The organism is Archangium sp. (assembly GCF_045802675.1).
Classification (GTDB): Bacteria; Myxococcota; Myxococcia; order Myxococcales; family Myxococcaceae; genus Archangium.
Genome location: NZ_JBJMQO010000081.1, coordinates 1 through 56,104, shown reverse-complemented (window position 1 = coordinate 56,104; position 56,104 = coordinate 1). Strand labels below are relative to the sequence as shown.

The following is a 56,104-nucleotide window of genomic DNA, read 5'->3' as shown; positions in this document are numbered from 1 at the left end:
TTCGAGGTGCTCGTGGAGGCCATCCGCATCCCCGAGACGCAGTGGCTGGCGACCGCCTGCCCGCTCGAGGGGTTGCAGTGCGACCGGCGCTTCCTCGAGTTCCTCGACACGGACAAGAACGGGCGCATCCGGGTGGCCGAGCTGCGCGCCGCCGTCGAGCACACGGCCAGGCTGCTCAAGTCCTCCCAGGGCGCGGACGCGGCGAGCGAGGTGCTGGCGCTGGACGCGCTCTCGGACGAGGGGGCGAAGCTCCGGGACGCGGCCGGCATCCTGCTGGCGACGCTGAAGGCCCCGGAGCGCACGCACCTGTCGCTGGAGCAGGTGCGCGCCAGCGAGAAGGCCCTGCGCGAGGCGGGGCAGAACGGGGATGGCATCGTGGCGCCGGCCTTCGTGCCCGAGCCGCTGCGTCCCCTGGCGCTCGGAATCATGTCCTGCTTCCCCGAGGTGAAGAACCGCGCGGGGCAGGCGGGGGTGGACCTGCCCATGCTCCAGCGCTTCCGGGAGGAGCGGAGCGCGGTGTTGATGCACCTCACCGCGAGGACGTCGGTGCTCGTGTGGGGCGCGCAGAGCGTGGAGCACGCGCGGCGCATCCAGGAAGTGCGGCCGCTGTTGGACACGTACTTCCTTCAGTGCCGGCTGGTGGCGGCGCAGCCCGAGGCGGCCGCGAGCCTGAAGCTGGACGCGGGGCGGGTGCAGGGATCGCTCGGGGACACGCAGGCGCTGGCGCGGGTGGTGTCGGAGCTGCCCGTGGCGCCGCCGGAGCCCGGGGGCTCGCTGCGCTGGTCACGGCTGTACCGGGGGGCGGCGTACGAGAAGCTCGAGGCCTTCCGGCGGGACGTGGCGGTGCCGCTCACGGGGGACATGGCGACGCTGCTGGATGCCACCTGGCGCGAGCTGTGCGCGAAGGCGGAGGCCATCCTGGCGTGGCAGGCGCGGCTGGAGGCGAGCCCCCTGCGCGCGCGGGTGGACACGCTGGCGGACATCCCCGAATCGGCGCTCGACACGCTCGAGGCGGTCTGCCGGGCGGACCTGGCGCTTGAGGACAAGCTGGACGTGGTGGACGAGCTGGAGCGGTTGATTCTCTACCAGCGCTGGCTGCTGACGTTCGCCAACAACTTCATCAGCATGCCGGACCTGTACCAGACGAAGCGGCGCACGCTGATGGAGAAGGGGACGCTGATACTCGGGGGGCGGCGCTACCGGCTGGCGGTGCTGGTGACGAACCGGGCGGCGCACTCGACGCTGACGAGCCAGGGCACCACCTGCACGCTCTACGTCCAGGTGGTGGCGAAGGAGGGAGGGGCGAGCTACGAGGTGGCGGTGCCGGTGACGCGGGGGCGCAGTGGCGGCCTCATGGTGGGCAAGCGCGGCGTGTTCTACGACGTGGAGGGCCGCGAGTTCGACGCCGTGGTGACGCAGGTCGTCCGCCAGCCCGTGTCGCTCTGGGAGGCGATGACGATGCCGTTCGAGCGCATCGGCCAGTTCATCTCCAAGAAGATCGAAGGCATGGCGTCCGCCGGGGAGAAGACGCTCGATGCGGCCCTGGATAAGGGCTACACGCACGGCTCCACGGTCGCCACCACCGCGGTGACGGCCCCCGCGCCCGGGGCTGCCGCTGCGCCCGCTGCGCCTCCCGTGGCGGCGGGTCCGGGAGGCGCCATCGCGGCGGTGGGACTGACCTTCGCGGCTGTCGGCTCGTCGCTCGCGTTCATCGTGACGCAGGTGAAGTCGCTCACGCTCTTCGATGTCATCACGGCGCTGATCATCCTGAGCGCTGGCGTCATGGTGCCCTCGGGCCTGCTGGGGTGGTTCAAGCTGCGCAAGCGCAACCTGGCCCTGCTGTTGGAGGGCTCGGGCTGGGCGCTCAATGACCGGCTGTTTCTCACGCGAGACCTGGCGGCGATCGTCACCCGCAAGCCGAGGCTGCCGAAGAACGCCACCGTGGACCGGACGGACGTGTTGCGCTCGGTGCTCGTGAAGGTGCGCGAGGACGATCAGGACGAGCGGGGCTCGCCGGGCAAGTGGGTGGCCATCGTGCTCGTCGTCCTCTTCGTGGTGCTCTGGCAGTTCCGCGAGCCGCTCGTTCGCGTGGGTTGTTCGCGCCATTGGCTGAACGGCGGCGTGTGCGATTCGTTGATGTCACCCGGCTCGTCTCCGGCGGTGCCGCCCGCTCCTCCCGCGCAGCCGTGAGCCCGGGGGCTACTGCCAGCCGAGCCACTCGCGCAGCAGGGGAATCATCTGCTCGGCGGTGCGCTGGTGCGTCTTGCGGCTGGGGTGCCAGGTGCAGCCGAGGCCCTCGTCCTGGCGGATGGGAGGGACCTCGGCGAGGTGCACGCGGGCATCGCCGGACTGGTGGAGGGACTCGACGACGCTGGAGATGAGGGTACGGGCCTGGGTGCGTGCCTTGACGTCCTTGGGATGGCTGTCGGAGAGGCCGGAGCCGACGACACAGACGATGTGGGCGGTGGGGTAGTGGCCGCGGACGTTGTCCACGAGGGCGCGGTAGGCGTCGCGGAAGCGCTCCTCGCCGGGGTGCTGCTTCCAGAAGTCATTGGAGCCGAGCTGGATGACCACGGCATCTGGAATCCAGGACGCGAAGTCCCAGCGGCTGTCCTCGCGATAGGGGAGGGTGCGCTCGTAGAGCAGGGGCAGGGGAGGAGTGGGGTCGTTCGCGTAATTGACGGTGACGCCCTTGCCGGAGAAGGCGATGAAGGAGGCCTCGGCGCCGAGCGTCTGGGCGGTGAGGGCGGCCCAGGTGAGGGAGTTGCGCTGGGTCTCGGCGTTGAAGCTGCATTGCTCGTTCCTGCCCTCGATGCCGAAGCCGGTGAGGCCCGAGTCGCCGATGAATTCGAGACGGCGCGCGGGCGCGGGAGGCGCGGGCAGCAGCCGGGCACCGGGGTCCAGCTCGAGCCCGAGGAATTGCGTCTCTCCGACGACGGACTCGGTCTCCTTCTCCAGACGCAGGACGTGCTCGCCCTCGGGGAGGCTCTCGACGATGCGGTGGAGCATGTGCCCTTCGCCGACGTAGAGGTCGCGGAAGGGCCCGCCGTCCACGCTGAAGCGGAAGCGGTTGGGGGCGCGCACATCGACCTTGGGCAGGTCGAGCAGGCGCAGACCGAGGGACGTACCGGTGAAGCGCACGGTGAGGGCCGTGCCGCCCCAGGAGAGGCGAGGGCCCGCCGGGTCTGCACGGTCCACGCGGCCACTGAAGCGCAGCTCGGGAGCCTGGGGAGACACCTGCACGGGGACGGTGCGGCAGCCACTGAGCACGGACAGTGTCACCAGCATACCAAGCAGTCTCCGGGATGTTCGTTCCAGCCACAAATCGGGGAGATGGCTCATGCCGCTCATTCTAAATTCCCTTTGGCTGGGTCACCGAGGGTACAAACCTCAGCCGTAACCTATCGCTTTGCGAACCCTCACGTCGGGTTTGTGGCGACCTTCAGTCGCATGACGCTGTTGTCGATAATGCGTATCCAAAGATTATTCGACACGCATCTTGTCTACATGAAGAGGCGGATTTATATGTTTCCCCGCAATTCGTTAGGAGATTGTAATGAGAAATAATAAAATGAGGGTTTGTAGTTTTGCCGCGCTGTCTGCATTCCTCATGCTGCCGGGTTTGGCCCATGCAGGGGAGTGGTTCCTCTGTGGGAACCTGGCACAGCTCTCTAACTGCCAGCTCCCGGCATATCCTACCACCCGATATGAGTATGGCATTGCGTATAATCCCCAGCAGCCGATGCCCGTCATTTGTTCGTCCTGGAATGTGGGGTGGAGGATTTATAACAAAGACCCCTATTTTATCCACAGCGACAACCCCACGAGCGGCATGCGGTGGGGTGGTTTCATGTTCTATACGGGCACATTGGCGACAGATGATGACCAGTGCCAGTCTGGAACTTGGCGGCATCGTTATTGGTATTTGGATACCAATAACACTGTCTTCCCTGAATGGGGGAATGGCTGCATCAATCAGCCAATCTATTGCCGCGCGTGGTAGCGCCCGCTCCTCTTGAATTCTTGTTGGGCGCTTCAAATCCAGCACGGAGTCCTCGTCCGTTTGCCCCGGTGCCGCATTGAACGGTTCAGCTGGCGGCGCTCGTGGGTCCCGTGGTGGGCGGACGCGAAATCCACGCGGCGATGAAGACGTCCAGCTCGCCGCGCAGTACGTCCTTCACGCGTGGCGTGCCCGCTCCCGTGCGCGGGTCCTCCACCCGAGCGCCACGGCCCAGGTGGTAGCGCCGCGCCTCGTCCGCCGTGTGGCTGCCGCCCTGGCCCTTCACCACCCGCGAGGCGATGTCCTTCATCTCGCCCAGCTCGCCCGCGCACGCCAGCGTCATCATCCGGCCCGTCGTCTCGTCCCGCACCGTCACCTCCGTCTTCACCCGCGCCAGGTACGTGCCCTCGTGCCGCTTCACCTCGCGGCCCTCCACGTCCAGGCTCTCCTCTTCCTCCACCGGCCCGCCCCGGTGCACCCGCACGTACGCGCGCTGGCGCTTCTCGTCCTCGATGCGCCGGTGCAGCCCCGCCTCTCCCGCCAGGTAGCCGTACGCCCCGGGCCCCGCAATCCGCACCACCACCCGGAAGGGCTCCTCCGCCTCCGCCACCGCCGTGGCCTCGTACCCGCGCCGCTCCGCCCACCCCAGGTACATCGTCGCCAGCTCCTGCACCCAGGCGTCCTGTCCCTCGCCCGTCTCGCTCGCGCAGATGTCCACCAGCGCCTCGTCGCCGTGGTCCGTCGCCCCCGCCGCTCCCAGCACCTCGGCCATCTGCACCTCGCGCGCCACTTCCTCCACCTGCTTCGCCGCCGACGCGAGCTGCGCCTCTCCCTTCGCCTCGCGCACCAGCCGCCGCGCGAACGTGGTCCGCTCCTCCATCCGGTCCAGCTCGTTGAGCTGTGCCTCCACCTGGCGGAACGCCCTTAGCGTCGACGCCGCGCGCTGCGGGTCGTCCCACAGGTTGGGCGCCTGTGTCGCCGCCAGCAGCTCCGCGCGCCGCTCCTTCAACCGCGGCTGGTTCGCCGACACCGACAGCGCTCGCGCCCGGCCCACCAGCCGGTCCATCTCGTTGAGCAGCGATTTCTTGTCCAGCCGCCGCTTCACCGCCGACACCGACTTCTCCGTCGGCAGCGACAGCTGGGCCGTCTCCTCGCGCACGCGCGGCGCGAGCTCGGCCACCGCCACCACCTTGTTCCCCGGCCGCGTCTCCACCCGCACCGGCGCACCCGGCGGCAGCGGCCTGCGGGCAATCTCCACCGCCAGCGCCGCGGTGAGCGTCTTCTCAATCTCACGCTGCAGGTAGCGCGCGCCGAACTGCGGCGAGTACCCCCGCTCCACCAGCAGGTCCACCACCGCCGGCGTCACCTCCACGTCCAGCCCGCGCGCGCGGATGCCCTCGCGCTCCAGCACCCGGCCCACCTCGCGCTGGGCGATCTTGCGGATCTCCACCTTCGTCAGCGGCTGGAAGTGGCAGATGGCGTCGAAGCGGTTGAGGAACTCGGGGCGGAAGGCCTCGGCGATGCGCCGGTCCACCTCGGTGATGAGCTCCTCGGGGCGCCGCGAGCCCATGAAGCCGATGGACGGCTCGCGGTACACCTCGGCGCCCACGTTGGACGTGGCCACGATGACGGTGTTGTTGCAGGAGATGGTTTCCCCCGCCCCGTTCACGAACGTGCCCTCGTCGAAGAGCTGCAGGAAGCGGTCGTGCACACTGCGCGCCGCCTTCTCGAACTCGTCGAGCAGCAGCACGGTGAACACCTTGCCCTCCAGCAGCGCCGTCAGCTCTCCGCGCTTCGTCTCGATCGCGGGAGCCCACGAGGCGCCAAAGGGCACGCTCTCGTCCCCGTCGTTGGGGAAGTCCGCCATGTTGAGGCGGACGAGCCTGTCCGGCGAGCCGAAGAGGTACTCGGCGAGCAGCTTGGCCAGCTGCGTCTTGCCCACGCCCGTGGGGCCCGCGAAGAGGAACACGCCCAGCGGCCGGCGGGGGTCGTTCAGCCCCGCCTTGAGCAGCGCCACCGAGCGCAGCACGGCCTGCACCGCGTCCGTCTGGCCGAGCAGCCGCTCGCCGAAGAAGCGCTCGGTCTCCTCCAAATCCAGCGCCATGGCGTCGTCCACGACGAAGCGCGGCAGCCGGGTGGTGGAGCAGAAGCGGGTGAGGACGTCCTCGGGGCCCACGCGATCCTTGGCCCCGCCGGCGGCCTCCGCGGCCGTCTCCTTGAGCAGCTCAATCGCCTTGCGCGGCAGCCTCTGGGCCAGCAGGAACTTCGAGGCCAGCCGCAGCGTCAGGTCGCACGCCGCCGGGTCGATGGGCAGGTGCAGCTCGCGCTCGAGCTCCTCGGCCACGCGGCCCAATATCCACCGGGCCCGCTCGGCGGGCGGCTCGTTGAGGGGCACCAGGTGGAGCCGCTCGGAGAAGGCCTCGTCCGCGCGCAGCAGCTCCTGCACGCGCTTGGGCTCGGTCTCGAAGATGAAGCGGATGCCCCCGGTGCGCAGGGCGCGGAAGGCCACGGGCGCGAGCGGCCCGCCGATGACGGCCGGCAGGTCGCGGATGTAGACAATGGGGCAGGGGTGGCGGCTGAGCCAGGCCAGCAGCTCCTCGAAGCTCTCCGCCGCCTGGCGCTGGGTGCTGCGCGCCAGGATGTTGGCGACGGACACCTCCACCATGCGCGCGTTGGCCAGCTCCGCGTCCACGCGGCCCTCGATGATGCGGCGCGCCACCTCCTGCACCAGGGCGGATTTACCCACGCCCGGGTCGCCGGAGAGCAACGGGTGCTTGCCCCCTCGCGTCAGGAGACCGAGCACCTCCGTCACCGCGCCGTCCACTCCATGCGCGGCCGTGAGCCGGCCTTCCCGCGCCAGCGCGGTCAGGTCTCGGTCGATGAGCCGCTCATTGTCCTCGCTCTTTCGGGTGGCCATGGTCGGGAGCGCCTCGCCGGGCGCGGGGGCACTCTAACGTGCTGAAACGCAGTGGTGGACTCCGGTCCTTCCGGGCCGGAGCCTTCGTGCCCTGTTTCCGGGCGGGTCCGCGCCCGCCATGGCCCCCGAATCAGCACTCGGCGACCGGGTGCCCCCAGGGGTTGGAGGCCGGGGTCTGCCGCAGCAGGGCCTCCAGCCGGGCGCGGGTGTTCTCCCGGCTCGGGGTGGAGACCGCGGTGGGCCGGGCCGTCGCGCTCAGGCGGGCCGCCTGGTACGCGAGGAGCTGCTGCACCTCTGGAGACAAACGACCGAATTCGAGCCACTCCATGTGTTCCTCCGCATAGGGGTCGGGTGTGAGCGCGCATCCATGCGCCCGCCGCGCGGTGGCTTCACTACGCCCCGCGTCAGCGCTCGGGGGCTCTGGTAGATTTCGAACCTTTCCGGGTTCGCGGGGCCCATCACCCGACGGAGGCACTGCCCTCAGGGCCCGGGCTCGGCGTGGGGGATGGCGCGCAGGTACTCGTAGACGGCGCGCAGCTCCCGGTCGCTCATGTTCTTGTAGATGGGCCAGGGCATGACCTGGAGGAGCTCGCCGTCCTCCTCCTGGCCGGTGCGCAGGAGGTGCAGGAACTCCTCGTAGTCCAGTCCGGCCGGTTTGCCGGAGGCATCCGGGGTGATGTTGGGCGAGACGAGCGTGGGGCCGAAGGGCATGCCTCCCGCGAGGAAGTGCTCCGCGTTGATCTGCTCGGGCTCGCCCTTGAAGGGGTCTCCCCCCGGCTTGAAGGGCGGGTTGGTGTGGCAGTCATTGCAGGCGGCCTGCGCGTTGACGATGTAGCTGCCCAGGCCCACGAGGTCGCGGTCCTTGCCCTCGAGGTTGAGGGGCACGGGGGAGAGCATCAGCCCCTTGTCGATGCGCGCTTGCTCCTCCGTGTCCTTGTCGTCATCGCCGCAGCCCCCCAGGGGCGCGGTGAGCGCGAGGACGAGCACTGCCCAGTGTCCGAGCTTCCAGTCACGCATATGGCGGTCCTTCCCTCTCCCGGCAGGTGAGGACCGGGGGGCGCGGACACTACGCGCGGAGGGCAGGAGGCTCACCCGTCCGGGAGTCAGACGGCTCCGTCGGGAAGCGGGCAAAGACAGACGGAAGGCGGAGGACTCGAACCCCAGACCGGGAGCCGGTCCGCACCCGCTAGCAACGGGGCCTGGCGCCATCGCCAGTTCACACTTCCAGGAGAACGGAAGGTAAGGGACTCGAACCCCGAGCGCGTGACAGCGCCCGCACCGCTTTCGAGGCGGGCCACCGGGCCTCCGGTGTCGACCTTCCAGATGTGCCGGCAGCTGCTCCCGCCTGCCGGCGCGCGGGGCGTACGGGCCGGGGGAAGCCTCGGGCCTCTCCCGTTCATGCACCGCTCCCCCTCGGGAGCGAGGCCGGGAGGACTCCTCTGGAGGCCTCCCTGTACCCGCCGCTCACTCGTCCGACTCCAGCTCCGTGTGCCAGTACGCGACGTCACGGAGGAACTTCCTCCACGACACGGGCATGCCCTTGTCGTAGGCGAAGGTGAGCTGCACCGTGCCCGGGAGCTTGCGAGGCTTCTCGGGAGCGGAGAGCAGCTTCATCTGCGCCTGCACCGGCGTGCGCCCACCCTTCTTCTGGTTGCAGGGCACGCAGGCGATAACAATGTTCTCCCAGGTGGTGCGGCCGCCCTGGGCCCGGGGCACCACGTGATCGTACGTGGCCTCGGGGCGCGACACCTTCCGGCCGCAGTACTGGCACTTGCAGCCATCGCGCATGTACACGTTGTCGCGGCTGAACTTGATGCCGCGCCCCTTGCGCCGCTCGCCGCGCAGGAAGCGGATGACGGAAGGCATCCGGATCTCGAGGGTGACGGAGCGGACGAGGCGGTCGTCGTACTCCTCGACGACCTCGACCTTCCCCTGCCACAGCAGCATCATCGCGCGCTGCCAGGAGATCCGTGCCACGGGCTCGTACGACTGGTTGAGGACCAGCGTCTCCATGACTCGGGTTTCCTTACTGGGGGATATGTCCGCGGCGAGAGTCGAACTCGCACGTGAGCTGGGTTTGAGCCAGCCGCCTCTCCCGTTTGGGCCACGCGGACGGGTTGGGGAGCCTGTTGCAGTACACGCCCTGGGGATCGAACCCAGCAGACCTGGTGTGTGGGACCAGTGCCGTCTCCAGCTGGCTCGGCGTGCAGGTGAAAGTGAAACGAAAAAGCGAGGAGTGCCCCCGGTCGGGCTCGAACCGACGACCCCCGGTTTACGAAACCGGTGCTGCTACCAACTGAGCTACAGGGGCAAAAAAAAGCAGGCCGCCAGGGAGTTGAACCCCGCCCGCCCGGATTTGGAGTTCGGGCTGCTCCCGGAGCGCGGCCTATGAGAGCTGAAAACGAGCTGCGAAGACTGCGAGTGCTGCGAGTGCCGGCCCCAGGAATCGAACCTGGTCCTCCTGCTCTTCAGGCAGGCGCGCGGACCACCTACGCCAGGACGGCATGAGACGAGTTGCGGAGCAGGGAGTCGAACCCTGCGGCCCAGGCTTATGAGACCCGGTGGGACGTCCGGTCCCACTCCGCAAGAAGACGGTTGCCCCCGGCAGGACTCGAACCTGCGGCCTCTCGGTTCGTAGCCGAGCGCTCTCAATCCAACTGAGCTACGGAGTCATTGGAGGTCGGCTGGAGGGACTCGAACCCTCTGGAACCGGATTCACGGACCGGTGGCGCACCCTTTGCCTTCAGCCAACATGAGACGGGTGACTGCGATTGCGGCTGCCTTTGAAGCGGTACAGACGAGTCGGGATGGCCGGATTCGAACCGACGGCCTCGTGCACCCCAAGCACGCGCTCTCGTCCAGGCTGAGCTACATCCCGATGATGCTCCCCAGGAGGGATTCGAACCCCCAACCTGACGCTTAACAGGCGCCCGCTCTTCCCTTGAGCTACTGAGGAATGTGTTGCTTTGCTGTGTTGCTTTGCGACGACAGCTCCGGGAGCAGGGGTCGAACCTGCATTGACGGGGTCAGAGCCCGCTGTCCTGCCAATTGAACGATCCCGGAATGTGGGTGAAGCGGGCGACGGGATTCGAACCCGTGTTTCCGGCTTGGGAGACCGGTGTCCTGCCGCTGGACGACGCCCGCGTGGGAGTACCTCCGGAGGGATTCGAACCCTCGCCACCCGCTTAAGAGGCGGGTGCTCTACCGATGAGCTACGGAGGCGTGTGCCGCCCCTCGTGAGGGCAGGCGGCGCTTCACCACTGCGATTCAGTTGTCAGAGAGCCTGCGTACGGCGCACTGCGAGTGGGGACGCTGGGAGTTGAACCCAGCGGGCCAAGGGCTCCGGCTCTACAGGCCGGCGCGTCTCCGTAACGCTCTACGTCCCCAGAAGGATGAGGCTGGAAATGCGAGAGGCCGGGACCCTTTCGGGAACCCGGCCTCCGGCGCGCCGCCTCACGTCTGGAGGCGGAGCATCAGAAGAGGCCCGGGGAGGGGCACCAGCCCAAGGAACCGCGGAAGCCGCGCTTCACGACGGGGGACTGGCGATACAGCGGCTGCGAGAAGGGAGCCGGCGAGTGACTTCCGCGTACGGAGGTGGAACCGGCATGGTTGTCGTACTGCTTCGGATTCATCGTGCTGCCCGGCATCGTCGTGGTCCGCATCGTCACCGCTCCTTTCATGGAAAAGAGACGCTGCGCCCCCGGAATCCTGACGCGGCATTTTCCGGGCATTTTTCTCGGGAGCCTGGGACACCCCGGGACGGCCGCTTCCGGCCCTCCTGGAGCGGATGTATGGCGCGAGGCTCCGTACGGTTTGGCTTGCTTCCGGGGTAGCGGGAAATCCATAGTAGGCGGGTTGCTCGGGCCCTGGTCTCGCAGACGAGGCCGAGTGCCCTTCCCCCCAGGAGGCTGCACATGAAGAAGGACACGAAGAAGCCGTTCTTCGCGCGGTTGCTCGAGGAGCAGGAGCTGGAGCAGGTGTCGGGTGGTGCGAACGTCACCCAGAAGTTCCCGTCCGATGGTGACGAGAGCCTGTCCATCACCAAGCCGCCCGTGGATTCGACCCAGAAGTACCCGTCCGACACCGACGAGTCCGGCGGGCTGTAGTCCTTCCCGGCGTTCCATTCGCGCCTCATCGCCCATGCCCCCCGCCCGCGACCTCGTTCTTCTCGTCACCCACAGCGCCGACCACTACACGGTCGACCGGGTGGCGGAGGAACTGTCGGAGCGGGGGGTTCGTGCTTTACGCATCAACTCGGACGGCTTTCCGGCGGAGCTGTCCCTGACGTCGAGCCTGGATGGCGAAGGGGGCGAGGTGCTCCTGCGCACCCCGGCCGGCGAGGGGGTGCGCGCGGCGGAGGTCCGGTCGGTGTGGCTGCGCCGCATGGTGCCGCCCCGGCTCGATGCGTCGCTGGACCCCGCCTACATCGACAGCTGCGTACGCGAGTCGAAGGCGGCCCTCGAGGGCGCCATGGACGGGCTGGAGGCGGCCGGCTGCCGCTTCGTCAACCGGCTCGAGGCGGACCGGGTGGCCAGCAACAAGTTGCGCCAGCTGCGCGTGGCCCGGGAGGTGGGGTTGGAGGTGCCTCGCACGTTGGTGACCAACGACGCGGCACGGGTCCGCTCCTTCTTCGAGCAGGTGCGCGGCCACCTGGTGGCCAAGATGCTGACGCCCCTCACCTGGTCCATGTCGGGCGGGCAGCCCTTCGTGTACACGAGCGCGATCGGCCCCGAGCACCTCGAGGAGCTCGAGGAGGGGTTGCGCTTCAGCCCCATGGTGTTCCAGGAGCGCATCGCCAAGGCGCGCGAGCTGCTGGTGGCCGTGGTGGGCGGGCGCTGCCTGGTGGGCGCCATCGACGCGTCGGGCTCGTCGGCGGGGCAGGTGGACTGGCGGCGCGCGCGGCCGGACGAGTGCCGCTGGACGAAAGGCGAGCTGCCGCGGGACGTGGCGGCGCGGCTGGTCCGCCTGATGTCGGCGCTGGGCCTGGTGTACGGCGCCGTGGATTTCATCGTCACGCCCGAGGGACGGCACGTCTTCCTCGAGGTCAATCCCGGGGGCGAGTGGGGCATGCTCGAGCGGGAGCTCGGCCTTCCCATCGCCGCCGCCCTGGCCGACGCGCTCGTGTCCGGCGGCGGCTCCCCCTGAGTGCATCCGCGGGAACATCATGGCCATCCTCCTCATCACCCACTCCAACGACAACGAGTCCGTGAGCGCGGTGACGCGCGCCCTCCACGCGCGCGGCGAGCGCGTCTACCGCTTCGACACCGACCTGTTTCCCACCGGGCTCCAGCTCTCGCTCGACGAGCGGGGCGGTGGACGGCTCTCCGGCCCCGGAGGTGTGCTCGAGCTGTCGGACGTCTCCGCGGTCTGGTACCGACGCAACTCGGTGGGCGCGCGCATCCCCGAGGATCTGGATCCCCAGCTGCGCAAGCCCTCGGTGGAGGAGAGCCGGCGCCTGATGTTCGGCATGCTGGCGGCGCTCGGGGTGTTTCAACTGGACGCGCTCGAGACGGTGCGGCGCTCGGAGAACAAGCCGCTGCAGCTCAAGCTGGCGCACGCGCTGGGGCTGGAGGTGCCGCGCACGCTGATGACCAATGATCCGGAGGCGGTGCGCACCTTCGCCGCGAGCTGCCCCGGGGGCGTGGTGACGAAGATGATGTCCTCGTTCGCCGTCTACGAGCAGGGCCGCGAGCAGGTGGTCTTCACCACGCCGCTGAGCGCCAAGCAGCTGGAGGACCTGGAGGGGTTGGACCTGTGCCCGATGACCTTCCAGGAGCGTCTGGCCAAGAAGTTGGAGCTGCGGGTGACGGTGGTGGGCGAGCGGGTGATGTCCGCGGCCATCGACTCGCAGGCGATGCCCCGGGCGCGCGAGGACTGGCGGCGCGAGGGCGCGGCGCTCGTCGAGGCGTGGAAGCCCTACACGCTGCCCGAGCCGGTGCACGCGCGGGTGCTGAAGCTGATGGATGCGCTGGGGCTCAACTACGGCGCGTTCGACTTCATCGTCACCCCCGAGGGGCGGCACGTCTTCCTCGAGGTGAACCCGGCCGGCGAGTTCATGTGGCTGATGCGCCACCCGGGCCTGCCCATCGACGAGGCGCTGGCGGACGTGCTCACCGGACGCGCGGCGCGCCGGCTCGGCCCCAAGTCGACGCCCCAACAGGGCTGACGTTTCCGGCAGCCCGTCCGGGACGCAGGTGGTAGGGTGCCCGCCCCATGGCAAAGTCCCCGTGCCCCGTTACGCAGCCGCAGTTCATGGAGAAGGCCGAGCCGTTGAAGGTGGTCATCAACGGCCAGGAGATGCTCGCCGAGGTCAAGTCGTTCTCGACCGGTTCCTTCGGCTGGTACATCAACGGCAAGACGACCGTCACCGTCGATGGCAAGCCGCTGTCGGTGCAGATTGGAATGAATCTGACCGTCGTCGGCTCGAAGGAGGCCGCGCGCTAGTCACGCGGACGTGGGCGTCACCGCGACGAGGCTCACCATCGCGTCGCGGCGGGCGCCGTGCTTCACGAAGTCCTGCACCACCCGCGCGAGCGTGGCGCCGAGCTGGCCGATGAGCGGCAGGTGGGCGCCGCCCTCGCAGGTGGCCTGCCCCTCGGTGTCCTCGGCGTCCGGGACGAAGCGCTCGTCCCAGCGCACCAGCCCGAAGGTGCCATCCGCCGCCAGCGCGCCGTGCACCAGGGGCTTGCCCGCCTGGCGCGCGAACCCGCTCAGCAGCACGCGGCTGGCCTGGTTGTCGAAGCAGTCCACCAGCAGGTCCGCCCCGCCGCACAGCGCCGCCACGTTGTCGCGCGTCACCCGCACGCCGAAGGCCTCGGCCTTCACCCCGTGCAGGTTGAGCAGCTGAAGCTTCAGCGCCTCCGCCTTGTTCTTGCCCACCGAGGGCTTCACGAAGGCCTGCGCCAGCAGGTTCTTGGACTCGACGCGGTCGAAGTCGATGAAGACGAGCGTGCCCTCCAGGTTGCGGCACAGCACCGCCGCCGTGGAGCCGATGGCCCCCACCCCACAGAAGACGATGCGCATGGCCCGCCCTCCTCACGCCCCGAAGGGCACCTTGGGACGCAGGTAGATGCGGTCCTCGCCCCGGGGGCCGCGGAACCGGTCCACCACGTAGTGGCTGAAGGTGTCCTCGCGCAGGTGGGCGAGGTGCAACCCCGGCACCCCACCCGAGCGCACCACCTCCACCGCGATGCGCCGCACATCCACGTCCGACACGTGGCCATCCAACTCGAGGGGCACGTCCGAGGACATGCCGTTGTAGGTGATGTTCAGCGTCGCCATCTCACACTCCTCCCTGGGCGTGGGGACGCGGGGGAGCGTGGATTCCTGACTCGCCGGGTGGCTTGCCCGTTTCCGCAGGCCCACGGGTCCAACTGTTCGTACGGCGCCTCCCCGCGCCGCATGAAAGGGAAGTTCCATGGGCCACGAGCGTTTCAATCGGGTGTGTCGGGTGGCGATCGCCGCCGCCATGTTGAGTGCGTGTGAGGGGCCCGCGGGCTCCGCGGCGGACGAGGCGCCGCAGTCGGATCGCAACGGCATCGGAATGGTTCCCCCGCCTCCGTCCTCCCAGCCCTCCCCGGCTCCCGCTCCCGTGGACTCCTTCCGTTCGCTGGTCGTGACGGAGAAGAGCATCCTGTCCCGGTTCAACGGGCGGCGGGTGTTCAGCAAGCTCGTCGCCGACAACGGCGGGGCGGGCTTCACCGCCGACCAGCTCTTCCGCCAGCTCTGGGACACGCAGAACCCGGCGCCCGGGCAGGCGGACCTGCCGGGCATGCCGCACTGCACCGATAACGGCAACACGCTCAACGGCTTCCCCTACGTGTGCCGCCCGAGCGAGGGCGGTCAGGCTCGGCCCGGGTCCGTCATCAACCTGGACAGCTACGGGGCGGTGGGCCTCTACAACCGCTTCGATCTGGCGCCCGTGGACGGCTCCGACTGCGGCCAGTACCGCATCGTCCTGGCGAAGCTGCCCTTCACGCCGGGCCTGCGCAACTTCATCAACCTCGAGGCGGTCCTGCCCAACCCGCACCCCGATCTGGGGCTCGAGGGCTGCCGGCCCGTGGCCGAATTCTGGAGCGGGTTGTCCTCCGTGGCGGACCCCACGGTGCGCGCCGACAAGCTGGAGTCCTTCTACTTCTCGGGGCTGCCGGGCTTCGAGCCGGTGGTGAACATGAACCTGTACGGCAACAATCCGAAGGGCCTGGGGCAGGTGCGCACCAACCAGTTCCTCCGGGGCGGGCCGGACGCGCCTCCGGTGCCGTGGGTGCTGCGCGAGTTCAAGCTGGTGACGGATTGCACCGCGCAGGCCGCGTGCACGCTGAAGTTCGTCCCGGCGACGGTGAAGACGAACCCCTTCGGCGGGCTGTTCAACCCCTCGTCCACCGACCCGCGCGCCTCCGCCTTCCAGAGCCACTTCGTCACCCAGGTGGCGGGCCTGGCGCTCAACGACATCAACCGCTTCAACCACTCGGTGCCGGATACCTTCAACGCCGCCCAGAGCGACTCCCAGACTCCGGGCGTGCCGGATGACTACCTCGCCTGGTTCGGCCCCGGCCCCAGTGCCTTCCACCAGGCCATCGGCCAGGAGCTCGCCCGGGTGGGCAGCTCGCTGACGCCTCGGGATGTCGTGGCCCGCGCCCAGGCGCTCTCCTGCGGCGGCTGCCACCAGCGCAACAGCGGCAGGCCCGTGGGCGGTGGCCTGACGTGGCCCGCCTCGGCGAACTTCGTCCACAGCACGGAGATGGATGACCCGGCGGACTCCGGCCGCTTCGCCCTCTCCCCGGCGCTCCGCGACCAGTTCCTGCCCTTCCGCAAGACGGTGCTGGAGCGCTTCCTGGCGGGCTCCGGGTCCGCTCAGGCCACCGCGCCCGCGCAGGTCACCGTCACCCAGTAGTCGTAGCGGCACGGGCCCGGACGGCTAAGGTCCTTTGCGTCACCCTGACGGGGGGTGTTCACATTCGGAGCGCGCTTGGAAGTTGCAGTCCGCAGCGAACCTGACGCGGGCAAGGCAGATAATCTTCTCGCTCTGCCAAAGCTGTAGTTGGAAAGTGCCCGCCAAGCCTCGGAGTCTGTCCCTGGGCGGGTCCCCTGCTCAGGGCCCTCAACGACGCTCTACGAGGCTCCTGCGATTTGTGTCCCGCGCCCTGCCTCCGGTCTTGAGCACCTACGAGGCGGGGGGTGAGCTGCCGAGGCCCTTTAGCTGCTCCTCGGCCATCCGGCGGTATTGCGGCACGATCTCCACGGCTAGCACGTCGCGCATTTGCTGGCGCGCACCTTCGAGATCCCCAGCGTCCCGGAGGCTCGTCATCCGGTACATGGAGCGTAGGAAGCGACGCTCACCGTCCCGGAAGCGAGAGAGGACCATCCGCATGAGGGCTTCGGCGCCTTCGGGGCTCTTGAGGGCCTCTTCCGTCTCGGTCTCGCTGACGGCTGCCGTGGGGGCGGTCCGGCGTAGAAGGGCGCACACGTCGTCGGTGAGATGCAGGGCCTGTCCCTGCTGAACGCGCTGGGAGAGAGCGGCGAGCTGCGGCCGGTCGGGCAGGTTCGGATTGAGCCGCCCGGATGCGCGCACCTCAGCAAGCCCGGTCAACGTCTTCAAGGTGATCTCGGCCTGCTCCCGGTAGAAGGGGACAACTTCCACGGCGAGCACGTCACGCATGACTTGCTGTGCCCCGTCGAAGTCACCCGCGTCTCGCAGTTTGTTCGCCCGGTTTCGAGCGTCGGTCAGGCGCCACGACCCGTCATGGATGCGCCGGTTAATCTCTTGTAGCAAGGTCGTAGCGGCGGGCACGCTGCGCAAAGCATCTTCCACATCCCGCTGACTGATAGCCACCTGCTGCGCGGTCCGCGAAAGAAGGGCGCGCGTCTCGTCGGTGAGTGCTAACGGGGCACCATTTTCGAGAACGTCACGGGCCAGCGTCTCCACATCGTCCCAGTCGGTCTCTTTGTCCATGTGGACACCTCATCCTACGGTCAGTGGCATTTCTTGGTAGGCCATTTGTGCTGCCCTTCACACAACCGTAGGCAATCGTGGCAATCACCCGTCCAAGAATCGTTTACGCAATCGTTATAAGCCTCAATGCACTTCTGCTTCCACTTGGGTAGGGAAGCGTTGTTGGCGAAATCGTCTCCCTCCTCGTCCACATCGGAGCGCACGGCTTTTAGCGCCTGCTCCACCTCCGACGGAGAGGCTCCACAGGCTCCGGCCGGATCGTAGGGGTGTTTCTTGATGCAGCACGTCAGGGTGGAGTCTCCCGGTCGGCAGTCCGCCGGGCCCATGGCAGCCGACCCAGCCGAGCAACCGGACGCGAACACCCCCCACAGTAGCGCCACACTCAGGCAAATACAGGAGGTCAAGTGCTTCATAGAGTCCAGGCTAGAGCGGCGAGCTTCAGGCTGCTATGACGGGCCAAGGCTCGGGGGGCTGGACGTTCGTTCGCATTATCGGATAGGTTGGTCTGTGCTATATTGAAATTCTTACCTCACCGGTCTGCCTTGCTTGTCGTTCTCCTGGCGTCCGTGGTCATGGCCAAGGAACGCGAGGCCGAGTCTCGGAGCTTCTACCTTTCGGGAAGCCCGAGGGACGTAGCCCGCCCGGTGTACGTCGCCGGTGAGATGGTCAGGCGCTGTAAATGAATAAAGTCGCCAAGTTCTGTCATTGGCTGTTGAGGGGAAGTGCCGAATAAAGGTGGTCAACTTATTCTTTTACAGCGCCTGACCGAGAGGGTCAGGGTGAGGGTTCCGGGTCCGTTCTTCAACCCGTGGCCCGGAGTGTTGGCCTGGGGTTCAACCCGGGTTCACGCGATACCCTCACCCGACCCTCTCCCGGAGGGCGAGGGGAGAGGGGAGAGGGCCACGGAGTAGCGCATGTGCCCACGGGCACTCCTCACCCGTGCTCCTGTCCCCCACGGACGGGAGCGCAGGGCCGGGCCGCCGACCGCACCGCATAGGGTGAATGGGGACGCCGGGCCGGCAGCAGGGGACGGGGCGGAAGGATGAACTCGGAGAGCGAGCGCACGCCTCCGGCGAAGACCGCGAGCACCAGGTGGAAGAAGCCCACCGGCTCCAGGCCTCGCGCTCGCACCGCCGCGGACAGCCCCAGCGAGAAGCTCACCGCCAGGTTGATGACGCCCACCAGCACCAGTCCCACCACCGCCCAGAGGAAGTCCGGCTGCATCAGCCGCTCGGGCCCCAGCGCCGTCCCCGCGAAGGTGCGCGTACCCGCGCTCAGGGTGACGTGCCGCACGTCCAGGTGCAGCCCGAAGAAGCGGCCCAGCGCGGGTGTCATGCCGAGCAGCAACCCGAGGCTGACGTTGGCCCCCAGGCCACAGGCGTCGTGCGCGAGCGCCTCGCCCAGCTTGCGTGCCCGGGCCTCGCCCAGCAGGCCGATGAGTCCCCGGTGGTGCGAGAGCGCCTTCGGCAGCCGCCGGTAGTGCACCCAGTTCTCCAGCCAGCCGCCGAAGACGCTCGAGCACCACAGCAGCACGCCCGTCAGCGCGGCGAAGAAGAGCGTCCCACGGCGCTCCCAGCAGGGCGCGCAGGGCGGCCACGGGACTCCACCGGCGCCAGCCGTCCCGGCCCTCGAGGGGGGGGGCCCCGGGCGCGCGCAGCCAGCGGGCCACCTCCTCCAGCCACTCCATGCGCTCGGCGAGCGGTGCCCGGGGTGAGGCCGCGCTCAGCAAGACCTGCAGCTCGCCCAGTCGCTCTCCCAGACCGGGAGGGCTCGGGTAGCGGGCGAGCAGGTGTTCGAGCGAGGGGGCAGGGGGGACAGGCTCGGAGCGCGGCGAGGGAGCGGGACAGACGAGCATGGAGGAGGAGATTTGTCCTCAAACGAACAGTACGTGAAATCACTGCCTCAGGCCTGCCTGCTTCGCATTCGAGCGGGGGACGCCGCGCATGCCGCGGTGCGGCTCCACTCCCGAACACTGGACTGCACGGGGTTTTCGCGTTCTGCTCCTGACTTCACGGCAATTCGAGGTAGACAGTCCTCGCTTCTGGGAGGAACTGCAGGGATGACCAGTCCGGTAACGTCGGTGGGAGAGGGAGAATCCGCGCGTCTGCTCTTCGTGGCGGGCGAGAGCGAGACGCGGCAGGTGCTGGAGCGCCTGCGTGCGTCGGGACTGGACGTCACCGCGGAGCGGGTGTCCACGGCGGAGGCCCTGACGGAGGCGCTGGCGCGTCCGTGGGACCTGGCCGTGTGTGGGGCGGAGCTGCCGGGGCTGGGCTTCCGGGAGGCGGCACCGCTCCTACGGGAGAAGTCACCCGCGCTGGCCTTCCTCGTGCTCACGCCGCGGTGGGACGAGGAGGAGCTGGCGGCGGCCCAGGCGGTGGGGAGCCACGGTTACCTGGACATGGGGCGGCTGGCGCAGGTGGCGTTGGAGGTCCGGCGCGAGCTGCGGCGGGCCGTCGAGTGCCGCGACTGCCGGAAGGCCGCGGAGCGGCGCCAGCGCAGGAACGAGTTCCTCTCGGACCTCAACCACGACATCCGCTCGCCCCTCAACAGCATCATCGGCTACTGCGATCTGCTGCTGCTCGAGGAGGGGAAGAACCTGACGCAGCCGGGGCAGCGCGATTTGGGGATGGTGAAGAAGAACGCGCAGTCGCTGCTGGCGCTCATCAACGACGTGCTGACGCTCATCCGGCTGGAGGCGGGCCGGATGGAGAAGGTGGAGCCGGAGCTGGTGAACTTCCGGGAGCTCGCCGAGGACTGCACCGCCACGGTGCGCGACATGGTGCGCGAGAAGCTCGAGGGCAAGGCGCTGGAGCTCAACCTCCACCTCGCCGAGCAGGTGTGCGTGCTGCGCACGGACGAGCTGAAGCTGCGCCAGGTGCTGCTCAACCTGCTGTCGCACTCGGCCAGCTGCACCGATGCCGGGAAGATTTCGCTCACCGCGCGCGCCGAGGGCGGCCAGGCGCTCTTCACCGTCGAGGACACGGGCGGGGGCATGCCCGAGGAGCAGGTCCGCTTCCTCTTCGAGGACTTCCGCCGGGTGGATGCCAAGGCGCGCAAGGCGGGCGGCACCGCGCTGGGACTGGTGCTCGCCAACGAGCTGACGCGGGTGCTGGGGGGCTCGCTGTCCGTGCAGAGCACCCTGGGACAGGGCACCACCTTCCTCGTGCGGCTGCCTTGCCTCGTCGAGGACGCGGCGCTGGCCTGAGCACCGGCCCCCGTTCGCACTACACCGCGGCCGCTCCTCCCGCCTCGTGGACCGGGGAAGGGGCCAGCGTGAGCTGCCCGGCCGCGGCCTCGCGCCGCAGATCCTCGGTGGTCTCGCTGTTGCCATCCGGCCTCCAGCCGGGCGGAGCGGCGAAGTAGCCCCACACCTCGCGCAGGCTGCGCGCGCTCCTCACGTCCCGGAGGAACGGGCCGAACTGGTGGAAGGCGATCTTCACCGGGTTGTTCGTCGTCAGCGGGTGCACCAGGCCGTAGCGGCAGGGCTCGTCGTCGCGCTCGGGGACGTACGTGCCGAAGAGGCGGTCGAAGACGACGAGCACGCCCCCGTAATTCGCATCCAGGTAGCCGAGGTTGGCCGCGTGGTGGACGCGATGCGAGGACGGCGTGTTGAGGATGCCCTCGAGCGGGCCCAGCTTCGGCATCCAGTCCGCGTGAATCCAGAACTGGTAGCTCAGGTTGAGCGCGTACGCGGCGAGGATGGATTGGGGAGTGAAGCCGAGCAGGGCCAGCGGCACGAAGAGGGCGTAGACGCCCGCTATCTGCGACGTCCAGGCGAGCCGGCCCGAGGCGAGCAGGTTGAGCTCGTTGGACGAGTGGTGCACCGCGTGCGACAGCCAGAACCACCGCGAGCGGTGACCGAGCCGGTGGTACCAGTAGTAGAGGAACTCGACGCCGAGGAAGAGCACCCCCCAGGACACGGGGCCATGGCCGGAGGCATCGAGGAGCCGGTGCTCGTAGAGCCAGGCCGCGCCGGGGAGCGCGACCGCGATGGGGACGGCCCGGGTGACGACGTTGCGTCCCACGCTCACGAGGAGCGAGGCCAGGGCGGAGCGCCAGCCGTACGGGCGTTTGAGGACGAACCGGTAGGCCAGCACCTCCAGGAGGATCGCTCCCAGGGAGATGCCGAGGATGAGCCGGGTCAGGGGGCCGTAGGGTGGCATCGGGGGCCTCGCGGGGCAGGGGGCGTCAGTGGTCGCCGTAGCGCTTCTCGCCGGCCTCGACGCGCAGCTTCAGCCGGTTCTGCGGCGGGGGCAGCGGGCACGTGGCGAAGGACGAGAAGGCGCACGGCGGGTTGTAGGCCCGGTTGAAGTCCAGCACGACCTTTCCGTCCTTCGGCAGGTCCGCGTACAGGAAGCGTCCGGCGCCGTACGAGTCCGTGCGGTTGGTCAGGTCCCCGAAGATGATGAAGAACTGCTCCGAGCCCGGCTCCTGCACGGGATCCAACCGGTACTCCTCGCCATTCACCTTGAAGACGAGGGTGCCCGGCGAGTCCATCTCGTCCACCGTGCCGAGCACCGTGGGCACCGGCAGCTTGCGCGGGGTGGTGGCGGGCTCGAAGCGGCCCTCGACGCGCCAGGCGGCGCTCACCGGCCAGGTGGGAATGCCGTGGAACTGCTTGCGCGCCGGAGCCTCCGAGTCCTTCACGCGCAGGCCGATCCGCTCGCCCCGGCGGATGACGTAGAAGTGCAGCGTGCCCAGCGCGAGCACGTCCTTGTCGCTCTCGCTCTCGCCCAGCTCGCCGCCGGAGAAGGGCTGGCCGCCGCGGGTGAGGGGGACGCCCGGCTCGGGGGTGAGCGTCACCTTGCCGCCCTTGCTCGTGAGGGTGCCGATGCGCGCCGGCGTGCCCGCGGGGAAGACGAAGTCGTTCTCCGGCGCCGAGCCGAAGCGGTTGTCCCCTTCCTTCAGCCAGTGCAGGCCCACGAGCGAGAGCCAGCCTTCCTCGCTGGTGAGGTTGGCGATGCGCTTCTGGTGCCAGGCGCGCGTCTCCGCCTCGAGGTCGAACGGCTTCGCTTCGGAGGGCTTGGTGTCGGAGGGCTTGTTCATGGGGTGCCTGGCGGGGGGGCGGCCCGCGGATGCGGGAGCCGCGAACGCCAGCGCCGAGAGGGTGAGCAGACGAGCAATTCGCATGGGAGGACCATGGCAAGACGGCTCGCGCTCGTCCACCACCTGGGAGTAGGGTCCGCCCGGGCTTGGAGCGGATGCGCGATACAGGGGAAGCCGTGAAGAACGTGTGGGCTCGCGTGCGGGAGTACGGGGCGGCGGTGCTGGCCGGGGCCTTCGGGGTGCTCTGGTTCCTCCTGGGCCATGGAGACCGGACGCTCAACCCGCGGCAGGTGGACTGGTTGATGGTGGGGGACTGGTCCACGCACCTGGTGGGCTGGCTCTTCTTCCGCAACGAGCCGCTGCGCTTCCCCCTGGGCGCCATTCCCAGCCTGGCGTACCCGCTCGGCACGACGGTGGGCTTCACGGACTCCACGCCGCTGGTGTCCCTGCTGCTGCGTCCCCTCGCGGGCCTGCTGCCCTTTCCCTTCCAGTACGTCGGGCTCTGGTTCGTCCTCTGCTTCTTCCTCCAGGGCTTCGTGGGCTCCCGGCTGACGGCGCTGTTCACCTCCCAGCGGCCCGCGCAACTGCTGGGCGGCATGCTCTTCGCGCTCGCGCCCGTGCTGCTGTGGCGCCTGGGCCACGAGAGCCTCTGCGCGCACTGGCTCCTGCTCGGGATGCTCTGGGTGAACCTGCGCGACTGGCCGGAGGCCTCGGCGGCCCGGCGCGCCGTGGCGGTGACGTTCCTCCTCGTGGGGCTGAGCGCCACCATCCACCCCTACCTGTCCGTCATGACGCTGGGGCTCGGGGTCGCGGCGCTCGCCCGGCTACGGTGGGTGGACCGGACGCTCTCCTGGAGGGGGCTGGGGCTCGCCCTGGCCGGGCTCGTGGCGCTGCTGCTCGCCCTCTTCTGGCTGTTCGGCTACCTGGGCACGCGCACCCCCTCCGGCATCGAGGGCTTCGGCGACGTCTCGTCGGACCTGCTCACGCTCGTCAACCCCATGGAGTGGTCCCGGCTGCTGCCCACCTGGCCCACGGCGCGCGGTCAGTACGAGGGCTTCGGCTACCTGGGCGCGGGCGTCCTGTTGCTGCTCGCGCTGGGCGTGGGCTCGGCGGTGGTGCTCCGGGTCATGCGGCGCTCGGAAGGGACGCCCGGGTGGAAGCGCGCGGTGCCCCTGGCGGTGTGCTGCCTGGTGCTGGGCGTGTACGCGCTCTCCGCCCGCGTCACCTTCCACGGCCAGCCGGTGATGGATTTGCAGCCGCTCTACCAGCCGGTGATGCGGTACGTGGAGCCGTTCCGCTCCTCGGGGCGCTTCATCTGGCCCCTGCACTACGCGCTGCTGACGGGGGCGCTCGCGCTCGTGCTGGGCGCGTGGCGCCGCCGGCCCTGGGTGGGGACGGGGTTGCTCGCCCTCGTGGTGGGCGTGCAGGTGTTCGACCTGGGCCAGGCGCTGGTGAAGGACCGCTTCCCGAGCCAGCCCTGGAACCGGCTGCACTCCGCCGAGTGGCAGCGGATGAAGGACGACTACCGCCACCTCGCGCTCTTCCCGCCGCAGCTGCACGACGGCAACGGCCGGGGCTGCCCCTGGCCCGGAGCGGGCGCGCCCTTCAGCCCCATGTTCGCGTACCAGGCGGCCGCGCTGGGAATGACCTTCAACAGCGCGTACCTCGCGCGCGTGGACCCGGAAGGGGCGAAGGCGTACTGCACCGCGCTCCAGCAGGAAGCCGAGCGCGGCGAGTTCCAGCCCGACACCGTCTACGTGGTGCACCCCGCGTACCTAGCGCCCTTCCTGCGCCACCCGGAGGCGGTGGTGTGCGGCGCGCTCGATGGCCACGCGGTGTGTGTCTCCTCCACGAAGGAGAGCGCGTTCCGCCGGGGGCTCGAGCTGCGGCGCATCCTCGCCAGGCCGTGAGGGGAGGGGCGGGCGGCTAGCGGCGGCCGGTGGCGCGCTTCGCGGTGGTGCGCTTGGCGGCGGCACCCCCACGCCGGGCGGCGGGAGCGGCGCGCTTGGCGGCGGGAGCGGCGCGCTTGGCGGCCGGAGCCGTCTTGCCGGCGGCGCGCTTGGCCAGCGTCTTCTGGGCGGGGCCGGCCTTCTTGATGGGGCCCTTCTTCTGCGAGGCCGAGGGCTTACGGCCGCCCACCTTGGGCTTGGTGTCCCAGCCCTCCTTCTCGCGGAAGGTCTTGGTGGTGGCGCGCGTGTTCTTCGCGGCCGACTTCTTCGAAGGCGCCGGGCGCTTCTTCTCCGGGCTGCGCTTGGCGACGGAGCGGCCCTTCATGGCGGGCCCCGGCGGCCCCGACTTGCCCATCTTGCGGCGGCCACCGCGCTCGCCGGTGGGCGTCACGGAGGCGGGGGCTTCTCCAGGGGGATTGGCGGTGGGGGCGATCATCTCGGCCGTGTTCTGCTGTTCGGCCTCTTGCGGCGGGCGCTGCGACTCGCTGGACATTCAGTGCTCCTCCTTGAGAGCGGCTCCAAGCCTGGGCACTTCAGTGTCTCCATCCAAGCGTTGGATGAGTGGAGTGAACTCCACTCGACGAATGCGTAAGCATCGCGAGGCCGTGATGCTCGGATTCGGAGACGTGTGGCGTGAGCGCGCGGGGTGCGAAGTGGCTCCCGGGGCCGGAAATCCGGCCCCCGCGACGACGGGGAGGCGCGTGCTACAGGAGCCGCCGCAGCACGAAGGCGAGCAGACTGAGCAGCACCGAGAGCAGCAACATCGACGCGAGCGGGACGTAGACGCGGGTGTGCTCGCCTTCCCAGCGCAGGTCTCCGGGCAGGCGGCCGAACCAGGACAGCGCGCCCGAGTACACCAGCAGCCCGAGGACGATGAGCCCGGCTCCGGCCAGCACCAGCAGCAATCCCGTCGACTTCACCGTGTCCTCCCGGGTGGGGCCCTCGTGGCCGGTGGTCTGCGCATGCCGGGCCCCTTCGACAAGGGGGCTGGTGCCTCGCCTGCCCCTCCCTTGGGAGTCCCCCTGCCTGGGGACGGGGCTTCCAGGAGTCCGGTGAGACGGGTTGTCCGCCGGAGGGCGCGCCCCAAGGTTCCCAGGACGAGGAGGCTTTCCATGCAGATGCGCGTACACGAGCTGCACCCGACGTTGATCCACGCCCCACTGGCGCTGCTGCCGTCCACGGTGGTTGTCGACCTGACGGCGGCGCTCACCGGAGACCGGAAGCTGGACAAGGCGGCCCGGTCGCTGTGGTGGACCACCGCGGCGAGCGGGCTGGTGGCGGGCCTGGCCGGCATGGCCGCCTCGCAAGAGGTGAAGAAGGACAAGCACACCAGCGACATGATGTTCCTGCACGGCCTGGGTAACGTCGTCGTCGTGCTGGGGGCGTTCGGCATCGCCGCGTGGCGCACCACCCACCGCGCGTCGCTCCTCACCGGCCTGCTGGGACTGAAGGCCTTCGCCTTCGCCGCCTATACCGGCTGGCTGGGCGGCGAGATGGTGTACGAGCACGGCGTGGGCGTGAAGGAGCTGACGATGAAGGACGCGGAGCTCGACCAGCTCAGCCCGCCGCTGGCCTCGCGCGAGGCGCCCGCGCGGCTTCTGCGCGACGCGGTGAAGGGCCTGGGGTGGCTGCTGGGCCGCGCCCGGAGCGCCTTCTCGGGAAGCGAGCAGCTCGACCCCAGCGCCTTCGGGGTGAAGGCCGTCGAGGACAAGCTCGGGCAGCAGCCCCAGACGGGGACGGAGGGCGTCCGTTCCGACCTCCGTCCGGTGTGAGGCCCCGCGCTTCGCAACCGTCAGCGGCCGCTCTGTGATTCCAGGGCGTGCCGCAGGGCGAGGGCCATGCGCCGCACGGCATAGCCCTCGAAGTCCTCCAGGGGATCCACGCTCGAGGGAAATACCTCGAGCAGGCTCTCCAGGTAGCGGAGGGCGGGGGGAGTCGCGCCGGCCCCCTGTATTGGCGCTTCCTTCGAGGAGAGGGTCTCCTCCAGCAGGAAGGCCCCCGCGACCAGACTCTGCCAACGATCCGTCCGCCCATCGTTCTCGGGAAGGTCCGCGCTCATGGGCCCATCCTAGCCAGCCATGCGCCTCGAAGACGTCTCCATCGAATCGGCCCGTGTCATCTTCTGGGGCCCCCGCGCCGCGCTCGAGGTGCGTTGCCCGTTGCCCGGCGTGCTGCGCCTGCGCCACCTGCCCGCCCTTCGACACACCGCGCCCGGGCCTCGCGAGCTCCCGCCCAAGCAGTCCTGGGCCGTGCTGGAGCAGCGCGAGCTGCCGCTCTCGGTCCGCTACGAGGAGCAGGGCCGGGTCGTCGTGGTGGGGACGGAGGAGCTCTCGCTGGAGGTGACGCTGGCCCGGGGCACGTGGCTGCTGCGCGATGCCGATGGCCGGGAGCTCGCCCGGTGCGAGGACTTCTCCGGCGAGGTGTTTCCGGACTACCCCGTCGACCGCTTCCGCTCGCGGCTCGCGCTGTACGCGCCGGCCGACGAGGCCTGGCTGGGCTTCGGCGAGAAGGTGGGCCCGCTCGACAAGCGCGGCCTGCACTTCGTCTTCTGGAACACGGACGTGATGCCGCACCACCCGGACACGGATCCGCTCTACCAGTCCATTCCCTTCTGCCTCGGCCTGCGCGAGGGGCGTGCCTGGGGCTTCTTCCTCGACGAGTCGTGGCGGATGGAGGTGGACGTGGGGGCCGAGGACGCCTCGCTCGTGCAGTGGGAGTCCGCCGGGCCCGAGCTCGACACGTACCTCTTCGCCGGGCCACTGCCCGCGGACGTGGTGCGGCGCTACACGGCCCTCACCGGGCGCCCGCCGCTGCCGCCGCTGTGGAGCCTGGGCGCGCAGCAGTCCCGCTGGGGCTACGAGAACGCGAAGGACCTGCGCACCGTCATCCACGGCTACCGCGCGCATGAGCTACCGCTGGACTGCGTGTACCTCGATATCGACTACATGGAGGCCTACAAGGTCTGGACGTGGGACCGCACCCGCTACCCGGACCCGGCGGGGCTCGCGCACGAGGCGGCCGCGCAGGGCGTGCGGCTGGTGACCATCATCGACCCGGGGGTGAAGGCCGAGCCGGGCTACCCCGTGTATGACGAGGCGCTCGCGGGGGACTTCCTCGTGCGCAACGACCGGGGCAGCGTGCTGCTGGGCGAGGTGTGGCCCAAACCCGCGACCTTCCCGGACTTCACCCGCGAGGCGGTGCGCGTGTGGTGGGGCCGGCAGCACCGGGGCTTCGTCGAGGCGGGCATCGCCGGCTTCTGGAACGACATGAACGAGCCGGCGTGCTTCACGCTGCTCAACGGCCGGGAGACGTTCGACATCAACACGGCCCCGGCGGTGCACCTGGGCAAGGTGGAGGGGCCCACGCTGCCGCACGACGCGCGGCACGGAGACAAGCGCCACCTGGAGGTGCACAACGTGTACGCGCTCGGCATGGTGCGGGCGTCGTACGAGGGACAGCGCGAGCTGGCACCGGACAAGCGGCCCTTCGTCCTCACGCGCGCGGGCTCGGCGGGCATCCAGCGCTATGCGGCGATGTGGACGGGGGACAACTCCAGCTACTGGGCGCACCTGGAGCTCTCCCTCTCCATGTTGCTGGGCCTGGGCCTGTCCGGCGTGTCCTTCACGGGCGTGGACGTGCCCGGCTTCCTCGGCCGCGCGAGCGGGGAGTTGCTCGTGCGCTGGATGGAGGCGGGGACCTTCTACCCGCTGCTGCGCAACCACTCGGGCAAGGGGACACCGCCGCAGGAGCCGTGGCGCTTCGGCGAGCCGTACCTCTCCCTCACGCGCGAGTGCCTGCGGCGGCGCTACCGGTTGCTGCCCACGCTCTACTCGCTGTCGCACGAGGCCTCCGTGGAGGGGCTGCCGGTGATGCGCCCGCTCGTCATGTACGCGCCCGGGGACGACGAGGCCCTGCGCACGGATGACACCTTCCTCTTCGGGAAGGACCTGCTGGTGGCCCCCGTGGTGCGCCAGGGCCAGCGGCGGCGGCTCGTGTACCTGCCCGAGGGACGATGGCTTCCGTTCTTCAACCTCGCTGTCACGGAGGAGCCGATTGAAGGCGGCCAGCACGTCATCGCCGAGGCGCCGCTGGGCACGGTCCCGCTGTGGCTGCGGGCGGGAGGCGCGCTGGCCCTCACCGAGCCCGCGTTGCACACCACGACGGCCAACTGGTCCCGGCTCACCTGGCACCTGCACGCGGCCGAGCGGGTGGAGGCGCGCCTGTACGAGGACGCGGGCGAGGGCTACGGCGACTTCCGGCTCACGCGGCTGCTCGGAGTCCGGGACGGAAACCGCTTCGTGCTCGAGCGGAGCACGGAGGGCTCACTGCCTCTCGCGCGCGACATGGAGACGCTGCGCATCTACGGGCTGCCCCCGCCGCGCGAGGTGGTGGGGGCGCGGTCGCACCGGCTGGGCAATGGGGTGCTGGAACTGGTGGTGGAGGCCGGGTGGCAACGCTTGGAGGTAGTGCTGTGAGTCAGCACTACATGCCGAGGAAGGCCTTCATCTCGCGCAGCACGTCGTCGCGGTTGGTGATCCAGACGTAGTGATCCGCGTGCTCGAGCTGCACGATCTTCCAGCCCGGCATGTTGCGGACTTCCGCCACCCGCTGGATCCCCTTGGGGATCATTTCCCTCAGCTTCTCCTGCTGGGCGGGGGTCAGCTGGGCGAAGCCGTTGACATCTTCTGCCCGCTCGGGTGGACGCTCACCCGTGTGGAGGTAGAGCACGGGGGCCCGTATGGCCGCGAAGTCCACCTTCAAGGCGCTCTTCGTCAACAGGGCATCCGCGTCCGGCCGCTGGCGGTCGCGCAGGTAGCGCCCGGTCTTCGGATCGAACTCGATCGTCTCGTCGAGCTCGTGCTCGGGCAACGGCCCGCCGAGGCCGCGCGCGATCGCGGCGGCCACCGTGGCGCGCGAGGCCAGGAGCGCGGGGTCGGGCTCACTCGGGGTCGGCAAGGGCAGAACCTGATAGAGTTCCGCCGCCAGATCGCCCTTGGTCTGGATGTCCAGGAAGACCACCTTCTCCACGCGCTCCGGGTGATGGGTCGCCAGCCAGGTGATCTCCTCCCCGGCGCGGGAGTGACCCACGAGCACCGCCTTCGCGATTCCCTGGCTGTCCAGCACCCGGACGATATCCGTGCTCAGGGTCTCGGTGTCGTAGCCCTGCTCGGGCCAGCTCGAGGAGCCGTACCCCCGGCGGGTGACGGAGTAGACGTGATACGCCCGGGTGAACTCGGGCGCGAAGTCGTCGAAGACGTGGGCCGTGTTGCCTCGGCCCGTCAGGAAGACGAGCGCGGGTCCCTGGCCACCGAAGTCGAGGAGCTCGAGCTCGACACCCTCGGCGACCTTGACCCGCTGCACCCGATGCAACGCGCTGGCGCCGGCCGGAGGCGGGGTCTGGACGGACGCCGTCGTCGCGCAGGCGAACAGCGGCAAGCACCACAGGAGGAGGAGTTTTCGCATGGCCGGACTCAACCACGGTTTGAAGGGCCCGCGCTCCTCCAATCGCTTGTCAAACCAACTGTCGTTTGCCTGGGCAGGTGGGTGCGCGCTCAGCACGCGGCTGCGCCAGGCCCATACAGCATCCCGGACGCGGCCCGCAGGCGCGGAGCCCAGGCGGGCTCGTCGGTGAGGAGAATGTCCCGGCCGCCCTCGCGCACCACCATGCCGTCGGGTGCCACCACCGAGAAGCGCAGGGGCCGGCCGAGCGCCACGGTGAGCGCCTCCATCGTCGTCTCGTCCTCGGTGCTGAAGCCCAGCGGCCCCACCGGGTGGCTGTGAGCGATTTCCTCCAGCTCGCCCCGCAGCCGCCAGATGGCCTCCCAGCGCTCGCGGGAGTCCGGCAGTGCCACGGGGCTGTCCGAGGCATCGCTCCACAGCACCACGCTGTCGCGGCCGATGAGCACACAGACTTCACGCGGATGCATGGCACCCTCACCCCGCCCCTCTCCCGGGGGAGAGGGGGGTTGTCCTATGCGTGCCTCGTGATGACCAGCACGTCGTTGCGGATGGCCTCGCGGATGACCGACGGCAGGCTCTCCAGCGTCACCTCCCGGTCCGCACCCGCCAGGCAGATGCCCGCGTCCACCACCTGCAGCGTGCCCACTTCGACGATGGTGATGAAGCGCTCGTCCATGAAGCTGAACGTCACCTCCAGCCGCTGGTTGCCCAGCCGCCGCGAATCCAGCATCCGCGCGCCCGCCGATGCCAGCACCCGCTCCACCCGCGTGAGCCCCTGCGCCTGCCACTCCACGTGACGCGGATGGCTCCGCATCCGGGCGAGCTCCGTCTGGAGCTGCGCCGCCTCCTCCTCGCGCCGCCGCTGCGTCTCCAGCTCCACCAGCCGCGCCTCCACCGACCGCACGTGCGCATCGCGCTCGATGGCCAGTGCCCGCAGACGGGCCTCGGCCGCGGGATGGCCTCCCTCGGCCACGGACAGCACCTGGCCTCGCACCTCGGCGGGGGAGAAGCGGATGCCGAGCGCCCGGGACGCACCCTCCAGCACCGCGTAGCCAAAGGCGGCCCGCAGCGAGGACGGCACGGCCTTCACCTCCGCGAGCGTCCGGCCCTCCTCCAGCACCCGCCGCGCGCTGCCCTCGGCCTCGCCCTCGAACTCCAGCGCCTCGAAGACGAGCGAGCCGTCATGCCAGCGCCGGGCGCGCACGGGAGAGAAACGCGGAGGCTCCTCGTCGGGCAGCAGCAGCACCGTCTCGGCGACGGCGCCCTCGCGCACCAGCCGCGCGCCCCAGAGGTGACCCCGCACGAGCGGCAGCCCGTCGAGCCCCTCCGGCACCGCCGGCTCGCGCGCGGTGGCGGTGCGCCCCTGCACCTCGAAGCGCCACCAGCCGGGCGTGGGAGGCGTGGACACGCGGAGCCGCCGCGAGGGCGCGTCGACGCACGCCCCACCGAAGTAGGGCAGCACCGCCGACTCCACCTTCCCGAGGAACTTCCGGTAGTCCATGACACGCCTCCCCCGAAGGGAAATGGAGCGGGCGGCGTGGACATGAAAGCCCACGCCGCCAGCTCATCGCGTCACGCCACCTTCAGCAGCGGCGTGCGCATCACCCGCTCGACCCAGCCGGACTGGCTGGCCCCGGTCGCCGCCGGCGCGTCCATCAGCGCCTTGAGCACACGGGGGACCTGGTACGGGTCCTCGAACTGGTCCACCTGTACCTCACTGAACGGCACCCGGAGCTGGCTGGCGCACGTGCGCACGGTGTTACCCCGGTTGGCGGCGCTGGCCACACTCACCAGCATCGCCATCGCGGCCACACTGAAGCCGCACTCGCGGAAGGCGCGGGCGAACTGGTCACCCGCCTCACCGGCCTCGTCACCCACGACGATGACGATGAGCTTCGCCTCCTCGGGCACCCGCATCCCCGCCCGGTGCAGCGCATGCACACCGGCCGCGTGCGTCGTGCCGCCCGACGCCTTGATGCCCTGCAGCATGTGCTGCACCGCCGCCCGGCTCGCCGCCTTGGGCTTGAGCACCGTGCCCATCGTGTCGAACGACGCGATGTGCAGCTTCTCCAGCGGGAAGCCCGCCAGGATTCGCGACAGCGCCTCCTTCGACTGCTCGATGGCACCCTCCATGGAGCCGGACTTGTCGATGAGGAACATCACCCTCACGTCCGTCTCCGCCGTCGCCTCCGCCACCGCGGCCTTCACCGCGTTGTCGCTCGCCTCCTCCAGCTTCGCCTTCAGCTCCTGGCTGCGGACGTTCTTCGCGATGTGGAGCGCCCGCTGGTCCGTGGCCGTCCGCACCGCCTTCTCCCAGCGCTCGCGGATGGTGGGGTCCGTCAGCAACCCCAACTCCTCGAGCGTCGGCGTCAGCATTCGCAAATCCCGGTCCGACAGCGAGGGCAGGAGCGCCGCCATGATGGCCGGCGTCATGCCCAGGTCCTTGGGCAGCCGGCCCACCACCTCCTTGTAGGAGAGGCGCTCCAGCTCGATCCACTCGCAGATCTCCGCCTCCGAGAGCCCATCGAAGCGCTCGCGCTTCACGAGGTTGAGCCCCACCAGGCCCACCGAGCGGTGGCCCGCGTCCGCCTGCTTCTGCTTCCAGCCGAGCACCTCGAAGAAGGCCTGCGACACCGGCTTGTAACCGGCCTTGCGGGCAATCCTCTTCAGCGTCTCCTTGTAGCCGGCCTTCACCAGGCCCTGGAGCATCGGCACGTTCTGCTCACGCACGCGCAGCCACTTCGTGGCGACGGCCTTCCACCGGCCGAGCGGCGGCTTGCGGGACGCGGGGTCACCGAAACCGGCCTCGCGGTTGAGGCGGGCGATCTCCGGAATCTCGAGCAGCTCGGCCACTCGCAGCACCGCCTTGGGCGTGAGCATGCGCGTGGACTTGCGCTCGTAGTGGAGCACCATGGCCGCGCCGATGGCGCGGAAGTCGTCGTCGAGGAACGCGATGGAGCCATCGTCCTCGCGCACGGGCTGGCCGGAGTGGCCCTGCACGAGCATCAGCGCGCACGTGGCCACCTTGAGGTCGCGCCAGTCCGTCTGGGTGAGCGCGTAGGACGCGAAGTGCGCCATGAGGTCCGTGTTGAGCTTGTAGATGTCGAGCAGCTGGCGGTACAGGCGCACCGCGGCGGGCACGAAGAGGCCGGGCTTCACCGGGGTACCCTGACGCACGAGCGCCTCGCTGGCGCCCTGCGCGGGATGCCACGTGCCGTTGACGGCCAGGCCCGGGCGGTTGTGCCACAGGTGCGCGGAGCCACCGAGCACCAGCTCCAGGAGCTTCTCCGCGGGGCCGCGCTGGGCCTCGGGAAGCGTGGTGGGGGTGGCCGGGTTGTGCGTCGTCATGTGCTGCCCCTCCAAGGGAAATTCGCGCCCGAGTGACCCGGCCGCCTTTTGACGTTGGAGGTCGGTTTGCGTGTAGGGCCGGGTCGGCCGGGCGCGAATAGGTCGTTCTGCTCGGAGAGACGGGACCGTGCGGCGTTCCTGACGGGAGACGTCAGCTCTGCGCGGAGCCCGGGTTGCCTGGCCGGCCCTGGCGGGGCAGGCGGACGTGGAAGGTCGCCCCGCCGCCCGGCGTCTCCTCGATGAGGATGTGCCCGTGGTGGGCCTCGACGACCTGCCGCGTCACCCACAGCCCGAGCCCGAGCCCGCCGTAGTTGCGCACCGGCACGGCGCGCTCGAAGCGCTCGAAGACGCGGGCCCTGTCGGCCGCGGGGATGCCGATGCCGTGGTCCACCACCGTGAGCTGCACCACCGGGCCCTCCGAGCGCAGGGTGAGCTCCACGGGCCGTCCCTGGCCGAACTTCAGCGCGTTGGACAGCAGGTTGTGCACCACCTGCTCCATGCGGTCGGGGTCGAAGTGGCCGGCCAGGGGGCTCTCGAGGCGGACCGACAGGGGCGTCGCCAGCCGGCGGGCGTCCACCTGGACCTCGGCCACCACCTCGGCGACGAGCTCGGCCAGGTCCACCTGCGCGGGCACCAGCTGCATGCGTCCGGTGGTGAGCTGGGACACGTCCAGCAGCGTCTCGATGAGCCGCGCCAGCCGGCGCACGGAGCGGCGCGCCACGTCCAGCCGGCCGCCGACGTTGTGCTCCGAGACGGTGCTCAATCCCCGCTCGATGGCGTTGAGGTTGAGCTGGAAGGCGGCCAGGGGCGTCTTCAGCTCGTGCGAGGCGACGGAGAGGAAGTCATCCCGCGCGCGGATGGCCTCCATGAGGGTCTCCACGTGGGCGCGCTCCCGGGCCACCTCGCGGCGCATGCGGACACGGTCGAGGTTGGAGTGCACCCGGGCGAGCAGCTCGCGGGCGGAGAAGGGTTTGACGAGGTAGTCATCCGCTCCGGACCCGAGGCCCTCGAGCGTGGCCTCCTCGCCAGCGCGGGCCGACAGCAGGAGGAGGGGCAGCTCCTTGGTATGCGGGGCCGCTCGCAGGGCGCGCAGCAGGCCCACGCCGTCCAGCCGCGGCATCATCACGTCCGAGAGCACGAGGTCCGGCGGGTGGGCCAGCGCCGACTCCAGGGCCGCCTGTCCATCCGCCACCACCTCCACCTCGAAGTGCGCGGACAGCACCCGGCGGATGTAGTCGCGCATGTCCGCGTTGTCGTCCGCGAGCAGCACCCGCGCCCGGGCCAGCTGCGCGCCGGGCACCTGCGTTGCCGGGGGCTCCTCGTGCAGCCAGCGTTGCGCCTCCTGGACATAGGGGGAGGCGCCGCTCGCGGTGGAGGGCGGGCCGCGGGCGGCGCGGAGGCGCGCGGCGGGAAGGTGCGCCGAGCCGAAGGGCAGCTCGAGGGTGAACGCCGTCCCCCGGCCCTCGGTGCTCTCCACGCTCACGTGGCCCCCGTGCAGCTCCACCACCTCGCGCACCAGCGCCAGGCCGATGCCCGTGCCCTCGTGGGTGCGGGCGTGCGCGTCCTTCACCCGGTGGAAGCGCTCGAAGATGCGCGGCAGCTCCGAGGCGGGGATGCCCGTGCCGGTGTCCCGCACGACGAGCACGGCGCGTCCGTCGTGCTCGTGGGCGCGGATGGAGATCTCCCCCTTGTGGGTGAACTTGAAGGCGTTGGACACGAGGTTGAGGACGACCTTCTCCCAGAGCTCCTCGTCCAGGTAGACGGGCTGGGACAGGGGAGGGCAGTCCACGATGAGCTTCAGCCCCGCGCGCTCCACGGCGGAGCGGAAGCTGCTCGCGAGCCCGGCGCAGGAGGTGGCGAAGTCCGTGGGCGCGTAGCTGGCCTCCATGCGGCCCGCCTCCAGCCGGGAGAAGTCGAGCAGCGAGTTGACGAGCCGCAGCAGCCGCTCCGCGTTGCGGTGGAGCACCCCCAGCTCGGAGTGGACGGCCTCGGGCAGGGGCCCCGCGCCTCCCGAGAGCAGGTGCTCGGTGGGCCCCAGTATCAGGGTCAGCGGCGTGCGGAACTCGTGGCTGATGTTGCTGAAGAAGGCCGTCTTGGCGCGGTCGAGCTCCTCGAGGGCCTCGGCGCGGCGGCGCTCCTCCTCGTAGGCCCGGGCATTGCGCAGGGCCACCGACACCTGGCCCACGAGCAGCTCGTAGAAGGAGCGGTACCCCTCGTCGAGCGCGCGGTTGGGGCTCACCCCCGCCACCAGCACGCCGAGCGGGCCCGTCTGTCCCGAGGACGCGATGGGCATCACCAGCGCCGAGCGGACCGGGTCCTTCCACAACCCGCCCCTCAGCGTGAAGCGGCGCTCCACGTCCTCGACGAGCACCGTCTCTCCGGCCATCGCGCGCGCCAGCGGCCAGATGCCCTCGCCGTCCGCGTCCCATTCCACGCGGGCGGGACACACGGGGGCGTGCTCGTCCAGTCCGATGGCGCCGCAGCGCAGGAGCGTCTGGCCCTCCGGGCCGCGCAGGTAGAGCAGCGCGAAGGGCACGTCCAGCGGGTGCTCGGCGATGGCGGCGGTGGCATCGCGGCAGGTCTTCTCCACGTTGCGCGCCTCGCTCGTCCTCGAGGCCAGCTCCCGCAGCAGCCGCATCCGCCGCTCGCCGAGCACCTGCTGCGTCACCTCGGAGCAGACGGCGAGCATGCCGGTGATGCGCCCCTCGTCATCCTCGGCGGGCGCGTGGGAGACGCTGAAGTAGGACTCCTCGCGGTAGCCGGAGCGCTCCAGCAGCAGGGGCAGGGCGGGCGTCCAGTTCGCCACGCCGGTGTCCATCACCTCGCGAATCATCGGCCCGAGCGTGTCCCATGCCGCGGCCAGGGTGATGCGGATGTCGAGGCCGAGCGCCGCCGGGTGGTTGTCGCCGATCAGCTTCGAATAGGCATCGTTGTAGAACTGCGTGTACTCCGGCCCCCAGGTGAGCACCATGGGGTAGCGCGACACGAGCAGCGTGCGCACCAGCGCCTTGAGGCTCTCGGGCCACGTCTCCACCGGGCCCACCGGGGTGGAAGCCCAGTCGTGGGCGCGCACGCGCGCATGCATCTCGCTCGGACCGGTGAAGCTCTCCACGCCTTCCTCCATGGGCCTCCAGGCCAATCCTTCCCTGGGTGATGGGATGTGGACGTTTACCCTCCGGTGCGATACCGCCTCTCCAGACCGCCTGTCTGGAGGGGCTCCAAGCGGCCTATAGGGGACGGCGGTGAGGCGTGGCCGGTGGCAGGTGGCTCTCAGGCGAAGTCTGGCGCGAGGAGGCGAGATGAAGACGGATGGAGCCGTGCCCGGCCGCGTGGTGGATCTCACCAACTGCGACAAGGAGCCCATTCACATCCCAGGGGCCGTCCAGCCGCACGGCGTGCTGCTCGTCCTCCACGAGCCCTCGCTCACCATCCGTCAGGTGAGTGAGAACGCCGGAGAGCTCATCGGGGTGGAGGCCCGGGCCCTGTTGGGCCGCACGCTCGAATCCCTGCTGCCCGAGTCCCAGGCCCCGGGGGTGCGCGCGAGCCTCCTGTCGGAGCGGCTCCAGGACAACAATCCCCTCGAGCTCACCCTCCGGGGAGAAGGCCGCGAGCGCCCCTTCAACGGCATCGCGCACCGGCACCAGGGGCGGCTCTTCCTGGAACTCGAGCCCTCGTCGAAGCAGGAGGCGCTGCCCTTCTTCGGCTTCTACCACCAGGCGCGCGGTGCCATGGCCCGCCTGCGCGACGCGAAGGACCTGCGGGCCCTGTGCGAGGAGGCCGCCCGCGAGGTGCGCCGGCTCACCGGGTTGGAGCGCGTCATCGTCTACCGCTTCGACGAGGAGTGGAACGGCCGGGTGCTCGCCGAGGACCGGGTGGAGAAGGCGGACCCGTACCTGGGCCTGCACTTCCCCGCCTCGGACATTCCGCGCCAGGCGCGCGAGCTCTACACCCTCAGCTGGCTGCGCATCATCCCCACCGTCGACTACGTGCCCGCGCGCATGCTCGCGTGGCCGGAGGAGGAGGCGGCGGGTCCGCTGGACATGTCCTTCTGCGTGCTGCGCAGCGTGTCTCCCATCCACCTCGAGTACCTGCACAACATGGGGGCCACCGCTTCCATGAGCATCTCGCTCATGAAGGAGGGACGGCTGTGGGGGCTCATCTCCTGCACGCACCTCTCCGGCCCCAAGTACATTCCCTACCAGGTGCGCACGGCGTGCGAGTTCGTGGGCGAGTTCATGTCCTCCTTCATCCCCGCGAAGGAGGGCCACGAGGACCATGACCAGCGCATCCGGGCCAGGTCCGTCCAGGCGCGGCTGCTGGAGCGGATGACGCGCAACCTCGACTTCGCCGAGGGCCTGTGCCACCCGCCGCCCGAGCTGCTCGAGCTCACCGGCGCCAGCGGCGCGGCCGTCTACTTCAACGGCGCGACGACGATTGTCGGCAAGGCGCCCTCGGACGAGCAGCTCCAGGCCCTCATCCGTTGGCTGGGCGAGAGGCCGGACTCGCAGGAGGTGTTCCGCACCCACTGTCTGTCGCGCGAGTACCCCGAGGCCGAGGCCTTCAAGGACGTGGCGGCCGGGCTCATCGCCGCCTCCATGTCGCGCGGCCGTCACAACCACGTGCTGTGGTTCCGCCCGGAGGTGGTGCAGACGGTGGAGTGGGGCGGCAACCCGCACAAGCCGGTGGACATGGGCGCGGATCAGCCGCGGCTGCACCCGCGCAAGTCCTTCGCGCTCTGGCAGGAGACGGTGCGGGGCCGGAGCCTGCCCTGGAAGGACTACGAGGTGGAGGCGGCCCAGGAGCTGCGCCGCAACATCATCGACATCGTCCTGCAGCGCAGCGAGGAGCTGCTCGAGCTCAACACGGAGCTGGAGCGCAGCAACGTGGAGCTGGACTCCTTCGCCTACGCCGCCAGCCATGACCTGAAGGAGCCGCTCCGGGGCATCCACAACTACACGAGCCTCGTGCTGCGCGAGGAGTCCACGCACCTCGCGCCCGGCAACCGCACACGCCTGGACACGGTGGTGCGGCTCACGCAGCGCATGGAGAGCCTCATCAACTCGCTGCTGCACTACGCGCAGGTGGGCCGCACCGAGCTCTCCCTGCGCGAGACGGATCTCAACGAGCTGCTCGCCCAGGTGCTGGAGCTGCTCGAGCCCCGCATCGACGAGGCCCAGGTGGAGGTGCGCGTGCCCCTCCCCCTGCCGCCCGCGCGCTGCGACCGCGTGCGCATGGCCGAGGTCTTCACCAACCTCATCACCAACGGCATCAAGTACAACGACAAGGACAAGAAGTGGGTGGAGCTCGGCGCCACGCGCACGCCCGAGGGTGGCACCATCTACTCCGTGCGCGACAACGGCATTGGCATCAAGCCCGAGTACACCGAGGCCATCTTCCGCATCTTCAAGCGCCTGCACGGGCGCGACAAATACGGCGGGGGCACCGGCACGGGGCTGACCATCGTCAAGCGCATCATCGAGCGCCACAACGGCCGCATCTGGCTGGAGTCCCAGCCCGGCGTGGGCACCACCTTCTTCTTCACCCTGGGCAGCGAGAAGGCACCGTGAAACGCGATCTGCCCATCCTCGTGGTGGAGGACAACGACGAGGACTTCGACCTGCTCCAGATGACCTTCCGGAGCACCGCCATCCCCAATCCCCTCTACCGCTGCTCGGAGGGCGAGGAGGCACTCGACTTCCTCCACCAGACCGGCCGCTACGCGGACGCGGAGACGGCCCCTCGCCCGGGCCTCATCCTGCTCGACCTGAACCTCGCTGGCCTGGACGGCAGGCAGGTGCTCGAGCACCTCAAGGGCGATGCACAGCTCAAGAGCATCCCCGTCATTGTGTTCTCCACTTCGGACAATCCCAAGGACGTGCAGAGCGCCTACGCCCATGGGGCGAGCGGCTATCTCCTCAAACCCGTGGACCTGTCCAGGTTCGAGCGAATGATTCAGCTCTTCAAGGATTTCTGGCTGGACCACATCGTGCTCCCTCCGGGAGACAGCCGGGAGGGTGCGCGCGGATGAGCCTGCGGCGCCGTGTGACGATGCTCCTCCTGGACGACAGCCCGGAGGACCGGCACGTCTTCCGCTCCTACCTGGAGCAGGTGGAGGAGTACGCCTTCCACTTCCTCGAGGCGGAGGACACGGAGCAGGGGCTGCTCGTCTGCAGGGAGCAGGCGGTGGACTGCGTCCTCCTGGACTATGAGCTCCCGGGCGCCAACGGGTTGGAGTTCCTCCGGAGGCTGGAGCTGGGGGAGGGACTCCGGCGGCCGCCCGTGGTGATGGTGACCGGGCGGGGCAACGAGCGCATCGCCGTCAAGGCGCTCAAGGGCGGGGCCTCGGACTACCTGGTGAAGGGGGAGGTGACGGCCGAGAGCCTCTACCGCGCCGTGCGCAACGCGGTGGAGAAGGAGGACATCCGCAAGCGCCTCGACGAGCAGGTGCTGCGCACGGGCCTCGCGGAGACCCAGCTCGAGCTTGCCCTGGAGGTCGTGGAGCACGGCGACGCCCTGTTCGTGCTCGATGCCGACTTCCGCATCGTCCTCGTCAACCGCAACCAGGAGCGATTCTCGGGCACGCGGCGCGAGGAGTGCCTGGGGCGCAAGCTCTGGGATCTCTGGCCGCTGGTCGCGAATCCGCAGAGCAAGTACTGGGTCGAGTACCACCGGGTCATGCACGAGCGGGTGCCGGTGCACTTCGAGGAGTACTACGCGCCTCATGGACTCTGGACGGACGTCAGCGCCTTCCCCATGCGGGACGGGGGCATGGCCGTGTTCTTCCGCGACATCACCGAGCGCAAGCGAATGGAAGCGCAGGCCCGGGCCGAGGAGAAGCAGCGCTCGGAGTTCGAGCAGCAGCTCATCGGCATCGTCAGCCACGACTTGCGCAACCCCATCACCGCCATCTCCCTGGGCGTATCGCTGCTGCTGCGCCGCGAGGGCCTGGACGAGAAAATCCTCAAGACGCTCGTGCGCATCCACTCCTCGGCCGAGCGCGCCATCCGCATGGTGAGGGACCTGCTCGACTTCACGCAGGCCCGGCTGGGCGGGGGCATCGTCCTGCACCGCGAGCCCATGGAGCTGCATCCGCTCCTGCAGCTGGTGGTGGAGGAGGTCCACATGTCCCATCCGGATCGCGAGGTACGGCTCGAGCTGGAGGGGGATGACCGGGGCACGTGGGACTCGGACCGGATGGCCCAGCTCATCACGAACCTGGTCACCAACGCGTTGAAGTACAGCCCGGCGGGGACGCGGGTGAGGGTGCGCACGCGCTCGGAGGCCGAGGCGGTGGTGCTAGAGGTCCACAACGAGGGCGAGCCCATTCCGCCCCAGGTCCTGGCCCACCTCTTCGAGCCCATGCGGCGCGGGGACCAGTCCGACCGGGGAGGCCGCAGCATCGGGCTGGGGCTCTTCATCGTGGACCACGTCGTCCGGGCCCATGGCGGCACCATCGACGTGCGCTCCAGCGTCCCCGAGGGCACCACCTTCAGCGTGCGGCTGCCACGCACCGCCTGACCGCGGCGCCACCCCCGTCTCCGGAGGGGCGCCGCGTGAGGGCAAGCGCTACGCCTGGGCCTTGCGGCGGCGCGAGCCCAGCACCGCCAGGGCCGTCAGGAGCAACCCGCCGAGCGCCTCATTGCCGGAGGCCGCTCCGCAGCCGCAGCCGTTGTTCGCGTACTGCCGGCTCACCGCCACGTGGAACGAGCAGCGCGAGCTGTTGCCGGCCGCATCCGTCGCGGTGACGATGACGGGCGTGATGCCCACCGGGAAGTCGCTGCCGGACGGAGGGTTGTAGGCCAGGGCCGGAACGGAGACCGAGTCGGAAGCCATCGCGGGCGGGTACTCCACGTTCGCCCCGTAGCGCGTCGTCCTCCAGCTCTTCTGGTCCTCCGGGCAGCTGAGCTGCGGCGCCTTGCTGTCGCGGACCTTCACGGAGAAGGTGCACTCCGCGCTGTTGCCGGACTCGTCCGTGGCCGTGACGGTCACCTGGCTCGAGCCGAGCCCGAAGGTGTCGCCCGTGCGCTGGGTGTAGCTGAGGGTGACGGGGCCGGGCTTGTTGTCGGTGGCCGTGGCGGCTGGGTAGCTCACGCTCGTGCCGGTCGAGCTCTTCGCCTCCTGGGTCACCGCGGACGGGCAGACGAGCGTCGGCGGGGTGCAGTCGTTGAGCGACCAGGGCTCGACGCCGGCGGTGCCCTCGGTGTTGGTGGTGCTGTCTCCGGCGACGAAGAAGACGCGCGGGCCCACGGGCGTGAGCATCGAGGGCGCGAGCGAGCCCGTGCCGGGGACGGCGTCGTAGAGCATCGCCGTGCCTTCGCGGGTGCCATCGCTCGTCCAGAGCTCGCGGCCGTACTCCGCCGTCTCGGCGCTGAAGAGGACCTTGTCGTCCACCACCGTCATCCAGAAGGGCGCCGAGCTGTCCTTGCCGGGGCGGAGGTCGTCGACGATGACCGTGCCGGTGACCGTGCCGTCGCTGCGCCACAGCTCGAAGCCGCTCGCGTCATCCCAGGCGGAGAAGAGGAGCTTGCCGTTGAGCGCCGTGAGGAAGCGGGCGTTGGCCGAGGGCTTGAGCACCAGCGTGCCCTTGTCGCTGCCGTCGCTGCGCCACAGCGAGCCGTCCGCTCCCCCGAGGAAGTAGACCGTGTTGCCCACCGGCACCATCGTCCCGGGGCCCACCGAGTAGTCGGAGGCCCTCAGGGCCAGTGTGCTGACGCGGACCGTCCCCGGCCCCGTCCCGTCGCTCTTCCACAGGTCCCAGCGCTTGGCGTAATCGGACCCGGCGAAGAAGTAGAGCCGGTCTCCCACGGGCATCAGCCCCTGGATGATCTCCTCACTGGGATCGCTCTCGACGACCCGGACGACCGCGACGCGCTCGGTGCCCGCGCCCGTGCCGTCGCTCCTCCAGAGCTCGGTCTCGTTGGGCCCACCATCGGCCGCGAAGTAGAGCGCTCCCTTGAAGACGGCCAGGGCGCTCAGCCCCGAGCCCGCTTCACCGGGGAGGAGATCCGACACGAGCTGCGTGCCGTTCTCGGAGCCATCGCTCTTCCACAGCTCGGGGCCGTGCACGCCGTCATCGGCGACGAAGAAGAGCGTGTTGCCCACGGCCGTCAGCCACGTCGCTCCCGAGCCCTCGGTGCCGGCCCGCAGGTCCCGGACGAGCACGGTGCCCTCGGACGTTCCATCCGTCTTCCACAGCTCGCGGCCGTGGGCGCCGTCATCGGCGGTGAAGTAGAGCGTGTCGCCGAGCACCGTCAGCGAGCGTGGATCCGAATCCTTGGCGCCTGGGAAAAGGTCGGCCACGAGGGCCGTGTCGCCCTCCTTGCCATTGCTGCGCCACAGCTCGAGGCCCGTCGTGCCGTCCCGGGCGGTGAAGAAGATCGTCTTGCCGCGGACAGCCGGCGGCTGGACGTCGTAGTCCGGGATGGAGCTGGCGTTTCCCGGAGCGATGTTCTTGATGAGGGTGAGGGGCTGACACGTGGCGGACTCCGCCGCGTCCGCTGTGGGGGAGGCGACAATACCTGTCAGAGCACAGATTGAGAGCAACGAAGACACACCGGTCCAATACCGACGCATGTCCACCTTCCTATGGGGAGCAGGGGGCACGTAGTCTGGGTATTGGTCCTGGAGGGACAAGCCACGCTCCAGGGAGGGTTGAGCTTTCGCTGAAAGACAGCTCACTCCGTGACACCGCACGTGTTCGCGGCGTTACTCGGCTTCGGCGGTCCTCGGTGCGGTGGGCGACGGCGCCTGCTCGCCTGCTCCCTCCTCGGGGGCGGGCACCTCGGCCCCGGGCGCGGGCATCTGGGCGGCGGGAGCGGGTTTCTCCTCGGGCGCGGGGACGGGCAGCGGGGCCATGGCGCGGTAGACGTCCACGGTGAAGGCTGTGCTAGCCACCGAGAAGCCCAACCGGACGACGGCCACCAGCTGCGCCACGCCCAGGGCCAGCCAGGCCTTGCCCGTGCTCGTCACCTCCACGGCCGCGTGCAGCCGCGCGAAGGCGAGTACCGCCAGCAGGCCGGCGACGCCCAGGACGAGGTAGCCGAGCAGTGCCCCCGGCGAGCGCACCAGCTGCTTGAGCGCGCGCCAGGCCGCGAGGCGCGTCTTGCGCTGGTCCTCCGCGAAGAGCTGCACGCGCGCCAGGTCGAAGCTCGAGCGCCACAGCGCGAACAGCACCCCCAGCAGCGCCAGGTGCGCCACGCTCCAGAAGGAGAAGGGGCTGTCGAGCACCCACTGCTCGCCCTCGAGGGTGAACAGGGTGGGCTTCTGCGCGCGGGCCATGAGCACGGTGACGAGCACCGCCAGGCCCACCAGGGGCAGCAGTCCGAGGAAGGCCCACCCGAGCAGGCGCAGGTTGCGGCCGAGCTGGCCGGCGCAGGTGCGGGCGAAGTCGGTGAGGGAGAAGCGCTCCTGGGAGCACAGTCGCGACACGATGCCGCCGGCCAGCACGGGCTGGAGGGCGATGGAGAAGAGGAAGCCCAGCAGGAAGGGGCCCGCGAGGAAGGGGCCGCCGCCCTGGGCGAGCAGCTTGCTGAAGTCGACGAGCGCCTCGGGCGAGGGGAAGGGACGGCCCTGCCCGGCGAGCGAGTGCCCGAAGTGGCCGAGCGCGGGGAGGAGGAGGGGCGCGGACTGGACGAGCGCCACGCACAGGTTGGCCACCAGCAGCACGCCGAGCAGCTTCAGCTCGGAGAAGGCCTTGAGGGGCGCCGTGACAAGGGAACGGAGAGGCTTCATGGTGTTCGGGGCCCGGGTTCAGAAGAGGAGCGAGGCGAGCGTGGAGAGCAGCTGGCTCACGTAGGTGGTCCAGCCGAAGAGCGAGACGGCCACGTGGCCGGACGCCGCCTTCGTGCGGGAGTCGTTGGTGGGGTTGACGTCGAGCGCGTTGACGCCGCCGAGCTCCACCTGCTGGATGACGCCGCCCTTGCCGGGGCGCTCGAAGGCGAGCTGCTTCCAGCGCGCCTGTCCGTCCCAGTGCTCCACCTGCCCGGTGCCGTCCTGGAACGTCACCTTCACGTCCACCGGGACGCGCACGTCCCCGAGCCGGCTCACCTGCACCTCGCAGCGGTTCACCGCGTCGTCCTTCGGCTTGCCCTGGGACTCGCGCACCACCAGCGTCTGGCCGCCCTGGCCATCATCGAAGAGGCCCTTCTTGCCCGGGCGCTCCGAGCAGGACAGCGAGCTCACCGCGTAGTCCAGCGCGCCGGTGCCCCGGAAGAAGGCGTCGAAGAACCAGCTCAGGTCCTGCCCGGACACCTCGTTGGCCACCGCGAAGAAGTCCTCGCTGCGCGGGTGGCGGAACTTCCAGCGCTCCACGTAGGTGCGCAGGATGCGCGCCATCGTCTCCTCGCCCACGAGCTGCTCCAGCGCGTGGAGCGTCACCTGCGTGCGGCTGTAGCTGTTGCGGAAGTAGTCGCCCTTGCTGCGGTACTTCCACGAGGCCTGGAGGATGGGCGAGCTCTCGCGCGGAGCCGTCATGCCGCGCATGCGCTCGCGCTCGTCCCAGCTCAGGCCGGAGAACAGGGGCCCGAGCAGGCCCCGTAGCGGGCCGGGGAGGAAGGCGGCGGGGTTGGCCCGCACGTCCTCGGCGAAGCACAGCTTCGCGGTGCCATAGCTGTTGATGCCCTCGTCGAGCCAGGACTCCTCGAACTCGTTGGAGGCGAGGAGGCCCTGCCAGTAGTTGTGGCCGAACTCGTGCGCCACCGTCTGCCAGATGAGGAAGTCCCGGGGCTCGGCGGGCTCGGCGCGGCCCACGGCGGTGATGAAGGTGGGGTACTCCATGCCTCCAGCGGCGATGGCGTCCGTGGGGGGCGCCACCAGCGTCAGGTGCGGGTAGGGCCACGGGTACCACCACCGCCCGTAGTGCTCCAGCGAGGCCTTGGCGGACTCGATGAGGTGATGCGCCGAGCGGCGGTGCTTCGGGTCCACCAGCACGGTGAGGGCCACCTCGGGCAGGCCGGGCGAGCGGAACACGTCCTCGAAAACCTCGAAGTGCTCGGAGGCGGTCCAGGCGAAGTCGTGCACGTCGTCCTGGTGGTAGCGCAGGGTGGTGGTGCCGTCCGGGTTGTCGCGGCGCTCCACGAGCACGCCGGTGGCGCCCACCTTCATGGCGCGGGGCACCGTCACGCGCACGTCGTAGGTGCCGAAGTCGGCGTAGAACTCGGAGGCGGAGTGGTACTGGTGGCAGTTCCAGCGGGGGCGGGTGGCGCCGCGCTCGGGGGGCACCTCCAGCACGCCGATTTTGGGGAACCACTGGCCCAGCAGGTAGAAGCCACTCTTCGAGCGGCCGGCGCGGGCGATGACCTTGGGCACATGGGCCGCCCACTGGAGCTCCAGCGTCACGCGGCCACCGGGAGGGACGGGCTCGGGGAGCGTCACGGTGAAGACCGTCTGGTCCTCGGTGTTGTCGTCATCCGGGTGCTCGAAGCGCAGCGTGGGGAGCAGGTCCGCACCGCCCTTCACCCGGAGGGCCTTCACGTCCGAGTAACCCCACTCGTCCGCCGCGCGCTCGGGGAAGGAGGGCGAGCCCGCGTCCTCGTCGCGCACGCCGCCCATCGCCTTGGCGTCCCGGTAGAACGTGGAGCGATCGTTCTTGAAGGCGTTCCAATAGAGATGGAACCAGAGCGTGGCCTGGGGCTCGGCGCCGCGGTTGCGCCAGGTGAGCGTCTCCTGGCCGGTGAGCTGCTGGGTGGCCGGGTCGAGGCGGGCGTCGATCTCGTAATCGGTGACGCGCTCGGCGAGCGGCACGCCGAGCGTGCGTCCCTGTTTGTCGAAGACGGGAGGAGCGGCGGCGGGAGACGCCTCGGCGAGTGCTGGATGCGCGCCGAGGAGCAGGAGCAGGGGGAGGACGCGGGTCATCGGGCCGCAGTCTCGCATGGAAGGCGGCGGGCTGCCCTCCTCGCATGCGGTGGGGAGGCATGGGGGCGGGGGCCCGTTGGTGGCCGTTCCAATCACATCGGCAGGGGTGGGGCTTCCATTGCCTCAGGAGCCGGACAACCCCTGGAGCAGCCCGTGAAAATCGAAGTCATCCCCCCTCAGGCCCTCGACGAATCAAGGCCGCCCGTGTCGCACGGCCTCGCCTTCCTGGTGTTCAAGCTCGAGTCCCCTCGGGGGGTCCGGGTCAATCTGGCCGGGCTCAGCGTCTTCCTGGAGATTTTCAGGGCCGGAGTGGCCGTCAATGCGGTGGCGCGGACCGACGACTCGGGGCGGGCGCTCTTCAAGGTCCAATGCGAGCAGGAGGCCATCGACGAGCTGGTGCTGGAGCTCTGGTTCGACAAGGACAATCAGATCATCTCGAGCACGGACCCCGGGCTCATCCGCTTCAACCAGGAGCCGAGCACCTTCACGTTTCCCCTGTCCCTGCCTCGGCCCGACGTCACGGCCTACCGGGTCCAGGGCGGCAGCGGCCATGAGAGCGTGGGGTTCCTCGTCCACGACGAAAAGTCCCACCAGACGTCCATCAATCCCGCGTTCATGCCGAGCGCGCAGCTGAACATCTCCGTCGGGGACTCCTTGCATGCGCGCTACTTCTGCGAGGTGGTGCAGAAGAGGCTCGGAGAGGTGTTCCTCTTCGACATCGATGGGGACTTCTTCCATCGCTGGCTGGCACCGGCGGCCATGCCTCAGTTGCGGCATGCGCAGAGCGGCAATCAGTGGCAGCCGCCCGAGGCCGGGAGTTGCAGGTCCACCGACATCATCATCGAACACCTCGAGCGGCTCCTGCGCGAGGGCCGGCTGCTGACCGATGAGGAATTCGAGAAGTGGAAGGAGGCCCATCCCCTCACCGCGCAGGAGAAGAAGGCCAGCAACCTCCGCCAGGTCTACCTGGCGAAGCTCGCCGCCGAGGGACTGTACCTGCGGGAGTCCCTGGGTCCCGTCTGGAAGACGGGCCTCTACGCCGACAAGGGCCAGCGCCAACTGCGGGCCATCGAGTCCCCCAAGGTCGGAGACACCAAACAGCCGAGTTACAAGCTGGAGCTCGTGGCCCCCTGGCCCTTGCTGCTCAATCTCTTCATCAAGAACGGCCAGCCCGCCGTCAGCTACACCGGCATCATGGGCCCGGTGTTCGACCCGCCCCAGGTGCGGAAGACCCCGTTGCTCCAGCGGGAGCTCGGCGTGCTGCTGGATGTGGTGAGGAACGAGCTGAAGATCCTGGAGGGCGGGTCGCGGGCGAAGGGCCAGACCCAGGGGCGCAAGCGCGCCTTGCCAGGGGACACACACAATCAGGTGCTGCAATACCGAGGCTACGTGCGCACGCTGGAGAAGCTCGGGAAGGTGCTCGCGGAGTCGCCTCCGGCGGTGGAGGACAGCAACGACCGCTACGACGACGGCATCTTCGGCATCTTCAACGAGGTGGGCCGGGTCTGGCGGAGTGTCTGCCCCTCGGAGCTGTGGTGGCCCCGCTATTCCTGAGCGTCAAGCCGGCTTCGGGACGGAAGCCGGCCTCACGAGTACACGTTCACGTCGCCGTGGACGGGCAGCAGGGCCACGTCCTTGCCGCCCCGGTACGTGTGCCGCGCGGGCACCGAGACGATTTCCCACGTGGGCAGCACCACCGCCGTGAGCGAGCGGCCGTAGACACACCCGGTGTCGATGCCCACCGCGTGCTCGGTGACGAGCGGCCGATCGAACACGGTGTGTCCGAAGATGACGCGCTCGGGGCCCTTCCAGTGGTGCGTCCAGAAGCGATGATCGGCCGGCGCCTTCGACGGCCAGTAGCTCTTGCGCTCCGGGGGCTTCACGCACTGCGCATGCAGCAGGTGGTAGGGCTCCTGCTCCGCGATGGTCTTGCCGGGCAGCACGCCCGCGTGGACGACGGCGGCGTGGTGCTCGGGCAGCAGGAGGTAGTGGGGCAGGGTGGCGAAGTACTCGAGGTGCTCGGGCCCCAGGGCCTGCCGCGTCTCCAGGTGGTCCGGCAGGAGGTCGGCGTCCTTGCGGCGGCGCTGCTGCAGGTGCTTCTCCTCGTGGTTGCCGAGGATGGACTCGTGCTGCATGGCCAGCTCGACGCACTCGCGGCGTTTGGGGCCGCGGTCGACCAGGTCCCCCGTGAAGATGATCCGATCGCTCGAGGTGGCGCCCACCTTCTCGAGCAACTCCAGGGCCTCGTCGTAGCACCCGTGGAGGTCTCCAATGACGATGGTACGGGACATGATGATGCTTCCTTCAAGAGAATGGGCACCCGAGTGGAGAAGCCAGTTTGGCTGAATCCCAGATTCAGTGCCGGCCGCCGGCGTCACCCCCATGAGAGTGGAGGTGGGTGGAGTCGAACCACCAAGGCTTGTAGGGCCTCTTCGGCCGGGTGCCCGAAAATCCGCTTCGTCCCCAATGACGGGCGGCGAAGCGGTGCCTGACACGGAGCCTCACGGCCGTGCGTCCGGAGGACCGGAGCGGGGCAGCTCGACGGTGAAGGTGGAGCCCTCGCCCGGACGGCTCTCCACGCGGATGCTCCCGCCCAGGGCCTCCACGATGCTGCGGGTGATGTAGAGCCCCAGTCCCAGGCCTCCATAGTTCCGGTCCGAGACGGCCCGCTCGAACTTGCCGAAGATGCGCTCCTGGGCCTCCGGGCTGATGCCGATGCCCTGGTCGCGCACCACCAGCCGCGCGAGCCCACCGTCCAGCTCCACGCGGGCGTGGATGGGGTGGCCGGCGCCGTAGCGGATGGCGTTGGAGATGAGATTGGTGATGACCTGCTCCAGCCGCAGCCGGTCCCACCGGCCGGTCACGTGCGTGTCGCCCTCCACCCCCAGCCACGTGCCCACGCGGGTCGCCTCGGGCATGAACCAGCCCACCACCTCATCCACCACCTCGCGCAGGTCCGTCTCGGCCAGCTCCAACGTCAGCCGTCCCTGGGCGATGCGGCTGACGTCGAACAGGGCGCCGATCAACGTGTTGAGCTTCTGCACCTGGCGCCGGGCCACCTCCACGTGGCGCTGGAGCGTCTGGGTGCGGCCATTCTCCACGCCGCTCCTGGGGAGCTCGCGCGAGAGGGCGGAGAGCTTGAGGCTCAAGGGCGTGAGGGGCGTCTTCAGCTCGTGCGAGGCCACCGAGAGGAACTCGTCGCGCAGTTGCACCGAGCGCTGGGCCTCGCGGTACAGGCGCGCGTTGTCCACCGCGAGCGCGGCCCGGCGTGCCAGGTCCTCGGCCAGCAGCTGCTCCTCCCGGCCGTAGCGTTGGTGCGCCCGGGGGTTGCCTCCGCGGCAGCAGAACAGGGACAGGGCCCCGAAGGTGCGGTCGCGGGCGTGCAGGGGGACGATCAGCGAGGTCGTCACCCCCGTGCCGCGCAGCAGCTCCAGGTGCCGGGGATCGCTCGCGAATTGGACGAGCATCTCATCGGTGAGCTCCGCCACCAGCTCCGTCCGTCCGGTGCGGATGACGGCTCCCGGTCCCACGGGATCGTCGAGCCGCAGGGGATGGTGGAGGGCCAGCTCCCGGGAGACCTCCTTGCGGACCGGATCCACGTGGGCCACCGCCAGCCGGCGCAGGGTGCCGTCCGGCTCGAGCATGTCCAGCGCGCAGCCGTCCCCGAGGTCGGGCACCGCCCGCTGCACCACGTGGGAGAGCGTGCTCTCGTAGTCCAGGGAGCTGGCCAGCGTCTCGCTCACCGAGGCGAGGAAGGCCTGGTGCTGCTCGGCGCGCTTGAGCTCGGTGACATCCGTGAAGCTCGCCACCACCGCCCGCAGCTCGCCCTGGGCATCGTGGATGGGCCCGGCGTTGATGAGGAAGACGCGCACGGAGCCGTCGGGCCGGTCGTAGAGCAGCTCTTCCTGCGGTTGGGCCTCCCCGGTGGCCAGCACCCGGGCGATGGGGTACTCGTCCGCCGCGAAGCGCGTCCCATCCGGGTGGATGGCGCGGTACTGGGCGTAGTCCCGCACGCACGTGGACTCGAGCATGGGATGGCCCAGGTGGCGCTCGGCCTGGGTGTTGAAATACAGGTTGCGCCCCGAGGGCGCCTCGACGATGTGCACCGCGACGGGCAGTTGCTGGAGGATGGTTTCCAGGCGGCTGTGCTCCGCCTCCACCTGTTCGTGCAGCCGCTCCCGCTCCTGCTGGGCCCGCCGCAGGTCGGTGATGTCGAGGATGACGCCTTCCAGGGCCTGGAGGTGCTCGTCCGGCCCGGGGATTCCCACCCCGCGCTCCCAGACCCAGCGCTCCTCGCCCGCGTGGGTGCGGATGCGGTAGGTGAGGGTGAAGGGAGCGCCGGTGGCGAGCGCCGCTTCCCGCTCCTTCCAGATGCGGGCGCGATCTTCGGGGTGGAGCAGCTCTTCCCAGGTCATGTGGTGCCCGGTGAAGTCCTCGGGCGGATGGCCGCTGAGGGCCAGGGCGCCCTGGCTGGCATAGCTCAGCGAGCCGAGGTGCTCGTTGGCGCCGCGGTAGACCATGCCGGGCAGATTGCCCAACAGGGTGCGCAGCATGCGCTCGCTCTCTTGGGCCAGGGCCTCGGCGTGCTCGGCCCGGCCGAGTGCCGCCCGCATGGCTTCCTGCCTGCGGTGGAGCTCGATGAACATCGCCACCTTGCCGCGCAGGAGCGTCGGGTGGATAGGCTCGAGCAGGCAGTCCACCGTCCCCAACCCATAACCGCGCAGCAGGTCCGCCTCCTCGCAGGCGCTCGCCCCGAGGAAGAGCACGGGGGTGTAGCGGGCCCGTGGGTGGTCGCGCAGCTGGTGGGCGCTCTCGTAGCCCACCGCCCAGTTGCGGCGCGCGTCGACGACGATGCAGGCGAGCCGCTCGTCGAGCAGGTCCTCCAGCTCCGCGCTCCACGGAATGGCCTTGTGCACCGGCAATTCCAGGGGCGCCAGCAGGTACTCCAGGCCCGCCATGTCCGACGAGGGCTCTCCCACGAGCAGCAGCCAGGGAGCCGGTTCCACCGAGGCCTCCCCGGAGCCGCCGGGCCGGTGCGGGAGGGCCGTTGGGGACTCCAACGGGTGGTGTGTCAGGGGGTCCATCAAGCCAACCTTGCGCACCGCCGGCGTCGTCCGCACAGCCTCGGGCCCGGGATGAGGGGGCGGGGGGCCGCGGGCTACCCGGGGGCGCCCCGGGAATCCACGGCCGCGCGGCTCACGGCCGTGCGTCTGGAGGACCGGAGCGGGGCAGCTCGACGGTGAAGGTGGAGCCCTCGCCCGGACGGCTCTCCACGCGGATGCTCCCGCCCAGGGCCTCCACGATGCTGCGGGTGATGTAGAGCCCCAGTCCCAGGCCCGCGGCGTGCCGGTCCGAGACGGCCCGCTCGAACTTGCCGAAGATGCGCTCCTGGGCCTCGGGCGCGATGCCGATGCCCTCGTCGCGCACCACCAGCCGCGCGAGCCCACCGTCCAGCTCCACGCGGGCGTGGATGGGGCGGCCGGCGCCGTAGCGGATGGCGTTGGAGACGAGGTTGGTGACGACCTGCTCCAGCCGCAGCCGGTCCCACCGGCCGGGCACGTGCGTGTCGCCCTCCATCCGCAGCTGCGAGCCCAGGCGGGCCGCCTCGGGTGCGAACCAGGCCACCACCTCGCCCAGCACCTCGCCCAGGTCCACGTCCGACAGCTCCAGCTTCAGCTTCCCCTGCGACAGCCGGCTGACGTCCAGCAGCGCGTTGATGAGCGTGGTCATCTTGTGCACCTGGCGCCGGGCCACGTCCACATGACGCTGGAGGGCTTGCGTGCGGGGGTCCCCCTCGCCGCAGCGGGGCAGCTCGCGCGAGAGGGCGGAGAGCTTGAGGCTCAGGGGCGTGAGGGGCGTCTTCAGCTCGTGCGAGGCCACGGAGAGGAACTCGTCGCGCAGCTGCACGGCGAGCTGGGCCTCGCGGTACAGGCGCGCGTTGTCCACCGCGAGCGCGGCCCGGTGCGCCAGGTCCTCGGCCAGCCGCTGGTCCTCCGCGCTGTAACGGGCCGACTTGCGCTCGTAGTAATAGAGGGTGAGCACGCCGAAGGTGCGGCCCCGGGCGTGCAGCGGCACTACCAAGGTGGCCGTGGCTCCCATGTCCCGCAGCAACTCCAGGTGCTGGGCATCCACCGCGTACCGGGTGGTCAGCTCGTCCGTGATGTCGTTCACCCGCACGGAGTGTCCGGTGCGGAGGACGGCGCCGGGCCCGTGGGGGGCGTCGGGCCGCAGGGGGTAGCGCCGGACCATCTCCCAGGCCAGCTCCGCCCGGGCGGGATCCACGTGGGACACCGCCAGCCGGCACAGGGTGCCGTCCGGCTCGAGCATGTCCAGCACGCAGCCGTCCCCCAGCGCGGGCACGGCCCGCTGCACCACGTGGGCGAGCGTGCCCTCGTAGTCGAGCGAGCTGGCCAGTGTCTCGCTCACCGAGGCGAGGAAGGCCTGGTGCTGCTCGGCGCGCTTGAGCGCGGTGATGTCGATGAAGCTCGCCACCGCCGCCTGCAGCCGCCCGTGGCCGTCGAAGATGGGCCCGGCGCTGATGAGGAAGGTGCGCACGGCGCCGTCGGGCAAGGCATAGAGCAGCTCCTGTTCCGGCTGGGCCTTGCCGGTGAGGAGCACCCGCACGATGGGATACTCCTCCGCCGCGTAGCGGCTCCCATCCGGGTGGATGGCATGGTAGCGGGCATAGTCCGCGGTGCTGTTCACCTCGAGCATGGGGTGGCCGAGCAGCTCCTCGGAGCGGGCATTGACGGCCAGGGTCCTGCCCGAGGGCGCCTCGGCGATGTGCACCGCGCACGGCAGTTGTTGGAGGATGGCCTCCAGGCGGCGGTGCTCCTCCTGCGCCTGCGCCAGCAGCCGCTCCCGCTCCTCCTCGGCGCGGTGGAGCGCGGTGATGTCGGAGATGAAGCCCTCCAGCAGGGGCTGCCCGCCGCTGGGCTCGTCGAGGACCACCCCCCGCTCCCACACCCAGCGCTCCTCGCCGGTGCGCGTGCGGAGGCGGTAGATGAAGGTGAAGGGCGAGCGCCGGGCGACCGCCGCCTGGATGTTCTCCCACACCCGCTGGACGTCCTCGGGGTGGATGAGCTCCTCCCAGAGGACGCGCCGGGCGATGAAGTCCTCGGGGCCGTAGCCGGTGAGCCGCAGGGCGCCCTGGCTGGCGTAGTCCATGGGGTAGCCGGGCGCGTTGTCACACCGGTAGGCCATGCCGGGCATGTTTCCCAGCAGGGTGAGCAGCATGCGCTCGCTCTCGCGTGCGGCCGCTTCCGCGTGTCCGGCCCGCTCGAGCGCCGCCCGCATCGCGCGCTCCCGCCGGCTCAGCTCGATGATCATCCCCACCTTGGCGCGGAGGACCTCCGGCTGGACGGGCTCCATGAGGCAGTCCACCATGCCCAGCCCGTAGCCGCGCAGCACGTCCGCCTCCCCGCAGGAGTTTCCCCCGAGGAAGAGCAGGGGGATGTGCCGGGCGCCCTCATGGCCGCGCAGGCGGTGGGCCGTCTCGTAGCCCACGGACCAGTCCTGGCGTGCGTCCACGAGGATGCAGGCGAGCCCCTCGTCGAGCAGGGCCGCGAGCTCCTCGCTCCAGGGGACGGCCTCGAGCACCGGCTGTCCCAGGGGCGCCAGCATCTCCTTGAGGCCCTTCACGTCCTGGCCGGGCACGCCCACGAGGAGCAGGGGCGAGGCCGCTGGCTCTTCTGGCCGGGCTCCTCCCGCCCCCGAGGGAGGCCTGGCGTCGCGCGGACGGCCGGGAGCGGGTGGGGGTTCGGCTTCCGGCTGGGTTCCCCACATCCCCTGTCCTCCTCCCCCCATGAGGTTTTCTCGGGGGTGACATTTCGCCAACCCGCTGGTCTTCCCGAGTCGTCCGGGCCGCCGGACACCCGGGGCGAAGCATGCCCGGCTGGCGGGGGCGGAAAAAAAGTCCGGAAAAGGGGCCGGAAAATCGCCGTCAGGAATCCGGGCCGGGTTCCGTCCCTCTCTTCCGACACCCGTCGTGTGCCCTCTGTCGGACACCCGAGGGTCGTGTCATCGGGAGACCGTCTTCGGATGCCGTCGTGCTACCTTGCCCCGCCATTGCACCGAACCCCACCCTGCCCAGGCGGGGGGCTCGTTTCTCCTGGCGGCGCTCCGAGGACCTTCCGGTGTTCGACGATCTCACGGATGAGGAACTGTTCGCAGAGGTGCTCCAGCGGCGCGCCGCGGGCGACGCCGTGGGGGCCCCGCTTGGCGCGCTCTGTGAGCGCTGGGCCCGTCCGGCCCGTTACGTCGTCTCCAAGATTCAGGCCAGCTATGGCCGGGGCTCGCCAGCGGACGCGGACGAGCTCTACCAGGACGCGGTCGGCAAGTTCCTCGACCGGGGCCTGGACCAGTTCCGCGGCGTCTCCGAGCAGATGCCCGGGCGCAGCGCGTCTCCCAAGACGTTCTTCCTGCGCATCGTCAAGCACGTGGCCATCGACTTCTACCGCCGCCAGCGCGAGGACCTCGCCCCGGCGCCGGCGGACGGGGATGACGCCATGGAGGAGCCGCCTTCCGAGGTGGCGCGGGCGGTGGAGTCGTCCCGGCGGCGCGAGGAGCGCACCGAGGCGCAAGAGCTCTACTGGCGGGCCTTCGAGCGCCTGCAGCAGGATCATCCCAAGGAAGCCGGTGCGTGGGAGCTGTACCACCACCAGGACGTCGAGGACCACGAGGAATGCGCCCGGCGCCTGAGCATCAGCGTGGTCAATTCGTACAAGCGCGTCAGCCGCGCCCAGGCCTACCTGCGTCTGTACCTGCTCGACCTCCAACAGGAGGGCGGGCAGGAGTGAGCCCCACGTACCCCAAGGAGGGTACTCATATGGTCGTCGACACTCTCTCTCGTTATCAGACCCGTCAGCAGCAGCTCTCGCGTGGCGGCTTTCCCAACGGTGGTGCACTCGAGGTGATTGGAGACATTCTCCGGCGCTCGGGGCGGTTGGGACGGGAAGGTGTGGAGCAGGCCCTTCGGGGCTTGTCCCGCGGAGAGGTCGACGCCTGGTTGCGAATGCAGAAGCCCGAGGCGCTACAGCCCGCGCTGCTGCGTGCCGCGGAGGAGGCCGCCGAGGCCGCCCTGGGGGAAGAAGGGGAGGAGGCCGACGTATGGCGCACCTCCTCGATGGATGGACTTTCCGCGCGGGACAGGGCCGAGTCCGCCGCGCGCGCCATCCGCGAATGGGAATCACTTCATGGCGCGCTGGAGGGGGAGACGGCACGCGCGTGGACGTCATTTAGCGAGGGCCTCGGGCGTCTGGATGCCGCGCTCCGCTCGAAGGCCCGCTGGTTCATCCCCCTCAACCCGCAACGCAGAGCCGAGCGAGACATCCTCGATGCCGCCGAGCGGGCCCGGGCGTGGTGGTTCACGGATCGCGCCGACTGTGACGACTTCATCGCCGCGCTGAGCTCCCGCCCGGAGAAGCCAGGTCCCCACCTGCAGAGTTGCGCCGACTGTCGTGCCGACCTGGCGAGTACGCAGCCCGTGGAGGCGCCTCCCAAGCGGCACCTGAGCGCGGATGACCTCTGGCGTTTCGACATGGGGATGATGTCGGCGCAGGAGCTCAAGTGGGTGGATGGGCACACGGAGAAATGCATCGAGTGCGCGCAGGCCATCTGGGCGTTGGAGGAGGGCGACGAGGCCATCGACCGCGCGGAGGAAGTGGAGACGGCCGCGGCGGCGCGCGGCTCGCGCGGTGCGGAGGCCCCCGCGCGCAGGCCCGGTGCGGCGCGCCATCCCGAGCAGCGTGAAGTGCTGGAGGAGCGGCGGGAGTTCCGGGTGGTGCTCGTGCGAGAGCGCCAGCGGGCCCGGCTCCTGGTTCAACCCCTCGCGGGGCGTGCCCTGACGGCGGCCGTGTTCCTGGCCCCCGGCAAGCCCTCGCTCAAGCCCCAACAAGGACCGGAAGGTCTCCAGTTCGACCTCGGGACCGGGGGCGGTCGCTCCGCCCACCTCATGGTGCGGGTGGGCAACACCGAAATCTTCGAGCGCGACTTCTCCTTCTAGGCCCCTGGACCAGGAAGGCGGGGCGGCTCTGTCACCGAGGCCTGCATGGCCAGGTCATGGCGGAAGAAGCGCCCTCGTAAGACAGTCCCAGACGTCGCCGCCCTGACGCCCACGGGCGACGCCCTCCCCGGTCCTGTCCCGTGGGCGGAGGGGGAGGGCGTTTCAGACAGTGTGTCTACGGAGGCGCGGCGCGCTCAGGGCGTGTAGACCACCGAGGAGTTGAGGTAGCTGCCGCTGCTGTCGATTCCCCCCGTGATGAGCAGCCTGCCGGAGAGAAGCAGCGTGGCGGTGTGTTGGTAGCGGGGCGTGGGCATGGCAGCAGCCGCGGACCAGGAGTTGGTTCCCGGGTCGTACATATCCGTGGAGTAGTAGAAGTTGCGGTATGCAGCGTCGGTATCGGGGTCGTACTCCGTGTAGTTGTACCCGCCCGAGACGAGCACCTTGCCGGAGGGGAGCAGGGTGGCGGTGAGCAGGCCTCTCGTCGTCGCCATGGAATTGGGCGTGGTCCAGGTATTGGTGGCCGGGTCGTACACCTCCGCGGAGCTGATGTAGCTGCTGCCACCGGGGTACCCCCCCG

42 protein-coding genes, 12 tRNA genes and 1 pseudogene (1 of these 55 cut by a window edge) are annotated in these 56,104 nt (G+C 69.9%); 16 read left to right on the top strand and 39 right to left on the bottom strand.

The features are described 5' to 3' along the window. A protein-coding gene (locus ACJ8AN_RS23670; RefSeq protein ID WP_407757707.1) for a kinesin crosses the window boundary here: on the top strand, positions 1-2,190 show its 3' portion. Its footprint begins 60 nt before the window's first position; 2,190 of the gene's 2,250 nt are visible here — the last part of the coding sequence; its start codon lies beyond the left edge, outside the window; its stop codon occupies positions 2,188-2,190. Between the two features lie 9 nt (positions 2,191-2,199). On the opposite strand, the gene ACJ8AN_RS23665 is transcribed toward ACJ8AN_RS23670, so the two are convergent. From ACJ8AN_RS23665 to ACJ8AN_RS23580, 18 genes are all read right to left on the bottom strand, one after another. Further along, positions 2,200-3,288: an SGNH/GDSL hydrolase family protein gene (locus ACJ8AN_RS23665; protein WP_407757706.1), complete on the bottom strand. Its 1,089-nt coding sequence runs from the start codon at positions 3,286-3,288 to the stop codon at positions 2,200-2,202. An 800-nt stretch (positions 3,289-4,088) separates the two neighbouring features. Continuing rightward, entirely contained in the window at positions 4,089-6,917 is a 2,829-nt protein-coding gene (locus ACJ8AN_RS23660; protein WP_407757705.1) for an AAA family ATPase, read from the bottom strand. A 130-nt stretch (positions 6,918-7,047) separates the two neighbouring features. Continuing rightward, a complete protein-coding gene (locus tag ACJ8AN_RS23655; RefSeq protein ID WP_407757704.1) occupies positions 7,048-7,245 on the bottom strand; it encodes a hypothetical protein in 198 nt (65 codons plus the stop codon). A 152-nt stretch (positions 7,246-7,397) separates the two neighbouring features. After that, on the bottom strand, positions 7,398-7,934 hold the full coding sequence (locus tag ACJ8AN_RS23650; protein WP_407757703.1) for a cytochrome C: 537 nt from the start codon (positions 7,932-7,934) through the stop codon (positions 7,398-7,400). Between the two features lie 216 nt (positions 7,935-8,150). After that, positions 8,151-8,238: transfer RNA gene (locus tag ACJ8AN_RS23645), tRNA-Ser, on the bottom strand. Positions 8,239-8,381: 143 nt separating this feature from the next. Next, on the bottom strand, positions 8,382-8,930 hold the full coding sequence (locus ACJ8AN_RS23640) for an HNH endonuclease (protein ID WP_407757702.1): 549 nt from the start codon (positions 8,928-8,930) through the stop codon (positions 8,382-8,384). 26 nt (positions 8,931-8,956) lie between these two features. Next, positions 8,957-9,031 (bottom strand) — tRNA-Leu (locus ACJ8AN_RS23635). Positions 9,032-9,154: 123 nt separating this feature from the next. Then, positions 9,155-9,228 (bottom strand) — tRNA-Thr (locus ACJ8AN_RS23630). A gap of 120 nt (positions 9,229-9,348) precedes the next feature. Beyond that, positions 9,349-9,421, bottom strand: a tRNA-Phe gene (locus tag ACJ8AN_RS23625). A 10-nt stretch (positions 9,422-9,431) separates the two neighbouring features. After that, a tRNA-Met gene (locus ACJ8AN_RS23620) sits at positions 9,432-9,503 on the bottom strand. A gap of 93 nt (positions 9,504-9,596) precedes the next feature. Then, positions 9,597-9,668, bottom strand: a tRNA-His gene (locus ACJ8AN_RS23615). A 51-nt stretch (positions 9,669-9,719) separates the two neighbouring features. Next, a tRNA-Pro gene (locus ACJ8AN_RS23610) sits at positions 9,720-9,795 on the bottom strand. 6 nt (positions 9,796-9,801) lie between these two features. Continuing rightward, positions 9,802-9,873: transfer RNA gene (locus tag ACJ8AN_RS23605), tRNA-Asn, on the bottom strand. Positions 9,874-9,908: 35 nt separating this feature from the next. Beyond that, positions 9,909-9,980 (bottom strand) — tRNA-Gln (locus ACJ8AN_RS23600). A 10-nt stretch (positions 9,981-9,990) separates the two neighbouring features. Then, a tRNA-Gly gene (locus ACJ8AN_RS23595) sits at positions 9,991-10,061 on the bottom strand. Between the two features lie 7 nt (positions 10,062-10,068). Then, positions 10,069-10,139 (bottom strand) — tRNA-Lys (locus ACJ8AN_RS23590). Positions 10,140-10,221: 82 nt separating this feature from the next. Further along, positions 10,222-10,303, bottom strand: a tRNA-Tyr gene (locus tag ACJ8AN_RS23585). An 87-nt stretch (positions 10,304-10,390) separates the two neighbouring features. Next, entirely contained in the window at positions 10,391-10,579 is a 189-nt protein-coding gene (locus tag ACJ8AN_RS23580; protein WP_407757701.1) for a hypothetical protein, read from the bottom strand. 252 nt (positions 10,580-10,831) lie between these two features. Between ACJ8AN_RS23580 and ACJ8AN_RS23575 the strand changes: the two genes are divergently transcribed. Genes ACJ8AN_RS23575 through ACJ8AN_RS23560 form a run of 4 tightly spaced genes read left to right on the top strand, consistent with a single transcriptional unit; the run spans position 10,832 to position 13,361 of the window. Then, positions 10,832-11,023, top strand: coding sequence for a microviridin/marinostatin family tricyclic proteinase inhibitor (locus tag ACJ8AN_RS23575; protein ID WP_407757700.1), 192 nt, complete (start codon positions 10,832-10,834; stop codon positions 11,021-11,023). A 34-nt stretch (positions 11,024-11,057) separates the two neighbouring features. Then, the gene (locus ACJ8AN_RS23570) at positions 11,058-12,062 is read left to right on the top strand and encodes an MvdC/MvdD family ATP grasp protein (protein WP_407757699.1); all 1,005 of its coding nucleotides are present in this window, start codon (positions 11,058-11,060) and stop codon (positions 12,060-12,062) included. Between the two features lie 19 nt (positions 12,063-12,081). Beyond that, positions 12,082-13,083, top strand: a complete 1,002-nt coding sequence (locus ACJ8AN_RS23565; RefSeq protein ID WP_407757698.1) for an MvdC/MvdD family ATP grasp protein — start codon at positions 12,082-12,084, stop codon at positions 13,081-13,083. A 47-nt stretch (positions 13,084-13,130) separates the two neighbouring features. Then, positions 13,131-13,361: a hypothetical protein gene (locus ACJ8AN_RS23560; protein WP_407757697.1), complete on the top strand. Its 231-nt coding sequence runs from the start codon at positions 13,131-13,133 to the stop codon at positions 13,359-13,361. On the opposite strand, the gene ACJ8AN_RS23555 is transcribed toward ACJ8AN_RS23560, so the two are convergent. Together ACJ8AN_RS23555 and ACJ8AN_RS23550 are read right to left on the bottom strand one after the other, a co-directional pair. Beyond that, positions 13,362-13,940, bottom strand: coding sequence for a HesA/MoeB/ThiF family protein (locus ACJ8AN_RS23555; protein WP_407757696.1), 579 nt, complete (start codon positions 13,938-13,940; stop codon positions 13,362-13,364). A 12-nt stretch (positions 13,941-13,952) separates the two neighbouring features. After that, positions 13,953-14,198: a hypothetical protein gene (locus ACJ8AN_RS23550; RefSeq protein ID WP_407757695.1), complete on the bottom strand. Its 246-nt coding sequence runs from the start codon at positions 14,196-14,198 to the stop codon at positions 13,953-13,955. Between the two features lie 136 nt (positions 14,199-14,334). On the opposite strand from ACJ8AN_RS23550, the gene ACJ8AN_RS23545 reads away from it, so the two are divergent. After that, positions 14,335-15,810: a hypothetical protein gene (locus ACJ8AN_RS23545; protein ID WP_407757694.1), complete on the top strand. Its 1,476-nt coding sequence runs from the start codon at positions 14,335-14,337 to the stop codon at positions 15,808-15,810. A gap of 270 nt (positions 15,811-16,080) precedes the next feature. Here the strand turns inward: ACJ8AN_RS23545 and ACJ8AN_RS23540 are convergent, their stop codons facing one another. After that, positions 16,081-16,869, bottom strand: a complete 789-nt coding sequence (locus ACJ8AN_RS23540; protein WP_407757693.1) for a DUSAM domain-containing protein — start codon at positions 16,867-16,869, stop codon at positions 16,081-16,083. Between the two features lie 933 nt (positions 16,870-17,802). Further along, a pseudogene (locus ACJ8AN_RS23535) lies at positions 17,803-18,420 on the bottom strand (hypothetical protein); the annotation flags it as partial. Between the two features lie 508 nt (positions 18,421-18,928). Here ACJ8AN_RS23535 and ACJ8AN_RS23530 point away from each other — a divergent pair. Beyond that, a complete protein-coding gene (locus ACJ8AN_RS23530) occupies positions 18,929-20,074 on the top strand; it encodes a hybrid sensor histidine kinase/response regulator (protein WP_407757692.1) in 1,146 nt (381 codons plus the stop codon). Between the two features lie 19 nt (positions 20,075-20,093). Here the strand turns inward: ACJ8AN_RS23530 and ACJ8AN_RS23525 are convergent, their stop codons facing one another. Together ACJ8AN_RS23525 and ACJ8AN_RS23520 are read right to left on the bottom strand one after the other, a co-directional pair. Then, a complete protein-coding gene (locus ACJ8AN_RS23525) occupies positions 20,094-21,032 on the bottom strand; it encodes a sterol desaturase family protein (RefSeq protein ID WP_407757691.1) in 939 nt (312 codons plus the stop codon). 25 nt (positions 21,033-21,057) lie between these two features. Continuing rightward, complete coding sequence (locus tag ACJ8AN_RS23520) at positions 21,058-21,999, bottom strand: DUF1684 domain-containing protein (RefSeq protein ID WP_407757690.1); 942 nt, start codon at positions 21,997-21,999, stop codon at positions 21,058-21,060. A gap of 92 nt (positions 22,000-22,091) precedes the next feature. Between ACJ8AN_RS23520 and ACJ8AN_RS23515 the strand changes: the two genes are divergently transcribed. Beyond that, positions 22,092-23,825, top strand: coding sequence for a DUF6311 domain-containing protein (locus ACJ8AN_RS23515; protein WP_407757689.1), 1,734 nt, complete (start codon positions 22,092-22,094; stop codon positions 23,823-23,825). 16 nt (positions 23,826-23,841) lie between these two features. Here ACJ8AN_RS23515 and ACJ8AN_RS23510 read toward each other — a convergent pair whose 3' ends face one another. Both ACJ8AN_RS23510 and ACJ8AN_RS23505 read right to left on the bottom strand, forming a co-directional pair. Further along, the gene (locus tag ACJ8AN_RS23510) at positions 23,842-24,357 is read right to left on the bottom strand and encodes a hypothetical protein (protein WP_407757688.1); all 516 of its coding nucleotides are present in this window, start codon (positions 24,355-24,357) and stop codon (positions 23,842-23,844) included. 211 nt (positions 24,358-24,568) lie between these two features. Further along, positions 24,569-24,784, bottom strand: a complete 216-nt coding sequence (locus ACJ8AN_RS23505) for a DUF2905 family protein (RefSeq protein ID WP_407757687.1) — start codon at positions 24,782-24,784, stop codon at positions 24,569-24,571. Between the two features lie 192 nt (positions 24,785-24,976). On the opposite strand from ACJ8AN_RS23505, the gene ACJ8AN_RS23500 reads away from it, so the two are divergent. Then, positions 24,977-25,636: a DUF2231 domain-containing protein gene (locus ACJ8AN_RS23500; protein WP_407757686.1), complete on the top strand. Its 660-nt coding sequence runs from the start codon at positions 24,977-24,979 to the stop codon at positions 25,634-25,636. A gap of 20 nt (positions 25,637-25,656) precedes the next feature. Here the strand turns inward: ACJ8AN_RS23500 and ACJ8AN_RS23495 are convergent, their stop codons facing one another. Then, a complete protein-coding gene (locus ACJ8AN_RS23495) occupies positions 25,657-25,923 on the bottom strand; it encodes a hypothetical protein (protein ID WP_407757685.1) in 267 nt (88 codons plus the stop codon). A gap of 19 nt (positions 25,924-25,942) precedes the next feature. On the opposite strand from ACJ8AN_RS23495, the gene ACJ8AN_RS23490 reads away from it, so the two are divergent. Further along, positions 25,943-28,339, top strand: a complete 2,397-nt coding sequence (locus ACJ8AN_RS23490) for a glycoside hydrolase family 31 protein (RefSeq protein ID WP_407757684.1) — start codon at positions 25,943-25,945, stop codon at positions 28,337-28,339. A 7-nt stretch (positions 28,340-28,346) separates the two neighbouring features. Here the strand turns inward: ACJ8AN_RS23490 and ACJ8AN_RS23485 are convergent, their stop codons facing one another. The 5 genes from ACJ8AN_RS23485 to ACJ8AN_RS23465 form a co-directional block, all read right to left on the bottom strand. Continuing rightward, a complete protein-coding gene (locus ACJ8AN_RS23485) occupies positions 28,347-29,327 on the bottom strand; it encodes an alpha/beta fold hydrolase (protein WP_407757683.1) in 981 nt (326 codons plus the stop codon). A gap of 89 nt (positions 29,328-29,416) precedes the next feature. After that, positions 29,417-29,791: a hypothetical protein gene (locus tag ACJ8AN_RS23480; protein ID WP_407757682.1), complete on the bottom strand. Its 375-nt coding sequence runs from the start codon at positions 29,789-29,791 to the stop codon at positions 29,417-29,419. A gap of 44 nt (positions 29,792-29,835) precedes the next feature. Continuing rightward, the gene (locus tag ACJ8AN_RS23475) at positions 29,836-30,825 is read right to left on the bottom strand and encodes a hypothetical protein (protein ID WP_407757681.1); all 990 of its coding nucleotides are present in this window, start codon (positions 30,823-30,825) and stop codon (positions 29,836-29,838) included. Between the two features lie 71 nt (positions 30,826-30,896). After that, positions 30,897-32,672 (bottom strand): VWA domain-containing protein, encoded by a 1,776-nt coding sequence (locus ACJ8AN_RS23470; RefSeq protein WP_407757680.1) that lies wholly within the window; start codon positions 32,670-32,672, stop codon positions 30,897-30,899. Positions 32,673-32,823: 151 nt separating this feature from the next. Next, positions 32,824-35,796 (bottom strand): ATP-binding protein, encoded by a 2,973-nt coding sequence (locus ACJ8AN_RS23465; RefSeq protein ID WP_407757679.1) that lies wholly within the window; start codon positions 35,794-35,796, stop codon positions 32,824-32,826. Positions 35,797-35,971: 175 nt separating this feature from the next. Between ACJ8AN_RS23465 and ACJ8AN_RS23460 the strand changes: the two genes are divergently transcribed. Genes ACJ8AN_RS23460 through ACJ8AN_RS23450 form a run of 3 tightly spaced genes read left to right on the top strand, consistent with a single transcriptional unit; the run spans position 35,972 to position 40,190 of the window. Continuing rightward, on the top strand, positions 35,972-38,239 hold the full coding sequence (locus tag ACJ8AN_RS23460) for an ATP-binding protein (RefSeq protein WP_407757678.1): 2,268 nt from the start codon (positions 35,972-35,974) through the stop codon (positions 38,237-38,239). After that, entirely contained in the window at positions 38,236-38,700 is a 465-nt protein-coding gene (locus ACJ8AN_RS23455) for a response regulator (protein WP_407757677.1), read from the top strand. Before ACJ8AN_RS23460 ends, ACJ8AN_RS23455 begins: the two co-directional genes overlap by 4 nt. Then, positions 38,697-40,190 carry an ATP-binding protein gene (locus ACJ8AN_RS23450; RefSeq protein WP_407757676.1) on the top strand — a complete coding sequence of 498 codons (1,494 nt, stop codon included), beginning with the start codon at positions 38,697-38,699 and terminating at the stop codon, positions 40,188-40,190. The genes ACJ8AN_RS23455 and ACJ8AN_RS23450 overlap by 4 nt, the downstream gene beginning before the upstream one ends. Before the next feature lie 48 nt (positions 40,191-40,238). On the opposite strand, the gene ACJ8AN_RS23445 is transcribed toward ACJ8AN_RS23450, so the two are convergent. The 3 genes from ACJ8AN_RS23445 to ACJ8AN_RS23435 form a co-directional block, all read right to left on the bottom strand. Further along, positions 40,239-42,245 (bottom strand): ELWxxDGT repeat protein, encoded by a 2,007-nt coding sequence (locus ACJ8AN_RS23445; RefSeq protein WP_407757675.1) that lies wholly within the window; start codon positions 42,243-42,245, stop codon positions 40,239-40,241. A 132-nt stretch (positions 42,246-42,377) separates the two neighbouring features. Then, on the bottom strand, positions 42,378-43,403 hold the full coding sequence (locus tag ACJ8AN_RS23440; protein WP_407757674.1) for a hypothetical protein: 1,026 nt from the start codon (positions 43,401-43,403) through the stop codon (positions 42,378-42,380). An 18-nt stretch (positions 43,404-43,421) separates the two neighbouring features. After that, entirely contained in the window at positions 43,422-45,524 is a 2,103-nt protein-coding gene (locus ACJ8AN_RS23435) for a M1 family metallopeptidase (protein WP_407757673.1), read from the bottom strand. Positions 45,525-45,677: 153 nt separating this feature from the next. Here ACJ8AN_RS23435 and ACJ8AN_RS23430 point away from each other — a divergent pair, with 153 nt between their 5' ends. Next, complete coding sequence (locus ACJ8AN_RS23430; RefSeq protein ID WP_407757672.1) at positions 45,678-47,078, top strand: hypothetical protein; 1,401 nt, start codon at positions 45,678-45,680, stop codon at positions 47,076-47,078. Positions 47,079-47,110: 32 nt separating this feature from the next. Here the strand turns inward: ACJ8AN_RS23430 and ACJ8AN_RS23425 are convergent, their stop codons facing one another. The 3 genes from ACJ8AN_RS23425 to ACJ8AN_RS23415 form a co-directional block, all read right to left on the bottom strand. Then, on the bottom strand, positions 47,111-47,815 hold the full coding sequence (locus tag ACJ8AN_RS23425; RefSeq protein ID WP_407757671.1) for a metallophosphoesterase: 705 nt from the start codon (positions 47,813-47,815) through the stop codon (positions 47,111-47,113). A gap of 210 nt (positions 47,816-48,025) precedes the next feature. Next, the gene (locus tag ACJ8AN_RS23420) at positions 48,026-50,530 is read right to left on the bottom strand and encodes an ATP-binding protein (protein WP_407757670.1); all 2,505 of its coding nucleotides are present in this window, start codon (positions 50,528-50,530) and stop codon (positions 48,026-48,028) included. Between the two features lie 190 nt (positions 50,531-50,720). Next, positions 50,721-53,309 (bottom strand): ATP-binding protein, encoded by a 2,589-nt coding sequence (locus tag ACJ8AN_RS23415; protein WP_407757669.1) that lies wholly within the window; start codon positions 53,307-53,309, stop codon positions 50,721-50,723. 350 nt (positions 53,310-53,659) lie between these two features. On the opposite strand from ACJ8AN_RS23415, the gene ACJ8AN_RS23410 reads away from it, so the two are divergent. Continuing rightward, on the top strand, positions 53,660-54,322 hold the full coding sequence (locus ACJ8AN_RS23410) for an RNA polymerase sigma factor (protein WP_407757668.1): 663 nt from the start codon (positions 53,660-53,662) through the stop codon (positions 54,320-54,322). A 29-nt stretch (positions 54,323-54,351) separates the two neighbouring features. Continuing rightward, on the top strand, positions 54,352-55,527 hold the full coding sequence (locus ACJ8AN_RS23405) for a hypothetical protein (RefSeq protein ID WP_407757667.1): 1,176 nt from the start codon (positions 54,352-54,354) through the stop codon (positions 55,525-55,527). Between the two features lie 194 nt (positions 55,528-55,721). Here ACJ8AN_RS23405 and ACJ8AN_RS23400 read toward each other — a convergent pair. Next, positions 55,722-56,104, bottom strand: a 383-nt coding sequence (locus tag ACJ8AN_RS23400; RefSeq protein ID WP_407757666.1) for a Kelch repeat-containing protein, incomplete at its 5' end; no start/stop codon positions are given.

Excerpts from the sequence above, each read along its gene's own strand:
- ACJ8AN_RS23665 (WP_407757706.1), bottom strand. The coding sequence starts at position 3,288 with ATGCTGGTGACACTGTCCGTGCTCAGTGGCTGCCGCACCGTCCCCGTG.
- ACJ8AN_RS23660 (WP_407757705.1), bottom strand. The coding sequence starts at position 6,917 with ATGGCCACCCGAAAGAGCGAGGACAATGAGCGGCTCATCGACCGAGAC.
- ACJ8AN_RS23655 (WP_407757704.1), bottom strand. The coding sequence starts at position 7,245 with ATGGAGTGGCTCGAATTCGGTCGTTTGTCTCCAGAGGTGCAGCAGCTC.
- ACJ8AN_RS23650 (WP_407757703.1), bottom strand. The coding sequence starts at position 7,934 with ATGCGTGACTGGAAGCTCGGACACTGGGCAGTGCTCGTCCTCGCGCTC.
- ACJ8AN_RS23640 (WP_407757702.1), bottom strand. The coding sequence starts at position 8,930 with ATGGAGACGCTGGTCCTCAACCAGTCGTACGAGCCCGTGGCACGGATC.
- ACJ8AN_RS23580 (WP_407757701.1), bottom strand. The coding sequence starts at position 10,579 with ATGCGGACCACGACGATGCCGGGCAGCACGATGAATCCGAAGCAGTAC.
- ACJ8AN_RS23575 (WP_407757700.1), top strand. The coding sequence starts at position 10,832 with ATGAAGAAGGACACGAAGAAGCCGTTCTTCGCGCGGTTGCTCGAGGAG.
- ACJ8AN_RS23570 (WP_407757699.1), top strand. The coding sequence starts at position 11,058 with ATGCCCCCCGCCCGCGACCTCGTTCTTCTCGTCACCCACAGCGCCGAC.
- ACJ8AN_RS23565 (WP_407757698.1), top strand. The coding sequence starts at position 12,082 with ATGGCCATCCTCCTCATCACCCACTCCAACGACAACGAGTCCGTGAGC.
- ACJ8AN_RS23560 (WP_407757697.1), top strand. The coding sequence starts at position 13,131 with ATGGCAAAGTCCCCGTGCCCCGTTACGCAGCCGCAGTTCATGGAGAAG.
- ACJ8AN_RS23555 (WP_407757696.1), bottom strand. The coding sequence starts at position 13,940 with ATGCGCATCGTCTTCTGTGGGGTGGGGGCCATCGGCTCCACGGCGGCG.
- ACJ8AN_RS23550 (WP_407757695.1), bottom strand. The coding sequence starts at position 14,198 with ATGGCGACGCTGAACATCACCTACAACGGCATGTCCTCGGACGTGCCC.
- ACJ8AN_RS23545 (WP_407757694.1), top strand. The coding sequence starts at position 14,335 with ATGGGCCACGAGCGTTTCAATCGGGTGTGTCGGGTGGCGATCGCCGCC.
- ACJ8AN_RS23540 (WP_407757693.1), bottom strand. The coding sequence starts at position 16,869 with ATGGACAAAGAGACCGACTGGGACGATGTGGAGACGCTGGCCCGTGAC.
- ACJ8AN_RS23530 (WP_407757692.1), top strand. The coding sequence starts at position 18,929 with ATGACCAGTCCGGTAACGTCGGTGGGAGAGGGAGAATCCGCGCGTCTG.
- ACJ8AN_RS23525 (WP_407757691.1), bottom strand. The coding sequence starts at position 21,032 with ATGCCACCCTACGGCCCCCTGACCCGGCTCATCCTCGGCATCTCCCTG.
- ACJ8AN_RS23520 (WP_407757690.1), bottom strand. The coding sequence starts at position 21,999 with ATGCGAATTGCTCGTCTGCTCACCCTCTCGGCGCTGGCGTTCGCGGCT.
- ACJ8AN_RS23510 (WP_407757688.1), bottom strand. The coding sequence starts at position 24,357 with ATGTCCAGCGAGTCGCAGCGCCCGCCGCAAGAGGCCGAACAGCAGAAC.
- ACJ8AN_RS23500 (WP_407757686.1), top strand. The coding sequence starts at position 24,977 with ATGCAGATGCGCGTACACGAGCTGCACCCGACGTTGATCCACGCCCCA.
- ACJ8AN_RS23495 (WP_407757685.1), bottom strand. The coding sequence starts at position 25,923 with ATGAGCGCGGACCTTCCCGAGAACGATGGGCGGACGGATCGTTGGCAG.
- ACJ8AN_RS23490 (WP_407757684.1), top strand. The coding sequence starts at position 25,943 with ATGCGCCTCGAAGACGTCTCCATCGAATCGGCCCGTGTCATCTTCTGG.
- ACJ8AN_RS23485 (WP_407757683.1), bottom strand. The coding sequence starts at position 29,327 with ATGCGAAAACTCCTCCTCCTGTGGTGCTTGCCGCTGTTCGCCTGCGCG.
- ACJ8AN_RS23480 (WP_407757682.1), bottom strand. The coding sequence starts at position 29,791 with ATGCATCCGCGTGAAGTCTGTGTGCTCATCGGCCGCGACAGCGTGGTG.
- ACJ8AN_RS23475 (WP_407757681.1), bottom strand. The coding sequence starts at position 30,825 with ATGGACTACCGGAAGTTCCTCGGGAAGGTGGAGTCGGCGGTGCTGCCC.
- ACJ8AN_RS23470 (WP_407757680.1), bottom strand. The coding sequence starts at position 32,672 with ATGACGACGCACAACCCGGCCACCCCCACCACGCTTCCCGAGGCCCAG.
- ACJ8AN_RS23465 (WP_407757679.1), bottom strand. The coding sequence starts at position 35,796 with ATGGAGGAAGGCGTGGAGAGCTTCACCGGTCCGAGCGAGATGCATGCG.
- ACJ8AN_RS23460 (WP_407757678.1), top strand. The coding sequence starts at position 35,972 with ATGAAGACGGATGGAGCCGTGCCCGGCCGCGTGGTGGATCTCACCAAC.
- ACJ8AN_RS23450 (WP_407757676.1), top strand. The coding sequence starts at position 38,697 with ATGAGCCTGCGGCGCCGTGTGACGATGCTCCTCCTGGACGACAGCCCG.
- ACJ8AN_RS23445 (WP_407757675.1), bottom strand. The coding sequence starts at position 42,245 with ATGCGTCGGTATTGGACCGGTGTGTCTTCGTTGCTCTCAATCTGTGCT.
- ACJ8AN_RS23440 (WP_407757674.1), bottom strand. The coding sequence starts at position 43,403 with ATGAAGCCTCTCCGTTCCCTTGTCACGGCGCCCCTCAAGGCCTTCTCC.
- ACJ8AN_RS23435 (WP_407757673.1), bottom strand. The coding sequence starts at position 45,524 with ATGACCCGCGTCCTCCCCCTGCTCCTGCTCCTCGGCGCGCATCCAGCA.
- ACJ8AN_RS23425 (WP_407757671.1), bottom strand. The coding sequence starts at position 47,815 with ATGTCCCGTACCATCGTCATTGGAGACCTCCACGGGTGCTACGACGAG.
- ACJ8AN_RS23415 (WP_407757669.1), bottom strand. The coding sequence starts at position 53,309 with ATGTGGGGAACCCAGCCGGAAGCCGAACCCCCACCCGCTCCCGGCCGT.
- ACJ8AN_RS23405 (WP_407757667.1), top strand. The coding sequence starts at position 54,352 with ATGGTCGTCGACACTCTCTCTCGTTATCAGACCCGTCAGCAGCAGCTC.